Genomic DNA, 57,028 nt, shown 5'->3' with positions numbered 1-57,028 from the left:
TCGACTCGATCTCGTCCATGTTGTACATGAACTGGCGCAGGATGCGGGTCTTTTGCAGGATCTCGGGCGCCAGCAGCATCTCTTCGCGGCGGGTGCCGCTCTTGTTGAGCTCGATGGCGGGGAAGACGCGCTTTTCGTACAGACGGCGGCTCAGGTGCAGTTCACTGTTGCCGGTGCCCTTGAATTCTTCAAAGATCACTTCGTCCATGCGGCTGCCGGTGTCGACCAGTGCGGTGGCGATGATGGTGAGCGAGCCACCTTCTTCGACATTGCGGGCCGCGCCAAAGAAGCGCTTGGGGCGCTGCAGCGCATTGGCATCCACACCACCGGAGAGCACCTTGCCCGACGAAGGCACAACGTTGTTGTAGGCGCGGGCCAGACGGGTGATGGAGTCCAGCATGATGACGACGTCCTGGCCCATTTCCACCAGGCGCTTGGCGCGCTCGATGACCATTTCGGCCACGTGCACGTGGCGGGCAGCGGGTTCGTCAAAGGTCGATGCAATGATCTCGCCCTTGACCGAGCGCTGCATTTCCGTCACTTCTTCAGGGCGCTCGTCAATGAGCAGCACCATCATGTGCACATCGGGGTAGTTGGCGGTGATGGCGTGTGCAATGCTCTGCATCATCATCGTCTTGCCGCTCTTGGGGGGCGCGACGATCAGTGCGCGCTGACCACGACCAATGGGCGCGATGATGTCGATCAGGCGGCCGGTGATGTTTTCCTCGGCCTTGATGTCGCGCTCCAGACGCATCTGTTCCTTGGGGAACAGCGGCGTCAGGTTCTCGAACATCATCTTGTGCTTGTTCTGCTCAGGGGGCAGACCGTTGACCTTGTCGAGCTTGGTCAGGGCAAAGTAGCGCTCGCCGTCTTTGGGCGTGCGCACTTCGCCTTCAATCATGTCGCCGGTGTGCAGGTTGAAGCGGCGCACCTGGCTGGGGGAGATGTAGATATCGTCGGTGCTGGCGGTGAAGCTGGTATCGAGGCTTCGCAGAAAGCCAAATCCATCGGGGAGGATTTCCAGAACGCCATCGGCAAAAACCTGTTCACCGGCTTTGGCTCGCTTCTTGATGATCGCAAACATCAACTCCTGTTTGCGCATGCGGCCAGTATTTTCAATTTCAAGCTCTTCTGCCAGCTTGAGGACTTCAGACACATGCAGTGCCTTGAGCTCATTTAAGTGCATGGATGGACTCCAGAACGGAGTAACTGTTAGAGGTAGGGGGAATGCAGAGCCGGTGCAATAAGCGGGAGACCGCGAAGCCGGAGACCATGCTTGATCTATTCTTGGTCGGAATACGATCGGTGATCTGATTGCGGATTATAGACAGGTTGTTGCAGGAACATCCCGCCTGAATTATCAACTATATGTATCCGGCGGAACACGATGCGGCTAGGGATTTTGATTTTCTATAAAAAACACAGAAAAATCAAATGCTTGAAAAATGAAAAAAGCACGGTAAAAACCGTGCTGTGTTGGCGGGGGCCGCCACGTTTGGCGGCCATGCCTAGGTGCAGACGCGGCGGCCGGGCATGCACCAGGTCTGGATTCAGGCCAGTTGCTCGTCCAGGAAGGCCGTCAGTTGGGCCTTGTTCAGTGCGCCAACCTTGGTGGCGGCAAGCTGGCCGTTCTTGAACAGCATCAGGGTAGGGATACCACGGATGCCGAACTTGGCCGAGATGGCGCGGTTTTCATCGACATTGACCTTGGCGATCTGCAGCTTGTCCTTGTAGCTGACCGACACTTCTTCCAGCACCGGGGCGATCTGCTTGCAAGGGCCGCACCATTCGGCCCAGAAGTCCACCAGAACATTGGTGTTGGGTTGCAGAACATCGCCGTCAAAGCTGGCTTCGTTGGTGTGCTTGATCAGGGATTCCGACATGGCAGGTTCCTCGTTAAATTTTGGGTTTTTTGGCGCCAGGGGTTGCGCCATGGACAAAAGTTGAGGCCATTGTGACAGAAAGCAAGGCCGGGTGCAGGCAGCGGGCGCCGCATCTGACGCGTTGTAGGGGCGCTGGATGTCAAGCACAATGCGCTCTCAGAGGGACAAGAGGGTCCGGGCATGCAGGCTTGCTATGCCGGAGTTTGAAACTATCAATCGCTGCCGCCACTTGCAGGCGACAGCGCCAGGAGGAGATGCAATTGGCACTGCTGAACAGGGACACGGCTTCTGTCTATGACACCCCGCCACACGGCGACTTTGTGCGCTATGTGGAGCAGCTCATCGCCCGGCAGAACCCCGGCGCCGCCCATACCGTGGGCAGCACGCAGCGGCCGGCGCGGCCGCGCAGTGGCCAGGCGCAGGCAACACCGGGCGCCTCAGGCCAAGGTGCTGGCAACAACCCGATTGCCGACCAGGCCCAGGAGCTGCTCGACCGCATCCGCCAGATGGACCAGACGCGCAAGGACAAGCGCCAAGGCGCGGCGCAAACGCTGACCACCACCACGCGCAGCAGTTCAGGCGCAGCCACCACGTCGATTTTCACCTCGGCGGGCAACAGCACCGCCACCAAGAAATCCTTCAGCGGCTTCAAGCTCATCGGGATACTGATTGCGGTGATCCTGGGCATCATGTTCCCGCCGCTGGGCATTGTGATGCTGATCGCGGCCTTCAAAAAAGGCTGGACCCATAAGGACTAGTTGCGCGCTATCAGGCGGGTCAGAAGGCAGTCGCAGCCTCGGCTGCCGGGGTGGTGGGGCGCTGCCGCTGCAGATGCTTGCATTTGTATGCATACGGTAAATGCCTGTAGGCCGGTGCACCAACTGCGCTGGCGGGCGTTGTGTATATGCTAGCCTTCGCTGCATTGTTTTTGAACCACCACCATGATCGTTGACCTGAAGATTCTCGACCCCCGCATGCAAGAGCAACTGCCCCAGTACGCCACGCCCGGTAGCGCCGGCCTGGATTTGCGTGCCTGCCTGGATGAACCGCTGACCCTGGAGCCCAATGCCTGGCAACTGGTGCCCACCGGTCTGGCCATCCACCTGCGCGACCCGGGTTACGCCGCGATGATCCTGCCGCGCTCGGGCCTGGGCCACAAGCATGGCATCGTGCTGGGCAACCTGGTCGGCCTGATCGACAGCGACTACCAAGGCCAGCTGATGGTCAGCGCCTGGAACCGCAGCACCCAGCCCTTTGTGCTGCAGCCGATGGAGCGTCTGGCACAGATGGTGATCGTGCCGGTGGTGCAGGCAAGCTTTCAAGTGGTGGAAGATTTTGGCGATGTGTCCGAACGCGGCGCCGGGGGCTATGGCTCCACCGGCACCAAATAAGCCAGCGGCACCAAGCTATTGATACTGGCGGGCCACCCATGGCCCTGACCCCCTAGTCATTTTTGTGATCTGAAAGGAGAGCGCAATGTCTCAAACGAATCCAAGCTCGCGCAGCCTGCTGCAACGTGCAGGCAAGCTGGGTCTGGCCCTGGCGGCCACCTCGGTACTGGCAGCCTGTGTGCAGGCACCCCCCCGTTATGACAACCGCTACCCGCAAGGCCCGGCGCCCCAGCAACAGGGCAGCTACCCGCAGCAGCAAGCGCCTTACGGTATGGAATACGGCACCGTGGCCAATATTGAAGAGCTGCGCTCGCAGTCGCGCAGCACCTCCGGCGTAGGCGCCATCCTGGGTGCCGTGGTCGGCGGCGTGCTGGGCAACCAGGTCGGCGGCGGCTTTGGCCGCATGGCCGCCACGGCAGCCGGTGTGGCTGGTGGCGCAGCGGCTGGCAATGCGCTGGAGCAGTCGTCCAATGGTGGCGGCCGCAGCACCGTCAGCGGCTACCGCATCCATATCAACCTGCAAAACGGCGGCCAGCGCATTTTCGATGTGCCCAACCCCGGCGATCTGCGCCCGGGCGACCGCGTGCAGATCAACCAGGGCCAGATCTCGCGTTATTGAGATTGCCGCAGCGCCTGCCGCGCTTGGGTGAACCCCGATGGGCAGGCGGCGGGCACTGGGACACAATGGCGCCGCGTGTCTCAAAAAGCGTGTACACCGCAACGGTGTGCACGCTTTTTTTGCATGATCTCCCTCCCGATTGTCGAAACACCAAGGTGCCAACATGTTCCTGAAGAAAACCAAGACCCTCGCCGCCGTGGCCGTCAGCGCGACGGCGCTTGCAGCGCTGTCGCTGCCTGTCCAAGCGGGCCCCCGGCTCGACGCCATCATGCAGGCCAAGGTGCTGCGCGTGGGCACGCCGGGCGACTACCGCCCCTTTGCGATGAAGGCTGATGGCAAGTACGCCGGCCACGACATCGAGGTGGTCGAGGCCATGGCCAAGGAGCTGGGCGTCAAGGTCGAGTATGTGGACACCAGCTGGCCCAAGCTGATGCAGGACCTGCAGGACAACAAGTTCGATGTGGCCGTGGGCGGCATCACCCGCAATGTGGCGCGCCTGAGCAAGGTGCAGATGCTGCCGGGCTATGCACCGTTCGGCAAGGTGGCCCTGGTGCGTGCGGCCGACAAGGACAAGTTCACCACGCCCGAAAGCCTGAACCAGGCCAGCGTGCGCGTGATCAAGAACCCCGGCGGCACCAACGAGGCCTATGTGCTGCAGAACCTGAAGAACGCCCAGGTCAGCACGCATGACAAGAATGCCGAGATTCCGGCCCTGATCGCCGAAGGCAAGGGCGATGCGATGATCACCGAGACGTATGAGGCGCTGCACTACAGCAAGGCCGACCCGCGCCTCTACGCCGCCTACCTGGACAAGCCGCTCACCCCCGTCAACCAGCTGGGCTTCATGCTGCCGGTGGACGATGCCGACTACCAGCGCGTGATGCAGTTCACCTGGGATGTGCTGGCGCTGCGCGGCGTGCTGCAGCAAGAGGCGCAGAAGTGGCTGAAGTAGTCAGCTAAGCTGCCCATCCGGCCAGCGCCTCAGCCGCCTGGTCTGCATGCCATCGCGAAGGAGGGCGCCCATCTGGCGCTCCAACCACGCAGGCCTTGCAGACCAGGCGGTTTTTTTGTTGGCGCAAGCCCCTTGCTAAACCGTCGATCTGCTGAGCGATCCAGGAGCAATAACAGCCGACCTCATGCATTCCGCTGGATCTGTCGCTATTTGGCTGCGGCACAATCTGTTGCAGGGCTATTTTGTCGATAAATAAGAATTATTCTCATATACTTGTTTGCGCGCCAGCCTGTGACCCGCACGCCAGCCGTGCTGCCGCCCCTGCCTAGCAGCGGGCCGTCATTGCCAGCTTCCTTGTTCAACCCTGTTGTCTGAAAGCTCGGCCCGTGGCTGCCCATACCCCTTGCAACGCGCATCGCGTGTCCTCCACCCCAACATTCTTGCCTGCAGCCACTGGCGCACGCCAGCCGCTGGCCCTGCAACCGCTGGCGCTGGCGGCCTTGCTCTGCACGGCCCAGGCAGCGCAGGCCCAAAGCCCAGCAGCAGCCAGCGGCGCTCAGGCTGCTGACGGTGCGCCCTTGCTGAAGGAAATGGTTGTCAGCGGCTCGCGTTATGAGCAAGACCCCGACGAGCTGCCGATGAGCATTGATGTCATCAATGCCCGGCAGATGGAAGAGCAGCAGATGCGCGATATCCGCGACATCGCCCGCGACATGCCCAATGTCTCGGTCAAGCGCGCACCGGCACGCTTCACCTTGGCGTCGGGCTCCACCGGCCGTGACCAGAACGCCGGCTTCAATATCCGGGGGCTGGACGGCAATCGTGTGTTGATGCTGGTCGATGGCATCCGCCTGCCGCGCAGCTATGTGTTCAGCGCCAATGCCTTTGGCCGTAACTACCTTGATGTTGGCATGATCCAGCGGGTAGAAGTGGTGCGGGGTGCCACGTCGGCGCTCTATGGCTCTGACGGCATGGCGGGACTGGTCAACTTCATCACCAACGAGCCCAGCAACCTGCTCAAAGACGGCCAGACCTTTGGCGGTCGTGCCAGCGTAGGCTATGACAGCCAGAACACCGGCAAGAACCTGGGCCTGACCCTGGCTGGCAAGCCCAATGAGACGGTCGAATGGCTGCTCGGCGTGAACCTGGGCCGCAGCCATGAGCTCAAGAACATGGGCGATATCGACACGCTTGATACGCGCCGTACGACCCCGAATCCGCAGCATGACAAGGATGCCTCGGTGCTGGGCAAGGTGGTGGTGCGACCCAATGCGGACCAGAAGCACACCTTCACCGTGGAGCATGTTGACAAGAAAGCCGACTACCAGCTCTACACCGCACGCACGGCGCCGCCGGTCACCGCCGCTACGGCCGTCATCGATTCCGGATCGTCGACAGACATGAAGCGCACGCGCGGCAGCTGGGCGGGCGAGTGGCGCAACCTGAGCACGCCCGCGTGGGATGACATCAAGGCCAGCCTGAGCTACCAGAATGCCGACTCGCGCGAGTTCATCTACGAAGACCGCCTGACCGCTGCTGACCGCACCCGCGATGTGACCTACCAGGAAAAAACCTGGCAGGCGAATGTGCAAGCCAGCAAGGTACTGCGTGGCGATGCGGGCCTGGCGCAGAAGATCACCTACGGCATCGACTATGTGCGCAGCGATGTCGAGAACCTGCAGACGGGTATCACGCCGCCAGTGGGCGAGCTCTTTCCGCTCAAACGCTTCCCCGATACCACCGAATCGAGCTGGGCACTGTATGCGCAAGATGAGCTGGTGCTGGGCGACTGGACCTTCACGCCCGGCCTGCGTTATGACCACTTCAGCATCAAGGCCGACCAGGCTGGCTTTGGCGCCAATGCGGTGTCGCTGTCAGGCAATGCCACCTCGCCCAAGCTGGGTGTGATGTACCGGGTCAATCCGGAATGGAGTGTGTTCGGCAACTACGCCAAGGGCTTCCGAGCGCCCAATGCGGGCCAGGTCAATGCCTTCTTTGAAAACCCGGTGGGCAATTACAAGACCATTCCGAATCCTGACCTGAAGCCGGAAACCAGCCAGAACCTGGAGTTTGGGGTACGGGGACGTCTGGCCAATGTGGCGCTGGATGTGGCGGCATTCACCGGCCGCTACAAGGACTTTATCGACGACCTGGTGCAGGTGGGCGGTGTGGGTACCGCTGCTGATCCGCTGGTGTTCCAGTCGGTCAACCGAGGCAAAGTCAACATCAGTGGCTTTGAAGTCAAGGGCGATGCCGACTGGGGGCGCTACGCCGGCATCGGCTGGAGCACGCCGTTTTCCTGGGGCCGTACCCAGGGCCGTGACCGTAGCAGCGCCGAGCCGCTGTCGTCCATCGATCCGCAGCGCTTTACCGTGGGCCTGCGTGCCGAGGCCGCCGTCTGGACAGCGCAGCTGGGCCTGAACTACACCCAGGGCAAAAAGGCCAAAGACACGACCAACCCTAGCGGTGGCACCCAGTTCCTGAACCCATCGGCCACCTTGGTGGACCTGACAGCGCAATGGCGCATCCGCAAGGACCTGCGCTTGAACGTGGGTATCTACAACCTGACCGACAAGAAGTACTGGCGCTGGTCCGATGTGCGTGGTCTCGCGTCCAGCTCAGGCGTTATCGATAGCTACACCCAGCCGGGTCGCTCGGCCAAGGTCAGCCTGGTCGCTGAGTTCTAAATCTGCCTCTGTGGGCAGCGTGCGCGCTCTGCACGCTGCCGGCTTTTCCCTAAGGAGTCCCCCATGAATTCGTCTCTTTCCCCCGCCGCTGCGCCAGCCGCCTTGAGCGCGGCCCGTGCTGCAGACATCCGCCGCGCCTTTGCCGCAGAACGTGCCAAGGGACTGCGCGCCAAGGAAGCGGCCGAAGCCGCCGGCACCAGCGAAGGCGAGGCGATTGCCGCCCATGCCCAGCAGTGGCAGCCCGAGGGCAGTAGCCTGCAGGTGCAGGTGCTGGCAGCACCCCAGGGCGCCTGGGTGGAGGTGCTCAAGGCACTGGAAGCCTGCGGCCCGGTGATGGCCTTGACCCGCAATGCCAGCACTGTGCATGAGAAGACCGGCATCTATGCCAATCTCAGCGCCGGCGGCGAGCTGGGTGCCCAGGTGGGCATTGCGCTGAACGAGGACATTGACCTGCGCCTGTTTTTTGCCAGCTGGCATGCCGGCTTTGCGGTGACCGAGACCTCCGCCCATGGCGGCAGCACGGTGCTGCGCAGCCTGCAGTTCTACAACCGCGCAGGCCGGGCAGTGCACAAGGTCTATGCCCGCGATGCCAGCGACCTGCAGGCCTGGCAGGCGCTGGTGGAGCGCTTTGCGGTGGCTGCTGGCGGCAGCGTGCCCGGCTTTGATGCGCCAGAGGCACGCAAGCCCGTCAGCGTGCCGGCAGACAGCAGCGTCGATGTGCCCGCCCTGCAGGCCGCCTGGGCCGGCATGAAGGACACGCATGAGTTCTTCAGCATCATCAGGAAGGCCGGGGCCGAGCGCCAGCAGTCCTTCCGCCTGGTGCAGGGCCAGTTTGCCTGGCCGCTGGCCAAGGACAGCGTGACCGCCTTGCTCAACGAGGCCAGCTTCTCGGCCACACCCATCATGGTGTTTGTCAGCAGCGGCGGCTGCATCCAGATCCACAGCGGCCCGGTGCAGCGCATCGAGCCGATGCGCAGCCCCAATGCCGAATGGATCAATGTGCTGGACCAGGGCTTCAATCTGCATCTGCGCACCGATCTGATCGCCCATGCCTGGCTGGTGGAGAAACCGACCAGCGATGGCACCGTCACCTCGGTCGAGCTGTTCGACGCCTATGGCGACCTGATGGCCATGTTCTTTGGTGCCCGCAAGCCCGGCAAGCCGGAACTGGCTGGCTGGCGCGCGCTGGCGACCGGCCTGCCGCGCCTGAACGCCGAGCCGGTGAGCGCTTGAGGAGTGCAAGATGGCTTTATTGAATCGCCGTGATTGCCTGGCCTGGGCTGCTGGTGCTGCCGCTGCAGCCATGGCGGGCCCGTTGTGGGCGCAGCCCGCCCGGCCGGTGGCCGATGCGGGTGCCAAATCAGTGCTGCAGCCCTTTGTCGGCATGCAGCCCCAGGTGGCGGCCAAGCGCCTGATCAGTTTGAGTGGCGCGCTGACCGAAATCATCTACCTGCTGGGCGCCGAGCAACTGCTGGTGGGCAGCGATACCACCAGCAACTACCCGGCGGCCGCCGACAAGACGCCCAAGGTGGGCTATGTGCGCCAGCTGGCCGCCGAGGGCGTGCTCTCGCTCAAGCCCGATACGGTGATCGGCACGACCGAGGCTGGCCCGCCCGTGGTACTGCAGCAGATTGCGCAAGCCGGGGTGACCGTGGCCCTGGTGCAGTCCGACCACAGCTGGGACGAGGTGCTGCGCAAGATCCGGCTGGTAGGCCAGGCCACCGGCAAGCAGGCCCAGGCCGAGCAGCTGGCGCAGCGCTTGCAGACCGACTGGGACCAGACCCAGGCCCAGGTGCGTGCCAGTGTGGCAGCCGGGCGCGCGCCGCGTGCGCTGTTCGTGCTGTCGCACAGCGGATCGCCCCAGGTGGCAGGCCAGGCCACGGCGGCCGATGCGCTGCTGCGCCTGGGCGGCGCCACCAATGTGATGCAGGGCTTCCAAGGCTACCGGCCGTTGACGGCCGAAGCCATGGCGCAGGCGGCGCCGCAGGTGATCGTGACCACCACCCAGGGCCTGGAGGCAGTGGGCGGTGCGGAGAAGTTCTGGGCGCGGCCCGAGCTGGCACTGACCCCTGCGTTCAAGAACAAGACCATGGTGGCGCTGGAGGCAAGCCAACTGCTGGGCTATGGCCCGCGCTTGCCGCAGGCCGTGCAGGCACTGCACCAGGGCTTGCTGGCCATCCAGCCATGAGCGAAGCGGCGCGTGTGCGCATCAGCGCGGACGCCCCGCACAGCACGCCAGCACCAACAGCAGGTTTGCATGCAGTGGCGCCAACGCCCGCCCCGGCTGCTGCAGCGGCAACGCCGGTGCTGCGGCGGCCCAGCCAGGGCCGGGCGCACCGGCGCCTGGGCAAATCCAGCACCCTGGGCCTGATGGCCTTGCTGGTGCTGGCGGCCTTTGTGTTTGCGGCCGGACAGGGCGCCTTTGCGATCGATGCGGCGCGCCTGCCGGGTATCACCTGGAACGCCTGGCTGCACTGGTGGCAGGGCGCAGGCGCTACCAGCCCGGGCGCCAGCACCGAGCAGCTGGTGTTTGCCACCATCCGCCTGCCGCGCCTCATCCTGGGCCTGGCGGCGGGTGCTGGGCTCGGAATGGCCGGGGCGCTGATGCAGGGGCTGTTTCGCAATCCCCTAGCCGACCCGGGCCTGATTGGGGTCAGCAGCGGCGCGGCCTTGGCGGCTGCGGCGCTGATTGTGATGGGCGCGCTGTGGTTTCCGGCGCTGCCGCGCAGCCTGGGCAGCTGGCCGCTGATGCTGACCGCCTTTGGCGGCGGCCTGTTCACCACCTTTCTGATTTATGGCCTGTCCCAAACCGGTGGTGGCACGCGCATTGGTGTGATGCTGCTGGCGGGCGTGGCCATCAATGCGCTGGCAATGGCTGGCCTGGGCCTGCTGAGTTTTCTGTCGACCGACGAACAGCTGCGCAACCTGCAGCTGTGGCTGATGGGCAGCCTGGGCAGCACGCGCTGGCCGGTGGCCTTGATGACCTGCGCCGTGGTGGCCGTGGCCATGCTGATCGCCCAGCGCCTGGCCCAGCCCCTCAATGCCATTGCCCTGGGCGAGGCCCAGGCCAGCCTGATGGGCGTGGGGGTGGAGCGCACCAAGCGCCTGGCTGTGGTGCTGGCTGCCCTGGTTGTGGGTTGCATCACCGCCGGCTGCGGCATGATTGGTTTTATCGGTCTGGTGGCCCCGCACTGGGTGCGCATGCTGGCCGGGCCGGACCACCGCGTGGTGCTGCCGGCATCGGCCCTGCTGGGTGCTGCGATGGTGGTGTTTGCCGATGCCTTTGCGCGCACGGTGGTGGCGCCGGCCGAGCTGCCGCTGGGCGTGCTGACCGCCCTGGTCGGCGTGCCGCTGTTTTTGGCCATGCTGCGCCAGTTCCGGCGCCAGCTCTGAGCGAGGCTGCAGATGTTCAATCCCTTCAAGACCTGGGGCGCTGCCACCCGGCCCGCGCAGCCAAGCGCATTGGGCGGGCCTGCCAGCAGCTGGCGCCTGGAGCACCTGGCTGTCGGTGTGCCCGGTGGCGATACCCTGGTGAGCCTGCATACCCGCATCGAGGCGGGCCGGGTGACCGCCATCGTCGGGCCCAATGGGGCTGGCAAATCCAGCCTGCTGAGTACCTTGACGGGCCAGTGGCAGCCCCATGGCGGCCAGCTGTTTTTTGATGGGCAGCCGCTGTCCCGCTGGTCATCCGAGCAGCTGGCGCTGCGCCGCGCCATGATGATGCAGGACGGCGGTGTGGCCTTTGACTTCACGGTGCAAGAGGTGGTGGAGCTGGGGCGCTATGCGCACCGGCTCCATCCCAGCACCGACGAGGCCGGCATTGTGGCCCGTGCGATGGCGCTGACCCAGGTCAGCGCCTTTGCCCAGCGCAGCGTGCGCACCTTGTCAGGCGGGGAGCGGGCGCGCACCCATCTGGCGCGGGTGCTGGCCCAGTTGTGGGAGCCGGCGGCCTGCGGTGGCGCGCGCTGGCTGCTGCTCGATGAGCCCACCGCTGCGATGGACCTGGCCTGGCAGCACCAGACCATGGCCTTGCTGCGCGACTGGGCGCATGCGGGGCCGTCTGCCGGAGTGGGGGTGATTGCCGTGGTGCACGACATGAACCTGGCATTGCGCTATGCCGACGATGTGCTGCTGGTGCATGGCGGCGGCTGCCTGCATGGCCCCGCACACGAGGTGCTGACACCCGAGACCATTGCCCAGGTTTGGGGCGTGGGCTGCTTTGCCACCCAGGCGCCGGATGGCACGGCCCAGTATCTCTTCGCACAAAACTAAGCGGGCCTGAGCCCGCTGTGTTGCTTGGTGGCGTGCTTGCTTATTCCAGCGGCTCGTCTTCAGGCTTGCACTGGCGCTTCAAGCTCTGGGCCTCGTAGTCCAGCGTCTGCTTCATCGCGCCGCCCAGCAGGGCTGCATCGATGTGCAGATGAAAGTTGTCACCGGTATTGGTTTGCTTGGCCTGGGCGGTCAGCATCTTGCCGCAGGTCACCGTCCAGCTCTTGTTGTTCTTGTCCAGCAGCTGGCTGTCCTTGATGCGGCACTGGCTGAAATGCTTGGACAGGATAAGATCCGGGTAGAGAAAGCCTTCCTTGTCCACCAGCTCAGGGCCGATGCAGCGGTCCTTGGTGCGTGGGGCCTTGGCGGGTTTGTTGCCGATGGCCGATTTGGTCTCGGTCACGGAAAAAGCGCCCGGCTGCGCAGCTTGGGCGGGCAGGGCGGTCAGCAGCGCGGCACAGAGGCCGGCGCTGGCGATCCAGGTCAAAGTTGTGTTCATGCTTGAACTCCTGAGCGGCGGCCCATCCACACGGGGCCGTGATCGCTTGGTTATAGCAGGCGGGCATGCGGCCTGCTGTAAAGCTGTGCGAAGCAAGGGTAACGCTGCGCATCAATACCGCGCAGCGTTACGGAATAGCGAGTGGCCGAGATGTGCAGCAATCAGCAGCAACTAGCAGCGATTGGCAGCGGGCCGCTCACTCGTCCTGCTTGAGGTCCTGCAGCACCACGGCGGCAATCTCTTCGATGGACTTGTGCGTGGTCGACAGCCACTGGATGCCGGCGCGGCGCATCATCGATTCGGCCTCGGCCACTTCCATGCGGCAGTTCTGCAGGCTGGCGTAGCGTGAGTCGGGGCGGCGCTCATTGCGGATCTGGGACAGGCGCTCGGGCGCAATGGTCAGGCCAAAGATCTTCTTCTTATAAGGCAGCAGGGCCGGGGGCAGCTGCTGGCGGTCGAAATCCTCGGGGATCAGCGGGTAGTTGGCCACCTTCAGGCCAAACTGCATCGCCAGGTAGAGGCTGGTAGGTGTCTTGCCACTGCGGCTCACCCCCACCAGGATCACATCGGCACCAGCCAGGTCATGGTTGGTCTGGCCGTCATCATGCGCCAGGCTGAAGTTGATCGCCTCCATGCGGTCAAAGTATTCCTTGCTCTCGCTGATATCGGTAAAGCGGCCGATGCGGTGGTGCGACTTGGCGCCCAGCTCGTCTTCCAGCGGCTGGACAAAGGTGGCAAACATGTCCATCACCAGGCCCTTGCAGTGCTCATGCACCACCTTGACGGTCTCGGGCTCAACCAAGGTCGTGAAAACAATAGGCTTTTTGCCTTCCTTGTCGGCCGTGTGGTTGATCTGGTGCACGGCCTGGTGGGCCTTGTCGACCGTGTCCACAAAGGGCAGGCGCACCGCGCGGGTGGTGATGTCGAACTGCTTCATGATGGCGCGGCCAAAGGTCTCGGCTGTCACGCCGGTGCCATCAGAGATAAAGAAAATGGTGCGTTGGTGCATGTTGGGCCTAATGCTACATCGGCGGTAACGGGCGAATTCTGTCGCAGGCGGTGCCCCGCTGCGTGCGGGGTTTGTCATTGTTGACCACGGTGTTCAGCAAGTCGCAAGCAAAACGGCGGCAGCACGCCTACAATGACGCCCATTATTCACATTTCCCGCATGTACTCCGGCCTACCAGTACAAATACAAAGCCAGATGTCCGAGCCCCCAGCGGCCGGACAGGAGTCTATGCGTGCGTGCCATTGCCCCCACTGCGGCCATGGGCGCCCGAGCCAGTTTTTAACTTCCGGAGCTTCACCATGTCCAACCTCTACAGCGCGACCGCCTTGGTCGTACCGTTTGAGAACCTGAGAATGACCGACGTCGAGGTCGTAGGCGGCAAGAACGCCTCACTCGGCGAAATGATCTCGCAACTGCCGCAAGGCGTGCGCGTGCCCACTGGCTTTGCCACGACGGCCCACGCCTTCCGTGAGTTCCTGGCCCACGAAGGCCTGGCTGGCAAGATCAGCGCCAAGCTCGCGGCGCTGGATGTGGATGATGTGCGCGCGCTGGCCCAGGTCGGCGCCGAGATCCGTGCCATGGTCGAGGCCCAGCCTTTCCCGCTCGATCTGCAAAAAGCGATTGCCGAGGCCTTTGTGACCTTGCAAGCGGGCAACACCGAGGCCTCGTTTGCCGTGCGCTCCTCGGCCACCGCAGAAGACCTGCCTGACGCTTCGTTCGCCGGCCAGCAAGAAACCTTCCTGAACGTGGTGGGCATCGACGATGTGCTGCACAAGATGAAGGAAGTGTTTGCCTCGCTCTACAACGACCGCGCCATCTCCTACCGCGTGCACAAGGGCTTTGAGCACGATGTGGTGGCCCTGTCGGCCGGTGTACAACGCATGGTGCGCTCGGACAAGGGTGCCGCAGGCGTGATGTTCACTATCGATACCGAATCGGGCTTTGACCAGGTGGTCTTCATCACCTCCAGCTATGGCCTGGGTGAGACCGTGGTGCAGGGCGCCGTGAACCCGGACGAGTTCTATGTGCACAAGCCCATGCTCGAAGCGGGCAAGCAGGCACTGATCCGCCGCAACCTGGGCTCCAAGCTGCTGCAGATGGTGTTTGCAACGCCTGAGGAAAAAGCAGCCTCCGGCAAGCTGGTGAGCACCACCGATGTGAGCCCCGAGCTGCGCAACCGCTATTCGCTGACCGATGCCGAAGTGCATGAGCTGGCGCAGTACGCGCTGGTGATCGAGAAGCACTATGCCCGCCCGATGGATATCGAATGGGGCAAGGACGGCACCGACGGCAAGCTCTACATCCTGCAGGCACGCCCTGAGACGGTGAAGAGCCAGTCCAAGGGCCAGGCCGAGCAGCGCTACAAGCTCAAGGGCAGCGGCACCGTGCTGGCCGAAGGCCGCGCGATTGGCCAGAAGATCGGCACCGGCCGTGTGCGCCTGGTCTCCGACATCTCGCAGATGGACCAGGTCGAAGCCGGCGATGTGCTGGTGACCGATATGACCGACCCGAACTGGGAGCCGGTGATGAAGAAGGCGGCGGCCATCGTCACCAACCGCGGTGGCCGTACCTGCCACGCCGCGATCATTGCGCGCGAGCTGGGCATCCCTGCGGTCGTGGGCTGCGGCAATGCCACCGACTTGCTGAAGGACGGCACCCTGGTGACGGTCAGCTGCGCGGAAGGCGATACCGGCCGCATCTATGACGGCCTGCTCGAAACCGAAGTGACCGAGGTCAAGCGTGGCGAGATGCCGCCGATCAAGACCAAGATCATGATGAACGTGGGCAACCCCCAGCTGGCCTTTGACTTTGCCCAGCTGCCCAATGAGGGCGTGGGTCTGGCGCGTCTGGAATTCATCATCAACAACAACATCGGCGTGCACCCCAAGGCCATCTTGGACTACCCCGCTGTGGATGCCGACCTGAAGAAGGCCGTTGAGTCCGTGGCCCGTGGCCATGCCTCGCCACGCGCTTTCTACGTGGACAAGATCACCGAAGGTGTGGCAACGATCGCTGCGGCGTTCTACCCCAAGCCGGTCATCGTGCGCATGTCGGACTTCAAGTCCAACGAATACCGCAAGCTGATCGGCGGCAGCCGCTACGAGCCCGATGAAGAAAACCCGATGCTGGGCTTCCGTGGTGCAGCGCGCTACATCTCCAAGGACTTCGGCGAAGCCTTCAAGATGGAATGCGAGGCGCTCAAGCGCGTGCGCAACGACATGGGCCTGACCAATGTCAAGATCATGATCCCCTTCGTGCGTACCCTGGACCAGGCCAAGCGCGTGACCGAGCTGCTGGCGGCCAATGGCCTCAAGCGCGGCGAGAACGGTCTGGAAGTCATCATGATGTGCGAAGTGCCCTCGAACGCCATCCTGGCCGATGAGTTCCTGGAGTACTTCGACGGCTTCTCGATCGGCTCGAACGACCTGACCCAGCTGACCCTGGGCCTGGACCGTGACTCCGGTCTGGAACTGCTGGCTGCCGACTTTGACGAGCGCGACCCTGCCGTCAAGAAGATGCTCGAGCGCGCTATCACCGCCTGCCTGGCACAGAACAAGTACGTCGGTATCTGCGGCCAGGGCCCTTCGGACCACCCTGACTTTGCGCAGTGGCTGGCGGACAAGGGCATTGCCTCGATCTCGCTGAACCCCGACAGCGTGATTGACACCTGGCAGCGCCTGGCCGCCAAGTAAGCGGCACTGCCCTGCCACCAGCACGGTGGCAGGCGCCTCACAAGGCGCCAAAACCAAAAAGCCAAAAAGCCAGTCAGAACCTCTGACTGGCTTTTTTACGTTCTAAGACTGCTTCAGCCGGCCGGGCCGGCGAAAGGCTCAGGCGCTCAGCTTGGCGGCCAGTGCGGCGACCTTGGCGCCCTGGGCAAAGGCCAGTTCCAGCTCGGGGGCGGATGGCTGGCGCGAGCCATCGGCACCGGCCAGGGTGGCAGCGCCGTAGGGCGAGCCGCCCTTGGCCTGCGAGAGGTCAAACTGCGAAGGCAGACCAAAGCCGGCGGGCACGATCACCATGCCGTGGTGGGCCAGGGTGTTCCAGAAAGAGGTCACGGTGGTTTCCTGGCCGCCCAGGGTGCCCGTGGAGGTGAACACGCTGCCGACCTTGCCCGACAGCGCGCCCTTGGCCCAGAGGCCGCCGGTCTGGTCGAGGAAGCTGCGCATCTGGCCGCTCATATTGCCAAAACGGGTAGGGGTGCCAAAGATGATGGCGTCGTACTCGGCCAGCTCGGCGGGCGTGGCGACGGCGGCTGCTTGGTCCACCTTGCCGCCAGCGGCCTGGAAGGCCTCTTGCGGCATGGTCTCGGGTACACGCTTGATGACAACCTCGGTGCCGGCGACACTGCGTGCGCCTTCGGCGATCTTGCCGGCCATGGTCTCGATGTGACCGTACATGGAATGGTAGAGAACCAGAACTTTAGCCATGGTGAATATTTCCTCAATCGTTGAATACGGACCGCAACCGCGGTGAAGAGCGCCTGCTTGCCATTGGTGGTTGGCGCCTGTATCTACTGTAGGGCTTGGGCACCTGTTTGGGGTGCCGCTGGTTTGAACGCAGCGTTGCATGGATTTGAACAATCGCTGCCAGCCCGCCCACCGGCCGCTGGCCATCACCAGGCGCTGCGCGCCAGCAGCAGCTTGCACAGCGCCTGCACCTTGGGCGAGGCATGGCGTGTGCGCGGGTAGACCAGGGAGAGCTCACGGCTGCGGCCTTCGAGTGCGGGCAGCAGCCGTTCCAGCCGGCCATCGGCCAGCGCATCGCGCACCGCAAACCCCATCACCTGGGCCACGCCCAGGCCGGCGATCGCGCCTTCGATCAAGGGGTCGCCACTGTCAAAGCGGATGGCATGGGGCGCGGGCCAGTCGATGGTGCTGCCATCGGGCAGGCGAAACTGCCAGGGCACGGCAAAACCCCGGTAGTGGTTGTAGACCGACAGGCAGCGGTGCGCGGCGAGCTCTTCCAGGTTCTGCGGCCGGCCATGGCGGGCCGTATAGGCGGGTGAGGCGACCGTCACCCAGTGCAGCGGCGGCAGCGGCCGGCCGATCATCCGGCTGTCGAGCAAGGGGCCGATGCGCACCGCAGCGTCAAAACCCTCGTCCACCATGTCCACCAGTCGGTCGGTGAAGCTGGCCTCGATCTGCAGGCCCGGGTATTGCTGCAGCAGTTGACCGAGCAACGGTGTCAGCACCACCCGGCCCAGCACCGAGGGCGCCGTCATGCGCAGCACGCCGGTGGGCTCGCAGCGCCGGTCCAGCAGCTGCTGCCTGGCATCGTCCAGCCCGGCGATCAGCGCGGCACTGCGGTCCACCAGCAGGCAGCCATCGGGGGTCAGCGACACATTGCGGGTATTGCGGTGGAGCAGGCGCGTGCCCAGGTCGGCCTCCAACTGCGCAATGGCGCGGGAGATGCGCGACTGCGTGGTGCCCAGGCAGTGGGCGGCCTGGGTAAAGCTCTTGTGCTCGGCCACCTTGATCAGCATCTGTACCGCGTTCAAATCCATGGGGCTGCTCCAGCCAAACTATTGATTCATTTTTGCATAAGTAAAAGATGGGTTTGCTGTTTATCTTCGTTATTGATTTAAATACCATGTCGCCATGACCGGTCATCACCCGCCTGCAGGCGCTGCCCCAGCACTGCAGGTTCGTATGTTTTGGAGTGATGAAGTGACCCTTGAAAAACCTGTGCACCCCGCTGGGGTGCTGCGCCATCCGCGCGCCGCGCTGGCCCTGCTGTCGTTGGCGCAGCTGCTGATTGCGCTCGATGCCACGATTGTCTTTGTCGCGCTGGATGCCATGGGCCAGCAGCTGCAGCTCGATGCCCGCCACCTGCAATGGGTCATCAGCGGCTACAGCGTGGCCTTTGGCGGTTGCCTGCTGCTGGGCGGGCGCTGCGCGGATCTGCTGGGCCAGCGCCGCATGTATGTGGCGGCGATGGCGCTGTTTGGCTTGGCGTCCTTCGCCGGTGGCTTTGCGCATCTGACCTGGCAACTGGTGGCGGCACGGGCCGGGCAGGGCGTGGCAGCGGCGCTGCTGTTCCCGGCCACCTTGTCGATGATCAATACCTTGTACGCCGCCGGCGCCGAGCGCAACCGCGCGCTGGCCGTGTGGAGCATGGCCAGCGCCGGTGGTCTGGCGGCCGGTGCCTTGCTGGGCGGCCTGCTGACCCAGACCCTGGGCTGGAACTGGGTGCTCTGGGTGCTGGTGCCGATTGCCTGGCCTTGCGCGATTGCCGCAGGCCGCTACCTGCCGGCGATGCCTGCCGTGCCCGCTGCGCAGCGCCGTTTTGACCTGCTGGGCTGCATCAGCGTGACCGTGGGTGCGAGTGCCTTGGTGGCCGTGCTGGTGCAGGGCCCGCAATGGGGTTGGGGCGATCTGCGCACGGCTAGCTTGCTGGTGCTGGCGCTGGCCGCGTTGGGCCTGTTCTGGCGCACCGAGGCGCGGGTGGCCGCGCCCTTGATGCCGTTGGCCATGCTGCGGGTGGGCAGCCTGCAGACCAGCATGCTGCTGGCCATGCTGTTCATGAGCAGCTATGGCGTGCAGTACTACTTTTTGGGCCTGTATTTCCAGCAGGTGCTGGGCTGGAGCCCGCTGCAGGCCGGCCTGGCCTTTGTGCTGCCAACGGCGGTGTGCACCTGGGGCATACGCCTGGCTGAACGCGGCCTGGCGCAGCAGGGTACACGCAGCGTGCTGCTGCGGGGCTGGGCAGCCGGTGTGCTGGGCATGGTCTGGATTGCGGCGGTGCTGCCGCTGGCTGGCAACTATGCCTGGCTGGTGCCCGGCTTTGTGGTGATGAGCCTGGGCCAGGGCGCCAGTTGGACAGGCATGTGGGTCCTCGTGGGCCAGGGCATTGCGCCGGCGCGCCAAGGCGTGGCATCGGGGGTGGCGGCTACCGCGCAGCAGGTGGGTGCCGCGCTGGGCCTGGCCTTGCTGGTGATGCTGGCGGCCGCGCCGCTGGCCGGCCTGGAGGGGGCCAGCGCCGAGACCCTGCGCCAGGCCAATGCCCAGGGCTTGCAGCATGCGCAATGGGGTGCAGCGGGCCTGGCCTTGCTGGCCTGGCTGGTCTGCCTGCGCATGGCCAAGCCGCAGGCGCAGTCACGCACCGATGCCCAGCCGGCGGGCGAAGGCAGTGGCGCTTGCGCCTGAGCGGCTACAGTGGCTGCACCAGGTAGACGCAGCGCTGGCCGCCTTCGAGCAGGTACTCGCTGCGCTCGAGGGTGGCCAGGCCTTCGACTACTTCCTGGAACAGCGCCTGCTCCGAACGGCAAAAGCCCCGGCAGCTTTGCGCAGCTGCACAGATGGGGCAGTGGTGCTCCACCAACAGCCAGCCTTGCGGGTGGGGCTCGACATGGGCCATATAGCCTTCCTGGGTGCGTACCTCGGCCAGCTGGGCCAGGCGCTCGGGCAGGCCGGGGGCGGTGCAGGCCTGGCGGTAGCGGCTGCGAGATTGCGCTTCGCGCTCGCTGATCAGGCCGTCCATGCCTTGCTGGCCAAACAGCTTTTCGATCGCGCCAATCAGCTGCACCGTGAGCTGGGCATGCGCGTCGGGGAAGTAGCGCTGGCCCGCTGCGGTCAAGGTCCACAACTGGCGCGGCCGGCCTGCGCCCGCCGGCTTTTGCAGATCGGCCTGCACCAGGCCCTGGTCGGCCAGCTTGTTGATCTGCTGGCGGGCGGCCTCAGCCGTCATCTGCAGCGTGCGCGCCAGGTCGGCCGTGCTCGCGGGGGCCTGGCGCTTGAGCGCCTCCAGCATGCGCATGGTGGCTGAGGGATCGATGGGGAGCGATGGCATTTATTAATGCAAGCAATAGCTTGTTTTATTGCTGGGGCTGGGGAATTATCAAAGACAATGCTTGCATTATTTCACAACAAGGAATGGCATGGCATCGTCCCCTTCATCGTCACTCAATACAGCCGCTGTGCCGGTGCCCGAAGCACCGGCCGGCTGGGCCCAGCTGCTGGGCCGGCCCCATGGCCTCAAGGCGCTGGCGCTGACCGGCGCGGTCGCCATGCATGCGATCAATGTGCATATCGTCACCACCATCCTGCCCTCGGTGGTGCAGGAGATTGGCGGTCTGGCCTGGTATGCCTGGAGCACTACCTTGTTTGTCGTGGCCTCCATCATCGGCGCCGCACTGGCGGTGCGCATGCTGGCCGGCTGGGGTGCACGGGGCGCCATGCTGGCGGGCCTGCTGGTGTTCAGCTTGGGCAGCCTGCTGTGCGCGACGGCGCCGTCCATGCCCATGCTGCTGTTGGGCCGCGCGGTGCAGGGCCTGGGCGGTGGCGCAGTGGGTGCGCTGAGCTACACCTTGATCCGGCTGGTGTTTCCGCCCGCGCTGTGGCCGCGTGCGATTGGGCTGATTTCGGCCATGTGGGGCGTGGCCACCTTGAGCGGCCCGGCGGTAGGCGGCCTGTTTGCCCAGGCCGGCCATTGGCGGCTGGCCTTTGGGGCCTTGCTGCCTTTGTTGGTGCTGCAAATGCTGCTGGTGCAGCGCCAGCTGGCGCCGCAGCGCCTGCTGCGCACCACACCCGCGCAGGATGGCGGCATTGCCGGCCCGCAGATCGCGCTGCTGGCGCTGTCGGTGCTGTTGGTGGCGTCGGCCAGCGTGGTCACGGCGCCGCTTTGGCAATGGCTGCTGGCTGCGGCCGGTTTGCTGGCCGGTGCGGCCGCGATCTGGCATGAGCGCCGCGCCAGCCGCCGCTTGCTGCCGCAGGGCGGCACGGCCTTGGGCCAGCCGCTGGGCATGCTCTATGCTGCCGTCGCCTTGCTGCTGATAGGAACGATGACGGAGGTGTTTGTGCCCTATCTGCTGCAGCATCTGCACGGCCTGCAGCCTTTGACGGCCGGCTATGTGACGGCCTTGCTCGCCGGCGGCTGGTCAGTGGCATCGGTGCTTTTCTCGGGCAAGAGCGGCCGTGCGGGCAGGGCGCTGATGCTGATCGGCCCACTGCTGTGCACCTTGGGCCTGGTGGCGCTGGCGCTGGCCATGCCCTGGCAGGGGATGGCGGCCCTGGTGGTCTGCGGCATTGCGCTGGCGCTGCTGGGCCTTGGCGTGGGCATGGCCTGGCCGCATGTGCTCAATGCCATCATGCACAGCGCCAGTGCGCAGAAGGCCGACAGCGCCGCCTCGGGCATCACCACGGTGCAGCTCTATGGCATGGCCGTCGGTGCCGCGCTGGTGGGCCTGGTGGCCAATGCGCTGGGGCTGACGGCGCTGGCCGACCCGGCAGCGCTGGGCCGCTCGGCGCTCTGGCTGTTTGCGGTGTTTGCGCTGTTCCCTGCGCTGGCGGCCTGGTCGCTGCGGCGCTTTTTGCGCGGCTAATCGCCTGGCAGCAGGCATAAAAAAACAGCGGATGCCACCTGGGTGGCTCCGCTGTTTTTGGGGTGGATGCGGGTGTTGCTCAGCTCAGCAGCAGGGCATCATCGGCGAGCTTTTCACCGCGCACCTTCTCGAACATCTGCAGCAGATCGGGCACGTCCATCTTGGCGCGTTCCTCGCCGCTGACGTCGAGCACCACCTGGCCCTGGTGCAGCATCACTGTACGCTCGCCCACATCCAGCGCCTGGCGCATGCTGTGGGTGACCATCATCGTCGTGAGCTTGCCTTCGTCAACGATGCGGGCGGTGAGCTTGAGCACAAAGTCGGCGGTGCGCGGATCGAGCGCGGCGGTGTGCTCGTCCAGCAGCAGAATGCGCGAAGGCTGCAGCGCGGCCATCAGCAGGCTGACGGCCTGGCGCTGGCCGCCCGAGAGCAGGCCAATGCGGTCGGTCAGACGGTTTTCCAGGCCCAGGCCCAGGGTGGCGAGCTTTTCGCGGTAGAGCGCACGGTTGGCTTGCTTGACAGCCTTGGACAGGCCGCGAAAGTTGCCGCGCTCGTGCGCCAGGGCCATGTTCTCTTCGATCGACAGGTCTTCGCAGGTGCCGGCCATCGGGTCCTGGAACACGCGGGCCACCTTGTGGGCGCGGTCCCAGACGGGCTTGCGGGTCATGTCTTCGCCGTCGATGACGATGCTGCCCGAGTCGACCATCAGGTCGCCAGAGATGGCGTTCAAAAAGGTCGATTTGCCTGCGCCATTGGAGCCGATGACGGTGACGAACTGGCCAGCTGGAATATCCAGCGCCATGCCGCGCAGCGCGCGGGTTTCGATGGGGGTGCCGGGGTTGAAGGTGATCTTGAGGTCTTTTGCGCTCAGCATGTCTCTCTCCTTGTCAGTGCTTTTTCGCAAAACGACGTTTGAGTTGGGGGATGACCAGCGCGATCGTGACCAGCAAGGCCGTCACCAGGTTCAGATCCTGGGCCTTGAGGCCGATGAAGTCGCTGTTCAGCGCCAGCGCAATGAAGAAGCGGTAGACGATGGCGCCAATGACCACGGCCAGGGTGGCCAGAATCAGCTTGCGCGAAGGCAGGATGGACTCGCCAACGATCACCGCTGCCAGACCGATCACGATGGTGCCGATGCCCATGGAGCTGTCGGCGCCGCCCTGGGTCTGGGCAAACAGCGCGCCCGCCAGGCCCACCAGGCCGTTGGAGACGGCCATGCCCAGCAGGATCATGCCGCCGGTGTTGACGCCCTGTGCGCGCGCCATGCGCGCATTGGTGCCGGTGGCGCGAATGGCCAGGCCCCGTTCGGTCAGGAAGAACCAGTCCATCGCCAGCTTGGCCAGGACCACGATCACACACATCAGCAGCGGGCGGAACACATAGTCTTCGATGCCGGCAGGTTGCAGCTGGTTGAACAAGGTGGGGTCGTTGATCAGCGGCACATTGGGGCCGCCCATGATGCGCAGGTTGATGGAGTACAGCGCGATCATCATCAGGATCGACGCGAGCAGGTCCATGATCTTGAGCTTGACATTGAGCCAGCCGGTGATCAGGCCGGCAACCGCGCCGGCCAGGGTGGCACCGATGGTGGCCAGAAACGGGCTGTAGCCACCGGTGATCATCACGGCGCAGACAGCAGCGCCCAAGGGGAAGCTGCCATCGACCGTCAGGTCAGGAAAGCGCAGCAGGCGGAAGGAGATGAACACACCGAGCGCGACCAGCGCGAAGATCAGGCCGATCTCGATGGCTCCCAAGAATGAAAATAAGGTCATGGAGTTTTCTTATCTGATGGGGTCTGGATAACGAACAAGCCCCGCTTCTGGCGGGGCTGCGTCTTGTCACCCCCTGGGCTGCGCGGGTTGCACAGCCACAGGCGAGGCGGCATCCATCACTGAATTACTTTGGCAGCCGACTTGACGAGCTCGTCGGACAGCTTGACGCCTTGCTTTTCAGCGGCACCAGGGTTCACATGCAGTTCCATCTTGCTGGAGACTTCGGTCTTGATGTCGCCGGGCTTTTCACCCTTGAGGATACGTGCCACCATGCGTCCGGTCTGCTCGCCCAGATCGCGGTAGTTGATACCCAGGGCGGCCACAGCGCCACGGGCCACCGAGTCGGTGTCCGAAGCCACCAGCGGCAGCTTGGAATCCTGGCCGACCTTGACCAGGGCTTCATAGGACGACACCACGTTGTTGTCGGTATTGGTGTAGATCACATCGGCCTTGCCGACCAGCGAGCGCGCTGCGCTGGAGACGTCCACCGAACGCGGAGCAGCCGCTTCCACCAGGGTCATGCCCATCTTGGGCAGCAGCTCCTTCAGCTCTTTGACGACCACGGCGGAGTTGGCCTCGCCGGGGTTGTAAACCATGCCGACGCGCTTGGCGTTGGGCACCACCTTCTTCAGCAGTTCCATCTGCTTGTCCAGGGCCAGCAGGTCGGACACGCCGGTCACGTTGTTTTTCGATGGCTCCCAGCTGGGCACCAGCTTGGCGGCCACGGGGTCGGTTACGGCGGAGAAGACCACGGGCACGGTCTTGGTGGCGGCGACGACGGCTTGGGCCGATGGCGTGGCGATGGCGACGATGGCATCGGGCTTGTCACCGACAAACTTGCGGGCGATCTGGGCTGCGGTGCCAGGATTGCCCTGGGCGCTTTGGTACTGCCACTTGAGGTTCTTGCCTTCTTCAAAGCCTTCGGCCTTGAGTGCTGCCTTGACGCCGTCGCGCACTGCGTCCAGCGCAGGGTGTTCCACGATGGCCGTCACGGCCACCGATTTCTGGTCGGCTGCCTGTGCGGGCGCGATGGCCGCGATTGCCAGTGCCACTGCGCCCAGAGGGGCCCAAGCCAATTTCTTCATGCGTATATCTCCGCCAAATGTTCTGCAGCACTGCTGCTTGATCCGCCCCCTGTTACAACAGGGGGCAAACAGGTAGCAGCAGTCTACACCCCGCCACCCATGGGATGACACATTTGTGATCTATGGGATTGCCCTAGTTGCAGCGCTGCCTTAAAAGCTGTGCTTGGTTGCGCAAGTTGGCATGTGCTCGCAGTAATATTTATTGGAATAGTTTCTTGGATCAATAAAACTGTGTTTGGTGGAGAAATATGCAGCGCTCGGGCAATAAAACTGTGCGTCGAATTTTGTCTGCCGCAGGCCCTTGAAGCGCGATTGGCGCGTACCCAGGGTAATCACCGAGGCGCTGCGTCCTGGTCAGGAACGGCCCATTGCAGCGGCGCCTTGAGCAGGTTCTGGCGCGTGGCCAGTTGTTCCAGCGGTGCGCGCATCCCGGGCTCCAGCTCGCTGCGTCGGCTCAGGATGGAAAAAGACTTGGGACTCGGCCCCGAAACCATTGCCCACTGGTAGTTGGGGTCCAGCGCGACGACGTAGTAGCTGACTCCAAAGGGCCCGAAGCGGCTGATGCTGAAATGCACCGGCATGGGCAGCTGGTAGTGGCTGCTCAGCGCCGCACCCTTGGCATCGACTGGCGCCATATAGTCCTGGCGGCGGTCCCAGCGGTTGGAGAGCGGATCGTAGGAGGTGGCGATCACCCGCACGCCGCCGTCATAGCGCTGCAGAAATTCATAGCGTTCGCGCGTGCGCAAGGCATCCTGAGGCTCTTCGACCTTGGCAACCTTGTACCAAAGGCCCATAAAGCGCTCCAAGTCGAGCGCAGCGGCCGACACCAGCGGTGCAGGGGATGTCAACGTTGGCGAAGGTGCTGCAGCCTTGGCAGGCGTGGGGGGCGGCGAGCGCTTGGCCCGTTTCACCAGCGGGGGAGGCGACGGGGTTGCCGATGCAGGGGGGGTGATGATACCGCCAGCCCCCACCACACTTGCCAGCACTGCACATAGCAGCTTCAAGCCACTGCGCGTTCTGCGGGCGCAGGCCAAACCCTCGGAGCCCAAGGGCCTGGATCGGGCTGATAAGCAGGGGGAGCGGAACCAGACAAACATGGGGCCATTGTCTGCAAGCCAGCTTTGGCGTGCTTGTCGGCCAAGTTCGGCAATCCATGGCGGGCCGGCCCGTGTTTGCCCTGCCATGGAAACCCGAGGAGTTGGTTCTAGGAACCGTGCTTACATGCCCGTGTAGTTCGGGCCGCCACCGCCTTCGGGCGTTACCCAGACGATGTTCTGGGTGGGGTCCTTGATGTCGCAGGTCTTGCAGTGCACGCAGTTTTGCGCATTGATCTGCAGGCGCTGGGCATCACCGCCCTGGCTTTCATCCGCCACGAACTCATAGACCCCTGCCGGGCAGTAGCGCTGCTCGGGGCCGGCGTACTTGGCCAGGTTGATCTGCACCGGCACGCTGGCATCCTTCAAGGTCAGATGGGCGGGCTGGTCTTCAGCATGGTTGGTGCCGCTGATGAAGACGCTGGAGAGGCGGTCAAAGGTCAGCTTGCCATCGGGCTTGGGGTACTGGATAGGCTCGCATTCCGACGCAGGCTTGAGGTAGGCATGGTCGGGCTTGTCGCGGTGCAGGGTCCAGGGCATGTTGCCGCGCAGCACAAACTGCTCCAGGCCGTTCATGATGGAGGCGGTGACCAGGCCCTTCTTGAACCAGCTCTTGAAGTTGCGGCTCTTGTTGAGTTCTTCGTAGAGCCAGCTCTTTTCAAACGCGGCCGGGTAGGCGCTCAGCTCATCGCCCTGGCGGCCAGCGGCAATGGCGTCAAAAGCGGCTTCTGCGGCCAGCATGCCGGTCTTGATGGCGGCGTGGCTGCCCTTGATGCGGCTGACGTTCAGGAAACCGGCATCGCAACCGACCAGCGCGCCACCAGGGAACACGGTCTTGGGCAGGCTCATCAGGCCGCCGGCGGTGATGGCGCGGGCGCCATAGCCGATGCGCTTGGCCGGCTTGATGCCCTTGGACTCATCGCCTTCCAGGTAGTAGCGGATGTTGGGGTGGGTCTTCCAGCGCTGCATCTCCTCGAACGGAGACAGGTAGGGGTTGGAATAATCCAGACCGGTGATGAAGCCCAGGGTGACCTTGTTGTCGTCCAGGTGGTAGAGGAAGGCGCCACCGTAGGTGTCGTTGTTCATCGGCCAGCCGGCGGTGTGCATCACAAAGCCAGGCTGGTGGCGCTGGGGATCGATCTCCCACAACTCCTTCACACCCAGGCCATAGGTCTGCGGGTCCTTGCCTTCGTCGAGCTTGAACCTGGCGATCAGCTGCTTGCCCAGGTTGCCACGCGAGCCTTCGGCAAAGATGGTGTATTTGCCATGCAGCTCCATGCCCAGCTGGAACTCGCCGGTGGGCTCGCCGTTCTTGCCGACGCCCATGTTGCCGGTGGCTACGCCCTTGACGGAACCGTCTTCGTTGTAGACCACTTCAGCGGCGGCAAAGCCTGGGAAAATCTCGACGCCCAGGGCCTCGGCCTGCTCGGCCAGCCATTTGACGACAAAGCCCAGCTGCACGATGTAGTTGCCTTCGTTGTGGAAGCAGGGCGGCAGCAGCCAGTTGGGGGTGCGCAGACCGGATTTTTCGCTCAGGAAGACCATCGCGTCTTCGGTCACCGGCTGGGTCAAAGGTGCGCCCTTGGCTTTCCAATCAGGGATCAGCTCGGTCAGCGCGCGGGGGTCCATGATGGCGCCCGACAAGGTGTGCGCGCCGGGCTCGGAGCCTTTTTCCAGCACGACGACGGAGACATCGCTGCCTTTTTCCGCCGCCAGCTGCTTCAAACGGATGGCCGTGGCCAGCCCGCCTGGGCCGCCGCCGACGATGACAACGTCGTACTCCATCGACTCGCGGGGGCCATATTGGGCCAGTATTTCTTCGTTGGTCATCGGGGCTCCGTACAAATTCTTTTGAAACTGATCTAGCAGGCATGCAGCAGATCTGAAGGGTCGGCGCTGGGTTGCATGCAGTGCCATGGATTTTAGGGCGATGTTGCAGTGCGGTAACCGCCTTCATCCTAGGGTTAGCCCTAGATTTACGGCCTTCTCCGCTCTGATTTCTGAGACAGGGGCTTTGTGGCTGTGAAAGTCGGCGACAAGGGCCGGTGGCTGGCGCCTGCAGCCTGACCGTAATATGCCAGTCTATGAAAATCTTGCTTCCTGACCACAAACGCTGGGTTCATGACTCGCTGATGGATGTTCGCTGGGGGGATATGGACAGTCTGGGCCATGTCAACAACACCGTGTATTTTCGCTACATGGAAAGCGCACGGGTGGAGTGGCTGCGCTCGACGCGCGACACCCCCCATGGCGCGGGCCAGGGCCCGGTGGTGGTGAACTGCTTTTGCAACTACCTGCGCCAGATCGAGTACCCGGCCCAGCTGGTCGTCAAGATGTATGTCAGCGATGCGGCACGCACGGCCTTCGAGACCTGGTACCACATCGAAAAGCAGGGCGCGCCCGGCGAGGTCTACGCCAGCGGTGGTGCCACCGTGCTCTGGGTGGATTTCGCGCGCCAGAAGGCAGTGGATCTGCCCGACTGGATGCGTGGCATGGTGGAAGGCTGATAACACCGGATTTTGCTGCGGTTGGCTGATTTGCGATGCATTGTCGCGATGCAGTTTTGCTATGCAATGTATAGCAAATCAAAACCTGTGGCAGTTTTGGGGTGGGTCGGCGTCTGGTGTCATGCCCTGCATCCCGCGCAGGCATGAAAAAGCCCGGTGAAGGCCTTCCCTGGCGGGAAGTCTTGCACCGGGCGGCTGGGGCCGAGGCGGATCAGCGGCGTGGCAGCGCGTAGGCGATCACATAGTCGCCACGGTCAGGCGAGTTGCGTGCACCGCCTGCCGAGACCAGCACAAACTGCTGGCCCGTCACCGGCGACTGGTAGCTGATGGGCGTGCCCTGGCTGCCCACGGGCAGGCGTGCTTTCCACACTTCCTGGCCGGTGCCGGTTTCATAGGCACGCAGGTAGTAATCCTGCGTGGCGGCGATAAAGACCAGACCGCCTTGCGTGGCCATGGTGCCACCAATGGTGGGCATGCCAATGGGGATGGGCAGGCCCATCTTGATGCCGAAGGGCCCCGTGTCCTTGACGGTGCCGACCGGCACTTGCCAGGCGATCTGCTGGGTCTTCAGGTCCACGGCAGTCAGCGTGCCAAAAGGCGGCTTCTGGCAAGGGATCTCCAGCGGCGACATGAAGCGCACCTTGGCGTTGATCGCATAAGGCGTGCCATCCAGCGGCACGGGCTTGGTGATCGCAGCGGCTTCGTTGCCGTCGGACTTGGCGCCGGCATCGGCCGGGTCGGCCTTGATCAGCTGCACTTCCAGGCCCACGCGCATGTCGTTGATGAACAGGTAGTTGTTGGTCGGGTCGACCGAGATGCCACCCCAGTTCATGCCACCCAGCGAGCCGGGCAGGTTCAAGGATGCATCGGTGCCCGGCGGCGTGAACAGGCCGGTGTAGCGCTTGGACTTGAACTTCAGGCGGCAGAGCAGCTGGTCAAACGGCGTCGCACCCCACATGTCGGATTCGCGCATGTCGTCGGCGCCGATGTTGGGCATCCCGACCGAGAAAGGCTGGGTGGGCGAATAGGTCTCGCCCTCGATCTTGCCGGCGGGCACGCGGCGCTCTTCCACCTGGGTCAGAGGTTGGCCGGTCGCGCGGTCCAGCACAAAGATCTGGCCGGCCTTGGTGCCGAACACCAGCGCAGGCGTGGTCTTGCCGCCGGCGCCGGGGAAGTCCACCAACGAAGGCTGCATCGGCACATCGAAGTCCCAGAGGTCATCGTGCACGGTCTGGTAGACCCATTTTTCCTTGCCGGTGCTGGCATCCACAGCCAGCATCGAGGCGCCGTACTTGCGGTCCAGCGCGGTGTGCTTCACACCCCAGAGGTCCACCGCCGCGCTGCCCACGGGCATGAACACGGTGTTGGACTGCGGGTCGTAGGACATCGGTGCCCAGACGTTGGGGGTCGAGCGCACATAGGTCTTGCCGTCAGCGGGGGCGGTCTGGTCGTCAGGGTTGCCCGGGTCAAAGGCCCAGCGCAGCGCGCCGCTCACCACATCAAAGCCACGCACCACGCCGCCAGGCATGTCAGTGCTGACATTGTCGGCCACGCGGCCACCAATCACGATGGTGGTGCCGGCCAGGGTGGGGGCGGAGGTGGGGTAGTACTCGCCCTTGTCAGCGCCCTTGCCCAGGCCATTGCGCAGGTCCACGCGGCCGTGGGTACCAAAGTCTTCGCAGAAGGCGCCGGTGTCGGCGTCCAGGGCGATCAGCTCAGGCGCCACGCTGTTCATCAGAATGCGGCGTTGGCAGGCGGCGCCAGGCGCCACGCTCACGGCCTGCACCGGCGTTGCGCCGGCCACCGTGGGCTGGCTCAGCGGCTGGGCGGCATCAAAATAGGCCAGGCCACGGCAGCGCATCCACTTTTTCTGCTTGGCATTGATCTCGGTCTTCCAGAGTTCCTTGCCGGTGGTCGCGTCCAGCGCGATCACATTGTTGTGTGGGGTGCAGACAAAGACCTGGTTGCCAATCTGCAGCGGGGTCAGCTGGTCTTCGGCACCGCCGCCGCCAGGGCTCACCGGCACATCACCGGTCTGGTAGCTCCAGGCCACCTGCAGATCCTTGACATTGCTGCGCGTGATCTGGTCCAGCGCCGCAAAGCGGGTACCGCTTGGCGTGCTGCCATAGTGCGCCCAGTCAGCAGGCGCATGGCCCTTGGCCACCGGTTGCAGCACGGTCGCATCCGAGTTGGCCGACACCGAGGCGTGGGGCAGGAACATACCGCCCACGGTCGCCAGGCAGCCCAGCAGCAGCAGGCCGGCCACCACGGTGGAGCCCGACTTGCCAGCTGCCTGGCCGCGTGCACGGCGCAGCACCGGGAAGGACAGCGCCACCAGAATACCGATGCCGGCAAGCAGCAGCAGGCGCGAGACCAGCGGCCAGAAATCCAGGCCCACATCGGCCAGGGCCCAGACTGCCGTTGCCAGCAAGGTCAGGGCATACAGCCAGGCGCCACCGGGGCGGGTGGCGGCAATCAGCAGGCCCGAGAGGACCAGCGCAATCCCGCTGATCAGAAAGTACCAACTGCCTTGCAGCGCCACCAGCTGGTAGCCATAGACAGCAAAGAACAGGCCCGAGGCCAGCAGGCACAGGCCCAGAAGAAGCAGCCAGGCCTTGGAAACCAAGCCGGGTCGCGTGTTATGTTTATCCATTGTCACTATTAGGTTATGCGAATCGCTGCATCGCCGTGGGCGGGCGGATGGCGGGCCTGGGGCCGCAAAGCCCGGCAGGCCCATCGCATGGGCTGGAGAGAGGCGCGGCTTGATCTATGTCATGTCCGCGACAGCGCATTATCGGCGCGGAACAAAGCCGGGGAAGGCGGTGGGTGCAATTTTTGGCGGCAAGCGAGCATACGCCAACACCGCCGCGTACTGCCCGATGCGCTTGTCGTCCGTGCGGCGCAGGCCAGTCGCGGACGGCCAGTCGCGGACGGCCAGTCGAAGTCACAGATGCTGTAACCGACGGAACCTAGAGCCGGTGCTTAGGAGGCGCTGGCCTTGGGCAGCGGCGCCTGCCAGCGCGCGACAAACCAGAAGTAAAAGCCGGCCGCGGCAAAGATGGCGGCCATCACGCCCAGCAGCAGCTGCATGTCTGGGTTGTTGGCATACGGACCCCAGACCACGCGGCCCAGCAATACGGCCACGACCACCGCTGAAATGACGGCGCAACGCCGGTTGCGTGCCAGCACGCGCTTCTCTGCCTGGGCAATGAACAGCTCGGCATGTTCGCCATTGAAACCGGCGGCCTCCAGCTTGGCCAACAAATCTTCGCGCGACTTGCCTTTGAGGATGTCGCGCGCCAGTAGAAAACGAAGAACTTTGTTGGATGCGGAATCGGCCATGGCTTGGATACGGAATACGGAAGAAGGGATGGAGGAAGTGCAAGCCGCCCATTGTGCCCGCGAGACCTAAGCCCCTGATTCTTGACACATTAAGCTACGGGTTAACCATTATTATGGTTGATATGTCGTGAAATATTGCCGAAATGGCTAGATAAAACAAATAATATGACGCTTTAATATGTTCATTTTGACAACTACCGGTTGTAACATTTCTCCATCATTCACCCTGATCAGAGAGCCAACCATGAACGACAAAACCAGCAAAAAGTCTGCACAAGCCACTTCCGCCAAGGCCACCGCGGCAGACAAGAAAGTGACCATCCTGGGCGCCGGCAAAATCGGCTTTGCGATGGCGGTGCTGTTGCAGGCGGCTGGTGGCTACCAACTGCGCATTGCCGACCAGTCCAAGGCACAGCTCAAGGCGGCTGCGGCGCTGGGCCTGGAGACCGTGCACATCGGCAAAGGCGGTGATTTGCTGCCGGCGGTGCAAGGCCAGTTCGCGGTGCTCAATGCGCTGCCCTTCCATATGGCGATTGAGGTCGCTGGTGTTGCCGCTGCGCATGGGGTGCACTACTTTGACCTGACCGAAGACGTGCAGTCCACCCATGCGATCCGTAAGATCGCCGCCAAGGCCGGCAGTGTGCTGATGCCCCAGTGCGGCCTGGCCCCTGGCTTTATCGGCATTGTCGGCAATGACGTGGCCCAGCATTTCGACACCTTGCACGACCTGAAGATGCGCGTCGGTGCACTGCCCCGTTACCCGCAAGGCAGCCTGCGCTACAACCTGACCTGGAGCACCGAGGGCCTGATCAACGAGTACATCAACCCCTGCGAGGCCCTGGTCGACGGCCAGCCGCTGACCGTGCATGCCCTCGAAGGCCTGGAAACCTTTGCGCTGGATGGCATCGAGTACGAAGCCTTCAACACCAGCGGAGGCCTGGGCACCTTGACGGAAACCTGGGCCGGCAAGGCCCGCAATGTGGACTACAAGTCCATCCGCTACCCTGGCCACTGCGCGATCCTGAAGATCCTGCTCAACGAGCTCAAGCTGCGCGACAAGCGCGAACTGCTCAACGAGATTTTCGACAACGCCATTGCCGCCACGCGCCAGGATGTGATCGTGATCTTTGCCAGCGCCACGGGTTACAAGGGTGAGCGCCTGATGCAGGAGTCCTACTCGGCCCGTATCGTGGGCACCACAGTAGCCGGTCATGCGCTCACTGCCATCCAGCTGACTACGGCTGCCGGTATCTGCTGCGCGCTGGACCTGGTGGCCAGCGGTGTGCTGCCGCAGAACGGCTTTATCGCGCAGGAGTCGATCCAGCTGGGCGACTTCATGGCCAACCGTTTTGGCCAGTACTACCGCGTGCAGGATCTGAACGCATCACTGGCCGCTTGAGGGCAGAGCCGCGCCGCTCGCAGCTTGCGCAGCGAGCGGGCGCCAACTCCCTTGCCTGGCTGCAGGAATAGGTGGTCGCCCGCGGCTGCCGGGGCTGTGGGGTGCATACATCTATCCACTAAAAAATGGCTGCTTTCGTCCCTCAGAGGGAAGGAAAGCAGCTATTATTTTTGTAGTTTCAGAAAGTGTGTGCTGTGACTAAATGCTAGTCATTGCCAACTTCTGGCGTAGCAACAGCTGACTTGCATCAACCAATGTCTCAGCGGTGATCGATTGCGATTGCTTTGTTGCACAGGCCAAGATAGATTGCGTCGCTCCTCGCTCATTTGTGACGTTAGTGACCAAATAAATCGAATGGCACGGTTGCTGAATGCGTCGCATGGCTCGCCCTGCGCTGCGGGCAGCGTTTTGCTCTTTGTGGGGCTTTTCAGTACACATGCGGCCTGCAACATCCCTGGGAATGGGAATGCCTGGCTCAGATACCAAGGAATCGTCATATGGCAGATCACAACACCAACAAAACGCTTGCCAGCCCGTCTCGGCGCAAGGCTTTGGCCAGCATGGGCCTGGCCGCTGGATCGGGTCTGGTCTGGTCGCTGCCGAACATCGCCAAAGCGGCTGCCACCCCGCTCAAGTGCGCTGGCGCCTATACCGACACGCTGTTCCACACCCGCAACCTGACGCAGTTTGCCCGCGAGGCCAATGGCCTGAGCCAGGGCAGCATGCAGATCGAGGTGGTCAGCAATGCCAAACTGATGCCGATGAACCAGGTGATGCCTGCGCTCAGCAAGGGTGACTTGGCCATTGGCGAGATCTTCATGTCGAACTTCAGCGACCAGTACCCTGCATTCGCCATCGACTCGCTGCCCTTTATCGTGCGCAGCTTTGACGATGCCAAGCGCCTCTGGGTTGCCACCCGCGAGCCCATTGAAGCACTGCTCCAGAAGCAGGGCATTCGCCTGCTCTACACCGCCCCATGGCCAGGCCAGGGCCTGTTCTCGCGTACGCCGGTGAACAAGCTCGAAGACGTCAAGGGCCAGAAATTCCGCGTCAACAATGTGGCTTCCAAGTACATCGCAGAGGTGGCGGGCGCGACACCGGTTGACACGCCTGCCAATGATCTGGCCAAGGCCATCCAGGCAGGCAAGGTCGATGTCATGCTGACATCGAGTACTACCGGTGTGGACAGCCAGTCCTGGAATGCCATGGGCATGTTCATCGACATGCGCGCCTGGATTCCGAAGAACCTGATCCTCATGAGCGAGAAGAGCTGGACCGGTCTGTCCGACAGCGCGAAGACGGCGCTGGATACTGCTGCCAAACAGGCCGAAGCGCGCGGCTGGCAGCTGGCCAAGGATGCCGACGATGCAGCGCAGAAGGTGCTGGTCGAGCATGGCACCAAGATCAGCCAGCCTTCCTACGAGCTGCGCCGCGCGCTGGATCTGATGGGCGAGAAGTTTGCCCGTGAATGGTCGTCCAAGGCCGGCGTGGATGGTGCCGGAGCCTTGCTGAACTACTACTTCCCCAAGAAGTAAGACCCGGACCTTGCCAGCGGGCCTGAACCCCAGGCCGCTGTGCAGCAGAGACCCCAAAAAACCGCCGGTGCCTGCAGAGGGCATCGGCGGTTTTTGCATGCTGGTGCGGCAATTTACTTGGCGTAGATATTCGCGATTTCGGTGGCAAACTTCTGCATCAGCTGCGGGCGGCGCAGCTTCAGGGTCGGGGTCATCAGGCCGTTGTCGATGGTCCAGGGCTCGCTGACCAGGTAGACGGCCCGCGGCACCGCATATTTGGCCAAGCCCTGGCATTGCGCGGTGATGCGCTCCAGTGCAATTTTGCGCACGGCGCTGGCCTGCAGGCTGACGCTGTTGTCCGGGTCCAGGCCCAGGCTGCCGGCCAGTTGCTTCCATTCTTCGCGGTTGACCACGGCCACACAGGCGATAAAGGGCTGGTGCTCGCCGACGACGAAGCTCTGCTCGAACAGCGGATCGGCGCAGAGCGCCTGCTCGATGTCCGAGGGCGGAACCTTCTCGCCGGTGGCCGTGACGATGATCTCCTTGATGCGGCCCACAATGCGTACCTCGCCATCGACCAGCTCGGCCTGGTCTCCGGTGCGCAGCCAGCCGTCGTCGGTAAAGGCCAGGCGCGTGTCTTCCGGGCGGCCCCAGTAGCCCATCATGATGTTGGGGCCGCGTGCCTGCAGCTCCTTGTTCTCACCAACGCGCACTTCCATGCCGTCGAGCGGCTTGCCCACGGTGGAGGGGTCGTTGTGCTGCAGCGAGTTGGCGGTCAGCACCGGCGAGGTCTCCGTCATGCCAAAGCCTTGCAGCACATTCAGGCCCAGGCCCAAAAAGCTGTGCGATACCACCGAGGGAATGGCCGCGCCACCCGTCACTGCAATGCGCAGCCGGCCGCCAAACAAATCCAGAATCGGCTGGGCCACCTTCTTTTGCAGCAGCGACCAGGGCAGCCAGCGCGCCCAGCCGCCTTGCGGCGCATCGGTATTGGCCAGGCCATGGGCCTGGCAGTGGCGGGCCCAGCCTTTGGAGACGGCGGCCGCAAACAGCGCGCGCTTGAAGGCCGACTTGGCGAGCTTTTCCTGGATCTTGGCGTAGATGCGTTCGTAGATGCGGGGCACCGACACCAGGATGGTCGGGCGGATGCTGAGCATGTCCTCGGCCAGCAGCGCGACCGAGCGGGCATAGACCACGGTGCTGGCGACTGCCATCGGCAGGTAGTAGCCGCAACTGCGCTCAAAGGTGTGCGAGACCGGCAGAAAGGACAGAAAGACATCGTCCTGCGTCGGCACGACGCGGCCGAGCACGGCTTTGACATCGCTCAGCACATTCTGGTGGCTGAGCATCACGCCCTTGGGTTTGCCGGTGGTGCCGCTGGTGTAGACGATGGCGGCCATGTCCTGCGCTTCTGGCGCTTGGTGTGCTTGCGACGGGATGCTGCTGCCATCGGCCTCGGCCAGCCAGTCCTGCAAACGGACCAGGCGCGGCAGGCCTTCGCTGCCGGCCAGAACCGGGATGGGCGCCTGCTGCGGGTCGTCGATCACCACGCAGCGCAGCGCGGGCAGTGGCGTGCCGGTGGCCACAATCTGCTCCCAGGTTTCCAGGCGGTTGATGAGCAGCAGCGAGGCGCCCGCATCGGCCAGGATAAAGGCGATATTGCCGGGGTTGTCATTGGCATGCAGCGGCACGGTGGCGCAGGCCTGCGCCATGCCCGCCTGGTCAATGCAGATCGCATGCACGCTGTGGGTCAGCAAGGTAGCAATGCGTGCGCCGCGCGCCAGCTGCAGGCCTTGCAGTGCCTGGCCCCAGCGGGTGACCTGGGTCTGCATCTCTGCCCAGCTGAATGACTGCCAGGCATTCGTCGCCGTATCAAACCAGCGGTAGGCTTCGCGCTCGGGGGTGTTGGTGCAACGGTAGGCAAACAGTGCCGGCAGGGTGGACAGGGCGCTGAGCGCAGGGGCCAGGGGCGCTGGAAGTGGGGCGTTCATATCTCTCAAATTCTCCTCGGGTGTCATCATCGCATTGGCGCGGCGCGGTTGCGGCCATTTGCAGGCCGGACCGCGTGCGGGGTTGCTGCGATTTGCAACGAGGCGATTGTCTGCAGCACGCTGCAGCAGGTGCTGAAATTTAGATTCTTGTGTGATTTTTATGCCGGGAAGGTATCTGTATTTGATACTTTATCTGGAGGCCAGATGTCGGGATGGGCGGTCGTTCAGCGGCTGCCGGATGGTTCTGCGCGCTGGCCTTCGTCCTTGTCCGATGCGGCATCGGCTGCCTGCTGTACCTGCTCGGCTGCACCGGCACCGCCAGCGGCATCCGGCTGCGGCACGCCACCAAGTAGATAGTGCAGGCACAAGGCCAGCAATGCCGCAGCGCCGGCCCACCAGCAGGGGTACCAGCGCCGGGCATCGCTGTAGGCTTCCTGTTCGCCGTCCCGATCAGCGCTGGCGCGCTCGCGCGGGTCGCAGGCCAGGTCAAAGCGCGGATCATGGCGGGGCTCAGCCGGCGCCTGCTCGGCCAGGCTGGGGTCGGCCAGGGCCAGCTCGGCATCGTCGATCAGCGGCGCGCGCTCCCATTCTTCCAGCGCGCGGCGGGCCGGTGCCCAATCGGCGTCGTCGACTAGCAGCCGCACCAGGCTGCCGGCGGGCAGCTCGCCAATGGCCCCTTGCAGGTGCTCACCGCTGACAAAGCTAGTGATGCCGTGCTGGCGCAGCACGTCCTGCAGAACATGGGCTTGCACGGCGCTGGCCGGCTCATAAACAGTGCGCATGTTGGGTCTCCTATTGCAGGTGGGTCATGCAAATACTATAGCGTCTGTTGCTTTGTGGCTATGGCGGCATGACCTGCATCAAGCAAACAGGGCCGAAGGTCGATGGGCCGCGCCGGCTGCGCGCTTTCCCTAGTCAGGCCCTGCGGTACGGGTGGTATGTTGGTGCCCGGGGCGGTCTACACAACCGCATTCAGAACAGGTTCTTGGAACAGGAGACTTTGGATGATGCACACCGCTTTGCGTTTACGTCTCTCCCCGCTCTGGCTGGCCGCCGGTCTGGCCGCCGGAAGTGGCATGGCCCAGGCCGCTTGCCTCGATGATGCCCAGGTCGCGCAGTGGCTGCAGGCCTACGAGGCCAAGCAGCCCGTGCCCGCAGCCGCAGCGATGACCGAGGCCGATGGCAAATGCAGCCGCAACAAGCTCAATGCCGCCTGGCTGGCCCAGGGCAAGAGGCCCATTGGCTACAAGGCCGGGCTGACCAGCGCGGCCATGCAAAAGCGCTTTCAGACCGACAAACCGGTATGGGGCGTGCTGTATGAGGGCGCCCTGCTGCCTAACCGCAGTACGGTGCCTGCCGCCTTTGGTGCGCGCCCCATGTTTGAGGCGGACATGTTGGTGCGCGTCTCCAGCAGCGCCATCAACCGCGCCACCACGCCGCTGCAGGTGCTCAACAACATTGACCGCATCGTCCCCTTTGTCGAACTGCCCGACCTGGTGGTGGAGAACCCGGCGCAGCTCGATGGCGCAGCCGTGGAAGCGATGAATGTCGGCGCCCGCATGGGCGTGATGGGCAAGGCCATGGCCGTGCCGCAGTTCCGAGCCGAGCGCTACGCGCTCCTGAATGCGCTGCAGAGCATGCAGGTCGATGTCACCGACCAAAGTGGCACGCGGCTGGGCGGCGGGCGCGGCGGAGATCTGATGGGCCAGCCGCTCAATGCCGTGGTCTGGCTGGCGCAGGCCCTGAAGGCCGAAGGGCAGCGGCTCAAGGTGGGCGACTGGATCAGTCTGGGTTCGTACTCGGCGCTGATGCCGCCCCAGCCCGGCCAGCAGATCCGGGTCGAATACAAGGGGCTACCAAGCGCAGAACCGGTGGAACTGCGCTTTGAGTAGCTAAGCTCGGAATCCGGCATAGGTGAAAGAAGGCTCTGCCAAGTTGGCAGGGCCTTTTTTCCTAGGGATGCTCTGCAAAACCCTCGCCCAGCGGGATGGACGCGGATCGGGATGAGCCGCAAGGCGTCTTTTGCAGTCAATAGCGAGCTATTGACAAGGAAGACAACGCAGCGGATCGCCCGAGCCCGCGTTCAGACCACGGCAGGGAGTTTTGCAGAGGGTCCCTATGTGACTGACATGCCCCGTTGTGAATGGGCAATGGCTGATAATCAGCCGGCCTTGTCCCTGAATTGCGCCCATGCCCGCTGGCTGGGCAACGATCTATGTCTGACGCCTCACCCCGCTCCAAAGCCCATCTCCCCGCCGAACTGCCCATGCCTGCCGATGTGGTCGCAGAGCTGACCCCCACGATGCGCAGCGTCGTCGAGCGCATGGCCCGCGCCCAGCACACCCCCATGTGGGAGATGACGGTGGAGCAGGCGCGCCAGGCCTATGGCATCGGCGCCGGGGTGCTGGAGATTACCAAGCCGGCGCTGGCGCGTGTCGAGGATTTGCACATCCCTGCGCGCGATGGTTTTCAGATACCGGCACGGCTCTATGCCGCCAGCTGGGACCCGCTGCAACCGGTCTTGCTGTTCACCCATGGTGGCGGCTTCACGATCGGCAGTGTGGACACGCATGACACGCTGTGCCGCGAGTTGGCGCATCAAGCGGGTTGCATGGTCGTATCGGTGGACTACCGGCTGGCGCCCGAGCACCGCTTTCCCACCGCCAGCAACGATGCCTGGGACGCCTTGCAGTGGCTGGTGGCAGAGGGCATGTCGCTCGGAGCCGATACCGGCCGGGTGGCTGTCGGTGGTGACAGCGCAGGCGGCACCTTGGCGGCGGTCAACGCCATCCTGGCGCGCGATGCCGGTATCGACCTGGCCTTGCAGCTGCTGATCTACCCCGGTTGCGCCGCCCACCAAGACACGCCTTCGCATGCCCGCTACAGCGAGGGCCCGATCCTCACCAAGCCGATGATCAGCTGGATGTTCAGCAACTACCTGCGCTCGCTGGCCGACCGCGAAGACTGGCGTTTTGCGCCGTTGCTGGCGCCGGATCTGCGCGGCCTGGCCCCTGCCAGCATCCACTTGGCGCAATGCGATTCGCTGGTGGACGAGGGTGTCATGTATGCCGAGCGCTTGCGCGCTGCTGGCATCGATGTGGAGCTGCACACCTATGCCGGCGTGGCCCATGAGTTTGTGAAAATGGGCCGCGCGCTCAAGGAAGCGCGGGCCTGCCATGCGCAGATGGCCCAGGCGCTGCGCGCCGCTTTTGACTGAGTGCGGCCCTGCAGCCAGAGCGTTTCTTGATTGCCAATTTTTAGAACAGCGACAACACCATGAGCACCTCCCAGACCCTGTTTGCCACCCCCGCCCAAAGCCTGGCCGATTTCCGCTGCCGCAGCCGCCAGCGCGTGCGCTGGTCCGAGGTCGATCTGCAGAAGGTGGTTTTCAATGCCCATTACCTGAGCTATGTGGATATTGCGATGTCCGAGTACTGGCGCCAGCTGGCCGTGCCTTATGAAGAGGGCATGCAGCGCCTGGGCGGCGAGCTGTTTCTGCGCGCCTCGCAGCTGGAGTTTCATGCCTCGGCACGCCTTGATGATGTGATCGACATCGGCCTGCGCGTGGCCAAGCTGGGCAACACCTCGGTACAGTACGAGGCGGCCATCTATTGCGCAGGCACGTTGCTGGCCACGGCGACCATGGTCTATGTGTTTGCCGATGCTGCGCAGCAGCCCCAGCCATTGCCCGATGCCTACCGCAGCATGGTGCAGCGCTTTGAAGCGGGCGAAGAGATGGTGGAGCTGAAGACCGGCAGCTGGAATGTGCTGGGCCAGGAAGCAATGCGCCTGCGCATGCAGGTCTTTGTGCGCGAGCAGGGCATTCCTGCCGAGATCGAGGCCGATGCCTTTGATGTGAGCTCGCTGCATGCGGTGGCGCTCAATGGCCTGGGTATGTGTGTGGCCACCGGCCGCATGCTGCCCAGCGCGCAGGAAGAACACCGCGCCGACGGGATGCGCATTGGCCGCATGGCCGTGGCCAAGCCCTTGCGCGGCGGCAGCCTGGGCCGCCAGGTGCTCGATGCCTTGGTCGATGCCGCTGCACGCCAGGGCAAGCGGCAGGTGGAGTTGCATGCGCAGCGCACGGCCGAGAACTTCTACCGCCGCGCCGGCTTCACGGTAGTGGGCGAGCCCTATGAGGAGGCGGGGATCGCCCACATCTCGATGCAGAAAACCCTGCGTTGACCGATGGATGGCTGCTAGCGGCCATCAATGGCGCTATGCAGCGGCCTGATAACTTGGCCAATAAAAAGCCGGGTCTGGTTTCCCAGACCCGGCAAGTGTGATGGTCAAGATGCGCTTGAGTAGTTGTTCCGTCGTGCTTGCAGGGGCTGCTTGGGCGGCTCCTGCTTGCAAAGTCCCGCAATTTTAGCAAATTGCTGCGCAAATGCCATAAAAATTCTGTAACGGCTGCAGAGGGACGGTTTTTGCCTGGGAAATTGTCGTATTTGTGATGAAGCAGACAGTTACTAGTGTCTTAGGAGTTCACAAATCAGATGTCTTCCTTCAAGGCATAAGGCAGGCTGAGTAGCTGCAAAGCCGCGCCGCTGCTGCTTCCCAGGTGCAAAGGCTCACTGGCCGCTGCAATCTGCATCGAAACCAGCGCTTCAAAGCCCGATGCGCTGGCGGCCGATTGCACTACGGTGCCCACGGGCTGGCTGTCGTCGCTGGCGGCAAAGACTTCCTGGCCGGGCTGGGGCTGGGTGGCCGAGGCCAGCCGGTACATGCGGCGCTTGAGCGTGCCACGGAACTGGCTGCGTGCCACCACTTCTTGGCCGGGGTAGCAGCCTTTTTTGAAGCTCACGCCATCGACCGATTCAAAGTTCAGCATCTGCGGCACAAAGGCATCCACCACCGGCGTGGTGATCAGCGGCACACCGGCTTGCACCATGGACAGCTGCCAGGTCTCAGGCGCGATGGCTGGACTGTCCGTGATCTGCGCGGGCAGCGCGCTGCCCGCAGGGGCGGCGAGCAGGGCGCGGCTTTCGCCCTCGGCAGCATAGAGGCGCACGACGGAGGCATCCTCCAGCGCCAGCACTTGCCAGGGCGACAGGTTGCGCGCTTCGGCGGGCACGGCATCACCGGCCAGGCCGAGCAATTGCACGGCCTCGGTGGCATCGCTCAGCTTGCACTTGGCACGCAGCACAAACATCGACAGGCGCTTGAGCGTGGCGGGCAGCACATCGCGGCTGGTGAGCAACCAGAACTCTTCTGCGCTGCGCTTGATGACGATAAAGCTGGCCTGCATGCGGCCCTTGGCTGACAGAAAGGCCGCCAGCCTGGCCTGGCCCACGGGCAGCAACTGCACATCATGGCTGAGCTGGCCCTGCAAAAAGCTGGCCGCATCGGCGCCCTCGGCGCGGATGACGCCCAAATGCTGGAGCGAAAGGTGTCCCTGGAATGCTTGAGTCATGGGGTGAATTATGATGCTCGCTCCATGGCACTGAGGCGGTAGGGTTGTGAAGCGTTTATTGACATTGATCGTGGTGGTGATGCTGGCTGCAGCCGGTGCTGGCTATTTCTGGTTGAACCAGCCGCTGGTGCTGGGCAAGGGCAGCCCGACGGTGGAGCTGGAGATAGAGCCCGGCACTTCGCCCCGTGCGGTGGCACAGGCCGTGCAGGCCGTGGGCATCGAGGTGAACCCGGATCTGCTGTACTGGTGGTTCCGAATCTCGGGGCAGGACCGCAAGATCCGCGCAGGCAACTACGAGATACCCGCCGGCACCTCGCCGCGCAGCCTGCTGGCGCGCCTGGTGCGTGGTGAAGACAGCCAGCGCGTGCTGACCATTGTCGAAGGCTGGAACCTGCGCCAGATGCGCGCGGCCATGGCCAGGGAAGAGCATCTGCGCCACGACAGCGCCGCGATGACTCCGGAAGAGATCATGGCGGCGCTGGGCCGGCCCGATGTGCCTGCGGAGGGGCGGTTTTTCCCCGACACCTATGCCTTTTCCAAGGGCAGCAGCGATCTAGCCTTGATGCGCCGCGCCATGCTGGCGATGGACAAGCGGCTTGAAGCGGTCTGGTCGCTGAACCCTTCAGACAGCCCGCTCAAGACCCCCCAGGATCTGCTGACCCTGGCCAGCATTGTCGAGAAGGAAACCGGCAAGGCCGAGGACCGCGCGATGGTGGCGGGCGTCTTCATCAACCGCCTGCGCATTGGCATGCTGCTGCAGACCGACCCGACCGTCATCTACGGACTGGGTGAGAAATTTGACGGCAATCTGCGCAAGCGCGATCTGCAGACCGATACGCCCTGGAACACCTATACCCGCGCCGGCCTGCCGCCCACGCCGATCGCGATGCCGGGCAAGGCCTCCCTGATGGCCGCCATCCAGCCGGAAAACACCAAGGCGCTGTACTTTGTTGCCAAAGGCGATGGCAGCAGCCATTTCAGCGAGAGCCTGGAAGAGCACAACCGTGCGGTGAACACCTATATTCGGGGCAGGTAGCCAGCAGGGATAGCGCAAGTCAGCCAGCCGTCGTGCTGGCTTTTCTTTTCTGCGCGCGCAACGGCTGGCTTGTTATTGGCTGCCGCTGGCCAGCATGTCGGTATAGAAGGCATAGCGCCCCCGGCCCTGCTGCTTGGCCTGGTAGAGCGCCATGTCGGCCTTGCGCAGCAGGCTGTCCGGATCTTGGGTGTCCGAGGGCTGGGTCAGCAAGGCAATGCCCACCGACACACCAATGCTGACCCGCTGGCCCTCGATCTCATAGTCCGCGCTGAGCCGATCGATCACCCGCTGGGCCAGGCCTGCGGCCGCTTGCGCCGATGAAGCGTTTTGCACGATGCAGAATTCATCCCCACCCATGCGCACCACCAGATCGGTGTCGCGCAGCAGCTCACGCAGGCGCTCGGCCACGGCGCGCAGCAGGGCGTCGCCGGTGGCGTGGCCCAGGGTGTCATTGACCTGCTTGAACCGGTCCAGATCCAGGTAAAGCAGGGCGCCGGCGGTGCCGCCTGGGGTGGTGATCGGCTTTTGGAGCAGGCTGCGGTTAGGCAGGCCGGTCAAGGGATCGTGCAGCGCCAGGTAGGCCACCTCCGCCTGGGCCCGCTTGCGGTCATCCACGTCTTCGAGCACGCCCAGCCATTCGGCAATGCGCTGCTGCGCATCCAATATCGCGGCGCCTCGGGCGCGCATCCAGCGCCAGCTGCCATCCTGGGTACGCAGGCGCAGCTCCACATCCAAGGTATGGCTTTGGTCCGTCAAAAGTTGCCGAGCCTGGTCTTGCAACTGTGCGGCATCTTCCGGATGCACATGGCGCAGCCAGCCCAGCTGCAGCGCTTGCGCATCGGGTGTGCCGCCCAGCGCCTCCCAGCCCACGATGGCCAGTGCACGGCCTCTGGCATCCAGGCTCCACTGCACCGATGCCCCGGCATGTGCCAGGGTGCGGGCGCGCTGCTCGCTGGCGGCCAGCGCGGCCAAGGTCAACTCCAGTTGCGCGCGCGACTGTGCCAGGCTGTGGCGCAATATCTCAAACTCCCGCACCCGCACAACCGGGCCGTCGTCACTGCCGCTGGCGTAGGACGCACCCGTGCGTGCGTTGATCGTCAGTTGCCGAATAGGCCGCAGCAACTGGCGCGAGACCCAGGCGCATAGCAGGCCGGCAATCGCCAGTGCAAACAGGCTGGCGAGCACGATGTCGATGACCGGTCTTTGCCAGCGGGCGTTGAAGGCTTCCAGCGGCTCGCCAGCTACCACCACCCAGCCGGGTGTTTTGGGCAGTTGGTAGAAGCTGAAAATCACCTGGCCGCCATCATCGGCGCGCTGGGCTTCGAAGCTGCCCCGATGCGCCCCCACGGCCTTGAGCCGCTCCCAATCGGGGACGGTGGTGCCAATAAAACGCTCTGCCTGCGTAGAGCGGGCCAGAATCTGGCCCTGTCCATCGGTGATGGCGATCAACACGCCATCGCTGGTCTGGCTCGGTGCGGTGCTCACCACCGCCGCAGGCGGACTGGTCAGTACCAGCAGCTGCTGCGATGCCGCGGGCATACGCACAGCCATTGCGATGACAGGTGTGCGGTTCTGAAAAAACAGCTGAGAAAAACTGGGGCCACTATTTTGCAGTGCCCGTGTGGCCCATTCCTGGGGGATGGCCAGCGAGGCAGGCGCATGGGAGGAGGCCATATCGGGCTTCGCGTTGCCCGGGGTGATGAGCATCAAACTGCTGCCCTCGCCCATACCTGTCAGGTGCAGCCATCTGTCCAGTGCCTGGGGGCTGGAGAGATTGCCATCGGCGCCCAGGGCCTGCAGCATTTTTGCTCTGCTGAGCAGGTCCGCCTCTGCCGCCTGGCCCAGGTTGCTGGTGATGTCGAGCATGCGGTTGAGGCTGCTGTCGCGGTAGGACTGTGCCACATGCTGCACTGTGTAAATGCCGGCAGCCAGAATCGGCAGCGCTGCGGCGAGCATCAGCAGCACCAGGTAGGTACTCAGGCTGCGCCCGCCCGCAACCATGCCGTCCATGGCATGGCCATTGGACGGCATGGCAGCAGCGGTCAAAAGGGTCAGGGGGCGTCGTGAAGGCATGGGCTGGAGCGGGGCCTGTCCGCTGGCGCAGAGCGAGATGCGCGGGGACATGGGCAGCCTGGGCTGAATGGGGCCGGTAGGATTATCCGACGCATGCAGCGCCTTTTCTAGGGCATGAAGCCGCTCTGACAATTGTTATACGAGTGGGTGCAGCAGCTCTCCTGCCGCAGGGAGGGAGCCTGCTGGACGCATGTCGGTTATGCGCAACAGCTCAGGCCCAGTTGGAGGCCAGCATGGCCAGACCTGCCAAGGTCAGCAGGCCCAGCACGACGCGCTTGAAGGCCACATCGCTGATGCGCTCGTAGAGCCGCGCACCCCACAGCGAGGGCAGCACCATGGCCGGCAAGGCGACTGCCAGCTGCGGCAGCATGCGCTGGCTGACAAGGCCGGTGGCCACATAGCTGGCAAAGGTGACGGCCAGCATCGTAAGGTTGAAATTCTGGATCACCTGGCGCTGGGTATCGCGCGCCATGCCGGTGATCTGGCACCACAAGGTCGGCACCACCCCCGAGAAACCACCCAGCGCAGCCATCGCGCCACCGGCCAGCCCGGCCAGGCCATTGGCCAGCGAGCGCCCGGGGCCCTGGCCGAGCGGGCCCGATGCGATGCGGCCTAGCCGGTGAGAGAAGGCCATCAGCGGGCAAAAGATGACCAGCAGCGCGCCCAGCACGGTCTTGAACAGCTGGGCATCGAGCATGGGCAGCAGCCGCAGGCCCAACGGCAGGCCGCACAGCCCACCCAGCAAGAAGGGCCAGAGCATGTGCCAGTCAAAACCGCGCCGCACCTTGAGCGCCTGGATGATCTGCCCGCACAAACCCCCAAACACCGCTAGCACCGCCGCGAGCGAGGGCTCCAGGGTCCAGGCCCAGAGGGCCATGGCGGTCATGCTGTAGCCAAAGCCCGAGAGGCCCTGCACAAAGCCGGCGAGGGACGCGCCAATGACGATGATGAGAAGGGTGTCCATGCCGAGAAGTCTCCGGGCTCGGGTGCAGTACCGGGCTGATTTTTGCTGATAGTTGCCAAGGCGTAAAAAAGCGACCCGGTGGGGTCGCTTCGGAAGAAGCCCGAAGGCTATCTTAAGACTTAAGCCGAAGTGCCGTAGCTTTCCAGCGGCACGCAGCTGCAAAACAGGTTGCGGTCGCCATAGACGTTGTCGACACGGCCTACGGGGCTCCAGTACTTGGCGCGGCGCAGCGCAGGCACAGGGTAGGCGGCCGCCTCGCGGCTGTAGCCATGGCTCCACTCGCTGGCCAGCAGGGTTTCGGCGGTGTGGGGCGCGTTCTTGAGCAGGTTGTCATCCTGCGCGGCACGTCCCGCTTCGATCTCGGCGATCTCGCCACGGATGGCGATCATCGCGTCGATGAAGCGGTCCAGCTCATACAGGCTCTCGCTCTCGGTGGGCTCCACCATCAAGGTGTTGGGCACCGGGAACGACAAGGTTGGCGCATGGAAGCCGTAGTCGATCAGGCGCTTGGCCACGTCCTCGGCCATCACGCCGCAGCTGTCCTTGAAGTGGCGCAGATCCAGAATGCACTCGTGGGCCACATGGCCGTGCTCACCGGCGTACAAGGTCGGGAAGTACGCTTCCAGGCGCTTGCTGATGTAGTTGGCATTCAGGATCGCGGTCTCGGTGGCGCGCTTGAGGCCGGGCTCGCCCATCATGCGGATGTACATCCAGCTGATCGGCAGCACGGCGGCATTGCCCAGCGGTGCGGCGCTGACGGCGCCCACTTTGCCAGGCACCCCTGCCGTGGCATGGCCTGGCAGGAAGGGCACCAGGTCTTCGACCACGCAGACGGGGCCAACACCAGGGCCGCCGCCGCCGTGGGGAATGCAGAAGGTCTTGTGCAGGTTCAGGTGGCTGACATCGCCGCCGAACTCGCCCGGTGCGGCCAGGCCGACCTGGGCGTTCATGTTGGCGCCGTCCACATAGACGCGGCCGCCATGGCTGTGTACCAGCTGGCACAGCTCCTTCACCTGGGTCTCGAACACGCCGTGCGTGCTGGGGTAGGTGATCATGATGCAGGCCAGGTTGGCGCTGTGCTTTTCGCAGGCCAGCTGCAGGTCGGCCATGTCCACGTTGCCGTTCTCATCGCACTTGGTGACGACCACCTGCAGGCCCACCATCTGCGCGCTGGCCGGGTTGGTGCCGTGGGCGCTGCTGGGGATCAGGCAGATATTGCGGTGCGACTCGCCCTTGGAGGCGTGGTAGGCCTTGATGGCCAGCAGGCCGGCGTATTCGCCTTGCGAGCCGGCATTGGGCTGCAGGCTGATGCCGGCGTAGCCGGTGGCCTGGCACAGCCATTTGCGCAGCTGGGCATCGAGCAGCGCATAGCCTTGCAGCTGGTCGGCCGGGGCGAAGGGGTGCATGTTGGCAAACTCGGGCCAGGTGATGGGGATCATCTCGCTGGTCGCGTTGAGCTTCATCGTGCAGCTGCCCAGCGGGATCATGCTGCGGTCCAGCGCCAGGTCCTTGTCCGACAGGCTGCGGATGTAGCGCAGCATCGCGGTTTCGGAATGGTGGGTGTTGAACACCGGGTGGGTCAGGTAGGCGCTGCTGCGCAGCAGGCCTTCGGGGATCAGCGAGGTGCTGCCTTCGTCCATCGCCTCGATATTGGGTAGTGCCTGACCGGGCTGGGCGAAGATGCGCCACAGCAGTTCCACATCGGCGCGGCTGGAGGTTTCGTCCAGGCTGATGCAGAGGTAGTCGTTCCAGGCCTTGCGCAGGTTGACGCCCTGGGCCAGCGCACGGGCCAGAATGGCATCGGTGGCGCCCTGGGTGTGCAGCGACAGGGTGTCGAAAGCGCTGTCATGGTGGCGGGCGCTAAAGCCCAGCTGCGCCAGGCCACGGCTCAGGATAGCGGTAAGGCGTGCCACGCGCTGGGCAATGCGCTTGAGGCCGGCCGGGCCGTGGTAGACCGCGTACATGCTGGCGATCACGGCCGGCAGCACCTGGGCGGTACAGATATTGGAGGTGGCTTTTTCGCGGCGGATGTGCTGCTCGCGCGTCTGCAGCGCCAGGCGGTAGGCCGGGTTGCCATGCACATCGACGCTGACCCCCACCAGGCGGCCGGGCAAGGAGCGCTTGTAGTCATCGCGGCAGGCCATGAAGGCAGCGTGCGGGCCGCCGGCACCCATGGGCATGCCAAAGCGCTGGCTGTTGCCCACGACGATGTCGGCACCCCATTCGCCGGGAGGCGTGATCAAGGTCAGCGCCAGCAGATCGGTGGCCACAATCGCGGCAGCCTGCTTGGCGTGGATAGCGTCGACATCGGCCTTCCAGTCCACGATCCAGCCGCTGGAAGCGGGGTACTGGATGACGGCGGCAAACAGCTCGCCGGCCAGCGCTGCATCCCATTCGTCCTTGCTGTTGGCCACCAGCACCTCCAGGCCCAGTGGCGCGGCACGGGTCTGGATGACTTCAATGGTCTGGGGATGCAGATCGCCTGCCAGCACAATGCGGTTGCTCTTGGACTTGACCGACCGCTTGGCCAGGGTCATGGCCTCGGCAGCGGCGGTGGCTTCGTCCAGCATCGAGGCGTTGGCGATGGGCATGCCGGTCAGGTCGCAGACCATGGTCTGGAAGTTGACCAGCGCTTCCATGCGGCCTTGCGAGATTTCGGCCTGGTAAGGCGTGTAGGCGGTGTACCAGGCGGGGTTCTCGAGGATGTTGCGCAGAATCACGCCGGGCGTGAGGGTGCCGTAGTAGCCCTGGCCGATAAAGCTCTTGAGCACCTGGTTCTTGCTGGCCAGGGCCTTGAGCTCGGCCAGCGCAGCCGCCTCGGTCACCGGCTCGGGCAGATCCATGGGCTTGCTGCGCACGATGGAGGCAGGCAGCACCTTGTCGATGAGCGCGTCGAGCGAGGGCAGGCCCAGGGCCGCCAACATGCTGGCTTCGTCAGCACTGTCCGGGCCAATGTGGCGGGCGATGAATTCACTGGCATTTTCCAGCGCGGCAAGGGGCTCTTTGGAGGGCATCAGCATGGTCCGACTCGGTGTAAATGGATGGGTTACGGCTGGCGCGGTATCAAAGAGCGCTGGCAGCGAGGAAAAGGAAAAAAGGGGAGGAGGCCGGGGCCTCCTGGGCTTAAAGATCCTGCTGGCGGCCTGCATGATAAGCAGCAGGCCAGCAGCAGGGCCGGGCCATCAGGCGTTGGCGGCGAAGTCGTTGTAGGCGGTCTCGTCCAGCAGCGCGTCGAGCTGGGCCACATCGCTGAGCTTGACCTTGAAGAACCAGCCGGTGTTGAGCGGGTCGGAGTTGGCGAGCGACGGGTCGTTGCGCAGTGCTTCGTTGACTTCGACGATCTCGCCTGTCACAGGCATGAAGACGTCAGCGGCGGCCTTGACGGACTCCACTACACCGGCGACATCGCCCTGGTTGAAGGAGGCGCCGACTTCAGGCAGATCGACAAACACCACATCGCCCAGCGCGTCTTGCGCATGGACGGTGATGCCGACGATGGCGGCATTGGTGTCGGCGCTGTTGATCCATTCGTGGTCGCGGGAGAACTTGATCGTCATAGGAATACTCCAGTTTTGTAGGCTTGAATTGTGCTCATGCGGGTGCGGACCGCCGCACCCAGCAGCTACTTTAGCCGCGGAAATAGCGCGGAGGGACAAAAGGCATGGCCACCACCTCGACGGGAACCGCTTTGCCGCGCACCATCGCATGCAGCTGTGTGCCGATGGCTGCCAAAGCGGGCTCTACGTAGGCCATCGCAATCGGCTTGTCGATGGTCGGGGCCAGCAGGCCGCTGGTGGTCACGCCGACGACCCGGCCATCGAGGTTGCGGATCTCGACCTGCTCGCGCACCGGAATGCGCTCTTGCGCCACCAGGCCAACGCGCTTGCGGGTCAGGCTGGCGGGGGTGTCGATCTGCGCGAGCACCTTGTCAGCACCGGGGAAGCCGCCTGTGCGCGCGCCGCCAGTGCGGCGCACCTTCTGGATGGCCCAGTTCAGGCCGGCTTCGGGTGGGGTGGTGGTGGCATCGAGGTCGCTGCCGTAGAGGCACAGACCCGCTTCCAGGCGCAGCGAGTTGCGCGCGCCCAGGCCAATGGGCTGCACTTCGGGCTGGGCCAGCAGCTTGCGGGCCAGCGCCTCGGCCTCGTGGCCGGCCACCGAAATCTCGAAACCGTCTTCGCCGGTATAGCCGCTGCGGGTGATGAAGCAGGCGATGCCGTCAACATCAAAATCGCCACCGGTCATGAACACCAGCTTGTCGACACCGGGCGCCAGGCGGGCCAGCGCGGTGGCGGCCTGGGGGCCTTGCAAGGCCAGCAGGCCCTGGTCGGGCAGCGGCAGCACCTGGCAGCGTTGGCCGATGCGTTCGCGGATCAGTGCAATGTCTGCGACCTTGCAGGCGCCGTTGACGATGACGAACAGCTCCTGCTCCGAGACGCGGAAGAACATCAGGTCATCGACGATGCCGCCCTCGTCATTGAGCAGCAGGCCGTAGCGCTGCTTGCCAATGGCCAGGTCGACCACATCGACGGGCACCAGGGTTTCAAAGGCGGCTGCGGCGTCGGGGCCGATCAGGCGCAGCTGGCCCATGTGGGAGACATCAAACAAGCCCGCCGCAGTGCGGGTGTGCTTGTGTTCGGCGATCAGGCCTTGCGGGTACTGCACGGGCATGGAATAGCCGGCAAAGGGCACCATGCGGGCGCCGAGCTCGATGTGCAGGGCGTTCAAAGGGGTGGACAGCAGGGCGGATGCGTTGGCGGACATGGACTCTCCAGGGCAAATATCAAGGCATGCAGCCGTTGCCGGTTGCACGCTGTTTGCCCTGCTGTCCGCTTTACCTGAGAGATTCACCCGCCGCTTTGAGGCCTGGGGGCTTGCTCCTTCGGTGGATGGCGTCCAGGCGCCACCTCTCTCCAGCTGGGAACGCCGGCAGGCCTAAGCTGCGCGGCGGGGCCAGTCCTTTTGCCTGAGCGTTCAGCAGCTGCATCTGCAGTAGCCTGCGCCTTCGGCGGCCGCGCTGCGCGTTGGGGTACAACGGGGGCGACTCTCTCCTGACTGCGGCGATTTTAGCGGCAACTGGCCGCTTGCGCCCGCAAAAGGGTCGGCCAACACGCAAAAAAGCCACCGGCGGGCGGTGGCTCAGCGATGCAGGGGGGGCCGGATCAGCGGTAGACCAGGTCGCGCAAGGCCAGCGATATGCCCGGGACATAGGTGATCACCATCAGGCACAGCAGGATCACCCCGACAAAGGGCAGCAGGTGTTTGATGATCTGGTCGAGCGATATACGGGCCACCGTGCAGGCGGCAAACAGGTTGACGCCAAACGGCGGCGTGATCATGCCCAGCGCCAGGTTCACCACCATGATCAGGCCGAAATGCACCGGGTCGATGCCAAAGTGCATGGCCACCGGCGCCAGGATCGGGGCCAGCACGATGATGGCCGCGCTGGTCTCGATGAACATGCCGATGATGAACAGTGCGGCATTGACGCCCAGCAGGAACATGGCTGGGCTCTGCAGCACCTGTTCCAGCCAGTGGCCGATGGCATCGGGCACCCCGGCACGGGTGATGAGGAACGCGAACAGACCCGCATTGGCAATGATGAACATGATGATCGACGAGGAGATCGCCGATTTGCGGAGAATCGCATACAGGTCCCGGATCCTGATCTCGCGGTAGATCAGCATGCCCACGATCAGTGCATAGAACACGGCCACGGCCGAGGCCTCGGTGGGGGTGAAGACCCCGCCATAGATGCCGCCCAGGATGATCACCGGCATCAACAGCGCCCAACCCGCCTGCAGCGCGGCCTTGCCAAAGCCCAGCCGGCCTTCGCCATCGTTCTTGCCCCAGCCCTTGTACTTGCAATAGGCCCAGACAAAGACCATCAGTGCCGCACTGATCAGCAGCCCGGGGCCAAAGCCGGCAATGAACAGCTCACCAATCGACACCTCGGCACTGACGCCATAGAGAATCATCGGAATCGAAGGCGGGATGATGACCCCCAACTCGGCGCTGGTCGCTTGCAGCGCGGCCGCATAGCTCTTGGGGTAGCCGTGCTTGATGAGAGCAGGGATCAGGATGGCGCCAATCGCAAAGGTGGTGGCGACCGAGGAGCCCGAGACCGCTGCAAAGATCATGCAGGTGAGCACGCAGGTCATCGGCAGCCCGCCCTGGACGCCGCCCACAATGCTCTTGGCAAACTCGACCAGGCGGCGCGAGATGCCACCGGTCTCCATCAGGTTGCCGGCCAGAATGAAAAACGGAATCGCGGCGAGCGGAAATTTATTGATCGCGCCAAACATCTCCTTGACGGAGATGAGCATATTGGCATTGCTGGCCTGGATGCCCAGGACCGACGCCAGGCCGATGGAAACGGCGACAGAGACGGTGAGCGCAAAGCACAGCACCATCGTGGAAAGCATCACGGCGGTCATTGTGCGTTCTCCAGTTCGGTGTTTTGGGGTTCGAGCAGGTTGCCGATGACGCCAAACACGGCAAACAGCGCGCCCACAGGCACGGCCAGGTAGGCCCAGAACATGGACAGCGATTCCAGCCCGGCCATGGTCTGCACGCCGCCACGGCGGGCATAGTCCCAGCCCCACCAGATCAGCACGGCCAGCAGCACCAGGGTGGCGATGCAGACCAAGCCGCTGAGCAGGCGGCGCAGTGCTGGCGGAGCCCATCGCTTCAAGACATCGACGCTGACCATTGCGCCTTGGCGGAAGGCCATCGGAATCGCGAGAAACACCATCCAGATCAGGCTGAAGCGGATCAGCACTTCGGTCCATTCGGCGGGCTCTTCGAGCACAAAGCGGGTGATGATCTGGAACATGCCCAGCGTGGATGCGATGGCCAGCATCAGGCAGGCGCCGGCCATGGCGATGCCCGATGTCCAGCGCTCGAAAGCAAGAAATGCGTTTTTCATGGTGACCGGGGTGGGCAGGCGCATGCAATGCCGCCTGGCGCCACCGTCCTTGCGCGGGTTGACACAGCAACTGCTGGCGCCGGTTGGGGCGTCAGCAGTGAGGCGGGAGGCGAGGGGAGGGCTGCGATGGAAAGCTGCGGGCAGCTTTCCGGACGCAGCGCTTATTGGAAGTTGCGGATGCGGTCGAGGTTGGCCTTGCCGAACTGCTTCTCGAAGTCGGCATTGGTCTTCGTCAAGGTCGCGACAAACTTGGCCTTGTCGACGTTCTCGACCACCTGCATGCCCTTGGCGCGCAGCTCGGCCACGCCGTTGGTGTCGTCCTGGTCCACACGGGCGCGGTTGGCCTTGGTGGCGGCCTGGGCGGCTTGCACAAATGCGGTCTTGTCGTCGGCGCTGAGCTTGTCGTAGGCGGCCTTGTTCATCACCAGAATGCAGGGCGAGTACACGTGACCGGTCAGGCTCAGGTGTTTTTGCACCTGGTCAAACTTGGCCGAGGTGATGACCGGCAATGGGTTTTCCTGGCCATCGACCGTGCCCTGCTGCAGTGCGGTGAACACCTCGGGGAAGGCCATCGGGGTGGTGATGATGCCCAGCGCCTTGTAGGCCTGGATGTGCACGGGGTTCTCCATCGTGCGCATCTTCAGGCCCTTGGTGTCGTCTGGGCTGTTGATCGCGCGCTTGGAGTTGGTCATGTGGCGAAAGCCGTTCTCTGCCCAGGCCAGTGCCTTGAAGCCCTTGCTGTCGAACTTGGCCAGCAGCTCATTGCCAATGGGGCCATCGAGCACCGCGCGGGCATGCGCCTTGTCGCGGAACAGAAAGGGCACATCGAGGATCTTGGTCTCGGGCACAAAGTTGGGCACCGGGCCGCTGGAGCTGAAGGCCAGCTCCTGCGTGCCCAATTGCACCGCTTCGATCGATTCGCGCTCGCCGCCCAGCGCGCCGTTGTAGAAAGTCTGGATCTTGTAGCGGCCGCCGGTGCGCTGCTCCACTTCTTTGGCAAAGGTGTCAATGGCCACGCCCTGGTGCGAATTCTGGGCGACCGAGATGCTGATGCGCATCGTTGTCTGCGCCAATGCGGGCCCTGCGGCCATCAGGCCCATCGCAAGCCCAATCCCCCAGGCCAATGTCTTCATCTGCATGACGTGTCTCCCCGGCTGTGCCGAATGGTTTTATAAGCGCCTGCGGAAGCCCGCCTGCGTTTCGCATTGTGGGCAAGGTCTCTCCATTCGCTATTGGGGTTTTTATGATGTCATTTAGCTGATTTATCGCTCAAGCAGAGTGCTTTCGATTTAAATGGTTGATAAATAAATATAAAGTCTATATAGATGCAGTGGCAACGACTGCTGCTTTTGTCACGGTGACGACAGCAGCAGGGCTGTTGGCCGGTCAGCCGCCAATGGCCCGCAGGCGCTCGACGGTGCCCACATCCACCCAGGTACCGTCATAGCGGCTGGCGCTGCAGCGGCCTGCCTGCATCGCTGCGCGCAACTGCTGCACCAGCGGCATCTTGGTACCTTGCGGGTTGCCCGCCGGAATGTCGCAGTAGGGCGCGCGGAACAAGGTTTTTTTCAGCAGCGCGACCGAGCAGTAGGTCAGGCGCGGGCGCGGGTCGTCCGCAGCGGGGTTCTCGGCCCGGCCTTCGACTGTCAGCACAAAGTCGCCCTTGGGGTGGTGGGGGGCATTGGGCACCAGCCAGAGATGGGCCAGGTCATTGCTCTGCGCAAAGCGCTGGCGCAGGGCTTCATCAAACGGAAAGCCGGGGATGAAGACATCGCCCGAGACCAGCCAGAAGGCATCGTCGAGCGCCGGCAGTGCGCGGCTGATGCCGCCGCTGGTCTCGATACCACCGCCAAAATCCAGGTCCTCGCGGGAATAGGCAATTTGCAGCTGCTCGCTGCCCAGCTGAGCCATGGCCGGCGCTGCGGGCCAGGTATCGGCCACCTGCTGGCCCAGCCAGCCGGTGTTGATGACCAGGCGCTGCACGCCGGCGCGGGCGAGCTGCTCCATGCTGTACTGCATCAGCGGCTTGCCTTGCACGGGGAGCAGGGGCTTGGGCGTGTGGTCGGTCAGCGGGCGCATGCGCTCGCCCCGGCCGGCGGCCAGCACCATGGCCTGGGCGCGAAAATGGGGAGGAAATGACATCGGTGGTGAAAGCAATCGGGTTGAGCGTTTGTGTGCTCAGCCCTTCCAGGTGAAGGGAAACTTCAGCTGCTTGAAAAAGCCGTTGGGCACATAGTCGCCCAGCACACCGTAATCGGTAGGCCAGACTTTATCGCTCTTGACGGCGGTGCCGAACAGGTAATCCAAAAAGGCGAAATGGGCGGCGTAATTCTTGTCCAGCGCCTCGGCATCCTGGCTATGGTGCCAGTGGTGGAAGTTGGGCGTGACGATGATATAGCGCAGCGGGCCCAGCCGCACGCTGACATTGGCGTGGTTGAACACCGCCTGGAAGCCGACGATGATGATGTAGGCATCGATCACCTCCTTGCTGAAGCCCAGCACATAGATGGGGGCCAGCACCAGGGTGCGGGTGATCAGCAGCTCCAGAATGTGCTGGCGCGAGCCTGCCAGCCAGTCCATGCTTTTGACGCTGTGGTGTACCGCGTGGATACGCCAGAGCAAGGGCACTTCATGGTAGGCGCGGTGCGTCCAGTACTGCACCAGATCGGCCACCAGGATGATGAGGAACAGCGCGACCCAGAAGTTCAGGTTGGCCACCCAGCCCCGGATGCCGTCATGGGCGGCCCAGCCAAAGAACTGGTGCACCATCAGGTTGGTGGCCAGCAGCACAAAGCCCACCACCATGTGGTTGACCAGGAAGTGGTGGAAATCGGTTTGCCACTCGGGCCGGAAGACGGGCTGGTCCTTGCGCAGCGCAAACAGCTTTTCGATGAAGATGAAGATCAGCGCACTGCCCAGCAGATCCAGAATGAACCAGTCCAGGCCGATGTAGGGTGTATTGGTGGCAAAGCTGCCGACCGGCACCTTGTGGCCGCCCAGCAGCGCTGACAGCACCACCAGGCCAAATGCAGAGGCGGCCAGCCAGCGGACGCGGCCCAGCACGATCAGCGCCACCGACAGGCCTCCGGCGATCACCATGCTCCAGAACAGCAGCTGGCGCATCATGTCGACGTTGTAGCTGCGGCGCAGCTCCGGCGTGGTGAGGTACTGCGGGAAGTGAAAGGCCAGCACGCCCAAAAAGCACAGGGCTGCCAGGATCAGCGCAATGACGCCGGCCACCATGCCCTGGCCCGCGCGCAAGGCGCCATGGCTTTCAGACAGTTCGTTGAGTCGCTTAAACATAGCTGTTTATCGACCGGTCTTTTGCGCTGATCTCCAAACTCTTCAACGCATAGAGGGCGGCCTGTTGTTGTTCCAGGGCGCCACTATGCCACGGAGCGAGCGCAGTCCACACAGGGAAACAGATGCGCAAATGCAATAGTTTTGTTACATAACCAGCCCTGCCTGAGCGCCGCAATGCAACAGCCCCCATGGCAGCGGTAACCGCCTGGGGGCTGGTGGAGAGAGGGGCTGCCGGTAAGCAGGCTCTGCCAGAAAGAGGCTTCGGTAAAAGTGTTTCGATGCAGAAAGTATGCAGGTTTGGCTGGCAAAAAATATTTTGTTTTTCTGAGTTCATCGCATTAATATAGAAAAATATTCTAAATTTAAGACCGGTGCAGAAAATCATGCTTCTCGATACGTTGGACCGCAAAATACTCCGCCAGCTGCAGCACAACAGCCGGGCCAGCCTGCAGGAGATTGGCCAGGCGGTGGGCTTGAGCGCCTCGCCCTGCTGGGGCCGCATCAAGAAGATGGAAGAGGCAGGCGTGATCCAGGGCTATTCGGTGCGGCTGTCGCCGCAGGCGCTGGGTCTGGGCGATACGGTGTTGGTGATGGTCACCCTCGACAGCCACAGTGACAACACCTTGGAGAAGTTTGGTGAGTTGCTGGCCACCATCCCCGAGGTGGTGGAGGCGCACCTGGTCTCCGGCGAGTACGACTACCTGCTGCGCGTGGTCGTCAAAGACACCCGCGACTATGAGCGCTTGCTGCGTGAGAAGCTCTACAAGATCAAGGGTATACGGCACAGCCAGTCGAGCTTTGTGCTGCGCACCCTCAAGCATGCGGATTTACCGCTGGGTGTGTAGCTGGCCTTGACTCTGGCATGCCGTACGCGCATAAAAAAGCCAACTTCGAGGAGTCGGCTTTGAGCTGAGTGGGCTTCCCCCGGTTTTCCGGACACATCGAATGACATGATGCGTTTAGGAGGCGAATATGCCA

48 protein-coding genes and 2 riboswitches (1 of these 50 cut by a window edge) are annotated in these 57,028 nt (G+C 63.8%); of the genes, 20 read left to right on the top strand and 28 right to left on the bottom strand.

Features of this window, described 5'->3' with window-relative positions:
- Both rho and trxA read right to left on the bottom strand, forming a co-directional pair.
- On the bottom strand, positions 1–1,186 hold the 5' portion of the coding sequence (gene rho / locus LPW39_RS02425; protein ID WP_230771038.1) for a transcription termination factor Rho. It extends 77 nt beyond the left edge of the window; the window shows 1,186 of its 1,263 coding nt (coding positions 1–1,186); its start codon is at positions 1,184–1,186; its stop codon lies off the left edge, out of view.
- A gap of 364 nt (positions 1,187–1,550) precedes the next feature.
- A complete protein-coding gene (trxA, locus tag LPW39_RS02420; RefSeq protein WP_133855571.1) occupies positions 1,551–1,883 on the bottom strand; it encodes a thioredoxin TrxA in 333 nt (110 codons plus the stop codon).
- A gap of 254 nt (positions 1,884–2,137) precedes the next feature.
- On the opposite strand from trxA, the gene LPW39_RS02415 reads away from it, so the two are divergent.
- The 9 genes from LPW39_RS02415 (at position 2,138) to LPW39_RS02375 (ending at position 11,804) form a co-directional block, all read left to right on the top strand.
- A complete protein-coding gene (locus tag LPW39_RS02415; protein WP_230771036.1) occupies positions 2,138–2,641 on the top strand; it encodes a hypothetical protein in 504 nt (167 codons plus the stop codon).
- Positions 2,642–2,824: 183 nt separating this feature from the next.
- Positions 2,825–3,274 (top strand): dUTP diphosphatase, encoded by a 450-nt coding sequence (dut, locus tag LPW39_RS02410; RefSeq protein ID WP_230771034.1) that lies wholly within the window; start codon positions 2,825–2,827, stop codon positions 3,272–3,274.
- An 85-nt stretch (positions 3,275–3,359) separates the two neighbouring features.
- The gene (locus tag LPW39_RS02405) at positions 3,360–3,893 is read left to right on the top strand and encodes a glycine zipper 2TM domain-containing protein (RefSeq protein WP_230771032.1); all 534 of its coding nucleotides are present in this window, start codon (positions 3,360–3,362) and stop codon (positions 3,891–3,893) included.
- Between the two features lie 163 nt (positions 3,894–4,056).
- On the top strand, positions 4,057–4,845 hold the full coding sequence (locus LPW39_RS02400) for a transporter substrate-binding domain-containing protein (RefSeq protein ID WP_230771030.1): 789 nt from the start codon (positions 4,057–4,059) through the stop codon (positions 4,843–4,845).
- Positions 4,846–5,264: 419 nt separating this feature from the next.
- The gene (locus LPW39_RS02395) at positions 5,265–7,532 is read left to right on the top strand and encodes a TonB-dependent hemoglobin/transferrin/lactoferrin family receptor (protein ID WP_230771029.1); all 2,268 of its coding nucleotides are present in this window, start codon (positions 5,265–5,267) and stop codon (positions 7,530–7,532) included.
- A gap of 63 nt (positions 7,533–7,595) precedes the next feature.
- Positions 7,596–8,765: a hemin-degrading factor gene (locus LPW39_RS02390; protein ID WP_230771027.1), complete on the top strand. Its 1,170-nt coding sequence runs from the start codon at positions 7,596–7,598 to the stop codon at positions 8,763–8,765.
- A 10-nt stretch (positions 8,766–8,775) separates the two neighbouring features.
- Positions 8,776–9,720 (top strand): heme/hemin ABC transporter substrate-binding protein, encoded by a 945-nt coding sequence (locus tag LPW39_RS02385; RefSeq protein ID WP_230771024.1) that lies wholly within the window; start codon positions 8,776–8,778, stop codon positions 9,718–9,720.
- 65 nt (positions 9,721–9,785) lie between these two features.
- Positions 9,786–10,925 (top strand): FecCD family ABC transporter permease, encoded by a 1,140-nt coding sequence (locus tag LPW39_RS02380; RefSeq protein WP_407928797.1) that lies wholly within the window; start codon positions 9,786–9,788, stop codon positions 10,923–10,925.
- Positions 10,926–10,937: 12 nt separating this feature from the next.
- Positions 10,938–11,804 (top strand): heme ABC transporter ATP-binding protein, encoded by an 867-nt coding sequence (locus tag LPW39_RS02375; RefSeq protein WP_230771022.1) that lies wholly within the window; start codon positions 10,938–10,940, stop codon positions 11,802–11,804.
- A 40-nt stretch (positions 11,805–11,844) separates the two neighbouring features.
- On the opposite strand, the gene LPW39_RS02370 is transcribed toward LPW39_RS02375, so the two are convergent.
- Complete coding sequence (locus LPW39_RS02370) at positions 11,845–12,300, bottom strand: hypothetical protein (RefSeq protein ID WP_230771020.1); 456 nt, start codon at positions 12,298–12,300, stop codon at positions 11,845–11,847.
- A 196-nt stretch (positions 12,301–12,496) separates the two neighbouring features.
- The gene (ppsR, locus tag LPW39_RS02365) at positions 12,497–13,309 is read right to left on the bottom strand and encodes a posphoenolpyruvate synthetase regulatory kinase/phosphorylase PpsR (RefSeq protein ID WP_021026838.1); all 813 of its coding nucleotides are present in this window, start codon (positions 13,307–13,309) and stop codon (positions 12,497–12,499) included.
- 299 nt (positions 13,310–13,608) lie between these two features.
- On the opposite strand from ppsR, the gene ppsA reads away from it, so the two are divergent.
- Positions 13,609–16,002 (top strand): phosphoenolpyruvate synthase, encoded by a 2,394-nt coding sequence (gene ppsA / locus LPW39_RS02360; protein WP_230771018.1) that lies wholly within the window; start codon positions 13,609–13,611, stop codon positions 16,000–16,002.
- A gap of 138 nt (positions 16,003–16,140) precedes the next feature.
- On the opposite strand, the gene wrbA is transcribed toward ppsA, so the two are convergent.
- Positions 16,141–16,740, bottom strand: a complete 600-nt coding sequence (gene wrbA / locus LPW39_RS02355; RefSeq protein WP_116924166.1) for an NAD(P)H:quinone oxidoreductase — start codon at positions 16,738–16,740, stop codon at positions 16,141–16,143.
- A 185-nt stretch (positions 16,741–16,925) separates the two neighbouring features.
- Positions 16,926–17,816, bottom strand: a complete 891-nt coding sequence (locus LPW39_RS02350; RefSeq protein WP_230771016.1) for a LysR family transcriptional regulator — start codon at positions 17,814–17,816, stop codon at positions 16,926–16,928.
- 163 nt (positions 17,817–17,979) lie between these two features.
- On the opposite strand from LPW39_RS02350, the gene LPW39_RS02345 reads away from it, so the two are divergent.
- Positions 17,980–19,458 (top strand): MFS transporter, encoded by a 1,479-nt coding sequence (locus LPW39_RS02345; RefSeq protein ID WP_230771014.1) that lies wholly within the window; start codon positions 17,980–17,982, stop codon positions 19,456–19,458.
- 4 nt (positions 19,459–19,462) lie between these two features.
- Here LPW39_RS02345 and LPW39_RS02340 read toward each other — a convergent pair whose 3' ends face one another.
- The gene (locus LPW39_RS02340) at positions 19,463–20,101 is read right to left on the bottom strand and encodes a helix-turn-helix transcriptional regulator (RefSeq protein WP_230771012.1); all 639 of its coding nucleotides are present in this window, start codon (positions 20,099–20,101) and stop codon (positions 19,463–19,465) included.
- An 88-nt stretch (positions 20,102–20,189) separates the two neighbouring features.
- Here LPW39_RS02340 and LPW39_RS02335 point away from each other — a divergent pair, with 88 nt between their 5' ends.
- A complete protein-coding gene (locus tag LPW39_RS02335; RefSeq protein ID WP_230771010.1) occupies positions 20,190–21,632 on the top strand; it encodes an MFS transporter in 1,443 nt (480 codons plus the stop codon).
- 79 nt (positions 21,633–21,711) lie between these two features.
- Here LPW39_RS02335 and LPW39_RS02330 read toward each other — a convergent pair whose 3' ends face one another.
- From LPW39_RS02330 to LPW39_RS02310, 5 genes are all read right to left on the bottom strand, one after another.
- Positions 21,712–22,506 (bottom strand): ABC transporter ATP-binding protein, encoded by a 795-nt coding sequence (locus tag LPW39_RS02330; protein ID WP_230771008.1) that lies wholly within the window; start codon positions 22,504–22,506, stop codon positions 21,712–21,714.
- Between the two features lie 13 nt (positions 22,507–22,519).
- Positions 22,520–23,404 (bottom strand): ABC transporter permease, encoded by an 885-nt coding sequence (locus tag LPW39_RS02325; protein ID WP_230771006.1) that lies wholly within the window; start codon positions 23,402–23,404, stop codon positions 22,520–22,522.
- 116 nt (positions 23,405–23,520) lie between these two features.
- Entirely contained in the window at positions 23,521–24,489 is a 969-nt protein-coding gene (locus LPW39_RS02320) for an ABC transporter substrate-binding protein (protein WP_230771004.1), read from the bottom strand.
- A gap of 332 nt (positions 24,490–24,821) precedes the next feature.
- Entirely contained in the window at positions 24,822–25,337 is a 516-nt protein-coding gene (locus LPW39_RS02315; protein ID WP_230771003.1) for a lipocalin family protein, read from the bottom strand.
- Between the two features lie 369 nt (positions 25,338–25,706).
- Positions 25,707–27,413 carry an electron transfer flavoprotein-ubiquinone oxidoreductase gene (locus tag LPW39_RS02310; protein ID WP_230771001.1) on the bottom strand — a complete coding sequence of 569 codons (1,707 nt, stop codon included), beginning with the start codon at positions 27,411–27,413 and terminating at the stop codon, positions 25,707–25,709.
- A gap of 254 nt (positions 27,414–27,667) precedes the next feature.
- Here LPW39_RS02310 and LPW39_RS02305 point away from each other — a divergent pair, with 254 nt between their 5' ends.
- Entirely contained in the window at positions 27,668–28,090 is a 423-nt protein-coding gene (locus tag LPW39_RS02305; protein WP_133855551.1) for an acyl-CoA thioesterase, read from the top strand.
- Between the two features lie 211 nt (positions 28,091–28,301).
- On the opposite strand, the gene LPW39_RS02300 is transcribed toward LPW39_RS02305, so the two are convergent.
- Both LPW39_RS02300 and LPW39_RS02295 read right to left on the bottom strand, forming a co-directional pair.
- Positions 28,302–30,743, bottom strand: coding sequence for a membrane-bound PQQ-dependent dehydrogenase, glucose/quinate/shikimate family (locus LPW39_RS02300; RefSeq protein ID WP_230770999.1), 2,442 nt, complete (start codon positions 30,741–30,743; stop codon positions 28,302–28,304).
- Positions 30,744–31,072: 329 nt separating this feature from the next.
- The gene (locus LPW39_RS02295) at positions 31,073–31,432 is read right to left on the bottom strand and encodes a hypothetical protein (RefSeq protein ID WP_230770997.1); all 360 of its coding nucleotides are present in this window, start codon (positions 31,430–31,432) and stop codon (positions 31,073–31,075) included.
- 244 nt (positions 31,433–31,676) lie between these two features.
- On the opposite strand from LPW39_RS02295, the gene LPW39_RS02290 reads away from it, so the two are divergent.
- Complete coding sequence (locus tag LPW39_RS02290; protein ID WP_230770995.1) at positions 31,677–32,831, top strand: saccharopine dehydrogenase family protein; 1,155 nt, start codon at positions 31,677–31,679, stop codon at positions 32,829–32,831.
- A gap of 497 nt (positions 32,832–33,328) precedes the next feature.
- Complete coding sequence (locus tag LPW39_RS02285; RefSeq protein ID WP_230770993.1) at positions 33,329–34,366, top strand: TRAP transporter substrate-binding protein; 1,038 nt, start codon at positions 33,329–33,331, stop codon at positions 34,364–34,366.
- A 113-nt stretch (positions 34,367–34,479) separates the two neighbouring features.
- Here the strand turns inward: LPW39_RS02285 and LPW39_RS02280 are convergent, their stop codons facing one another.
- Both LPW39_RS02280 and LPW39_RS02275 read right to left on the bottom strand, forming a co-directional pair.
- Entirely contained in the window at positions 34,480–36,336 is a 1,857-nt protein-coding gene (locus LPW39_RS02280) for an AMP-dependent synthetase/ligase (protein ID WP_230770991.1), read from the bottom strand.
- Positions 36,337–36,560: 224 nt separating this feature from the next.
- A complete protein-coding gene (locus tag LPW39_RS02275; RefSeq protein WP_230770989.1) occupies positions 36,561–37,118 on the bottom strand; it encodes a putative signal transducing protein in 558 nt (185 codons plus the stop codon).
- A gap of 225 nt (positions 37,119–37,343) precedes the next feature.
- On the opposite strand from LPW39_RS02275, the gene LPW39_RS02270 reads away from it, so the two are divergent.
- The 3 genes from LPW39_RS02270 to LPW39_RS02260 all read left to right on the top strand — a co-directional run bounded on the left by LPW39_RS02270 (position 37,344) and on the right by LPW39_RS02260 (position 40,521).
- The gene (locus LPW39_RS02270) at positions 37,344–38,228 is read left to right on the top strand and encodes a 2-keto-4-pentenoate hydratase (protein WP_407928796.1); all 885 of its coding nucleotides are present in this window, start codon (positions 37,344–37,346) and stop codon (positions 38,226–38,228) included.
- A 374-nt stretch (positions 38,229–38,602) separates the two neighbouring features.
- Positions 38,603–39,553: an alpha/beta hydrolase gene (locus tag LPW39_RS02265; protein ID WP_456236972.1), complete on the top strand. Its 951-nt coding sequence runs from the start codon at positions 38,603–38,605 to the stop codon at positions 39,551–39,553.
- Between the two features lie 59 nt (positions 39,554–39,612).
- Complete coding sequence (locus LPW39_RS02260) at positions 39,613–40,521, top strand: YbgC/FadM family acyl-CoA thioesterase (protein ID WP_230770985.1); 909 nt, start codon at positions 39,613–39,615, stop codon at positions 40,519–40,521.
- Between the two features lie 307 nt (positions 40,522–40,828).
- On the opposite strand, the gene ygfZ is transcribed toward LPW39_RS02260, so the two are convergent.
- A complete protein-coding gene (ygfZ, locus tag LPW39_RS02255) occupies positions 40,829–41,749 on the bottom strand; it encodes a CAF17-like 4Fe-4S cluster assembly/insertion protein YgfZ (RefSeq protein ID WP_230770984.1) in 921 nt (306 codons plus the stop codon).
- 46 nt (positions 41,750–41,795) lie between these two features.
- Here ygfZ and mltG point away from each other — a divergent pair, with 46 nt between their 5' ends.
- Complete coding sequence (gene mltG / locus LPW39_RS02250) at positions 41,796–42,785, top strand: endolytic transglycosylase MltG (RefSeq protein ID WP_330166583.1); 990 nt, start codon at positions 41,796–41,798, stop codon at positions 42,783–42,785.
- A gap of 72 nt (positions 42,786–42,857) precedes the next feature.
- Here mltG and LPW39_RS02245 read toward each other — a convergent pair whose 3' ends face one another.
- From LPW39_RS02245 to LPW39_RS02195, 11 genes are all read right to left on the bottom strand, one after another.
- Positions 42,858–44,858, bottom strand: coding sequence for a diguanylate cyclase domain-containing protein (locus LPW39_RS02245; protein WP_230770982.1), 2,001 nt, complete (start codon positions 44,856–44,858; stop codon positions 42,858–42,860).
- 211 nt (positions 44,859–45,069) lie between these two features.
- The gene (locus LPW39_RS02240; RefSeq protein WP_230770980.1) at positions 45,070–45,822 is read right to left on the bottom strand and encodes a sulfite exporter TauE/SafE family protein; all 753 of its coding nucleotides are present in this window, start codon (positions 45,820–45,822) and stop codon (positions 45,070–45,072) included.
- Between the two features lie 119 nt (positions 45,823–45,941).
- Positions 45,942–48,842: an aminomethyl-transferring glycine dehydrogenase gene (gene gcvP / locus LPW39_RS02235; RefSeq protein WP_230770978.1), complete on the bottom strand. Its 2,901-nt coding sequence runs from the start codon at positions 48,840–48,842 to the stop codon at positions 45,942–45,944.
- A 162-nt stretch (positions 48,843–49,004) separates the two neighbouring features.
- A complete protein-coding gene (gene gcvH, locus LPW39_RS02230) occupies positions 49,005–49,379 on the bottom strand; it encodes a glycine cleavage system protein GcvH (RefSeq protein WP_133855538.1) in 375 nt (124 codons plus the stop codon).
- Positions 49,380–49,449: 70 nt separating this feature from the next.
- Positions 49,450–50,583 (bottom strand): glycine cleavage system aminomethyltransferase GcvT, encoded by a 1,134-nt coding sequence (gcvT, locus tag LPW39_RS02225; protein WP_230770976.1) that lies wholly within the window; start codon positions 50,581–50,583, stop codon positions 49,450–49,452.
- A 51-nt stretch (positions 50,584–50,634) separates the two neighbouring features.
- Positions 50,635–50,746: riboswitch (glycine riboswitch) on the bottom strand.
- A gap of 17 nt (positions 50,747–50,763) precedes the next feature.
- Positions 50,764–50,883: riboswitch (glycine riboswitch) on the bottom strand.
- A 98-nt stretch (positions 50,884–50,981) separates the two neighbouring features.
- Positions 50,982–52,256 (bottom strand): TRAP transporter large permease, encoded by a 1,275-nt coding sequence (locus tag LPW39_RS02220; protein WP_230770974.1) that lies wholly within the window; start codon positions 52,254–52,256, stop codon positions 50,982–50,984.
- Complete coding sequence (locus LPW39_RS02215) at positions 52,253–52,747, bottom strand: TRAP transporter small permease (protein WP_230772864.1); 495 nt, start codon at positions 52,745–52,747, stop codon at positions 52,253–52,255. Before LPW39_RS02215 ends, LPW39_RS02220 begins: the two co-directional genes overlap by 4 nt.
- A gap of 161 nt (positions 52,748–52,908) precedes the next feature.
- Positions 52,909–53,886: a TRAP transporter substrate-binding protein gene (locus LPW39_RS02210; protein WP_230770972.1), complete on the bottom strand. Its 978-nt coding sequence runs from the start codon at positions 53,884–53,886 to the stop codon at positions 52,909–52,911.
- Between the two features lie 247 nt (positions 53,887–54,133).
- On the bottom strand, positions 54,134–54,889 hold the full coding sequence (locus LPW39_RS02205; protein ID WP_230770970.1) for a nucleotidyltransferase family protein: 756 nt from the start codon (positions 54,887–54,889) through the stop codon (positions 54,134–54,136).
- Positions 54,890–54,925: 36 nt separating this feature from the next.
- A complete protein-coding gene (locus tag LPW39_RS02200) occupies positions 54,926–56,050 on the bottom strand; it encodes a sterol desaturase family protein (protein WP_230770968.1) in 1,125 nt (374 codons plus the stop codon).
- On the bottom strand, positions 56,043–56,435 hold the full coding sequence (locus tag LPW39_RS02195; protein ID WP_230770965.1) for a hypothetical protein: 393 nt from the start codon (positions 56,433–56,435) through the stop codon (positions 56,043–56,045). The genes LPW39_RS02200 and LPW39_RS02195 overlap by 8 nt, the downstream gene beginning before the upstream one ends.
- On the opposite strand from LPW39_RS02195, the gene LPW39_RS02190 reads away from it, so the two are divergent.
- Positions 56,434–56,895: an Lrp/AsnC family transcriptional regulator gene (locus tag LPW39_RS02190; RefSeq protein WP_043341700.1), complete on the top strand. Its 462-nt coding sequence runs from the start codon at positions 56,434–56,436 to the stop codon at positions 56,893–56,895. The genes LPW39_RS02195 and LPW39_RS02190 overlap by 2 nt on opposite strands.
- The last annotated feature ends 133 nt before the right edge of the window (positions 56,896–57,028 follow it).

Source organism: Comamonas koreensis (genome assembly GCF_021026195.1).
Classification (GTDB): Bacteria; Pseudomonadota; Gammaproteobacteria; order Burkholderiales; family Burkholderiaceae_C; genus Comamonas; species Comamonas koreensis.
This window is presented reverse-complemented; position numbering and strand designations above follow the sequence as displayed.

Bases quoted from the DNA above. Each gene is read 5' to 3' on its own strand.
- LPW39_RS02260 (WP_230770985.1), top strand. From the start codon at position 39,613: ATGAGCACCTCCCAGACCCTGTTTGCCACCCCCGCCCAAAGCCTGGCC.
- LPW39_RS02375 (WP_230771022.1), top strand. From the start codon at position 10,938: ATGTTCAATCCCTTCAAGACCTGGGGCGCTGCCACCCGGCCCGCGCAG.
- LPW39_RS02335 (WP_230771010.1), top strand. From the start codon at position 20,190: ATGGCATCGTCCCCTTCATCGTCACTCAATACAGCCGCTGTGCCGGTG.
- LPW39_RS02300 (WP_230770999.1), bottom strand. From the start codon at position 30,743: ATGGATAAACATAACACGCGACCCGGCTTGGTTTCCAAGGCCTGGCTG.
- LPW39_RS02415 (WP_230771036.1), top strand. From the start codon at position 2,138: ATGCAATTGGCACTGCTGAACAGGGACACGGCTTCTGTCTATGACACC.
- ygfZ (WP_230770984.1), bottom strand. From the start codon at position 41,749: ATGACTCAAGCATTCCAGGGACACCTTTCGCTCCAGCATTTGGGCGTC.
- dut (WP_230771034.1), top strand. From the start codon at position 2,825: ATGATCGTTGACCTGAAGATTCTCGACCCCCGCATGCAAGAGCAACTG.
- LPW39_RS02275 (WP_230770989.1), bottom strand. From the start codon at position 37,118: ATGCGCACTGTTTATGAGCCGGCCAGCGCCGTGCAAGCCCATGTTCTG.
- LPW39_RS02325 (WP_230771006.1), bottom strand. From the start codon at position 23,404: ATGACCTTATTTTCATTCTTGGGAGCCATCGAGATCGGCCTGATCTTC.
- LPW39_RS02405 (WP_230771032.1), top strand. From the start codon at position 3,360: ATGTCTCAAACGAATCCAAGCTCGCGCAGCCTGCTGCAACGTGCAGGC.
- LPW39_RS02320 (WP_230771004.1), bottom strand. From the start codon at position 24,489: ATGAAGAAATTGGCTTGGGCCCCTCTGGGCGCAGTGGCACTGGCAATC.
- LPW39_RS02310 (WP_230771001.1), bottom strand. From the start codon at position 27,413: ATGACCAACGAAGAAATACTGGCCCAATATGGCCCCCGCGAGTCGATG.
- LPW39_RS02285 (WP_230770993.1), top strand. From the start codon at position 33,329: ATGGCAGATCACAACACCAACAAAACGCTTGCCAGCCCGTCTCGGCGC.
- LPW39_RS02290 (WP_230770995.1), top strand. From the start codon at position 31,677: ATGAACGACAAAACCAGCAAAAAGTCTGCACAAGCCACTTCCGCCAAG.
- trxA (WP_133855571.1), bottom strand. From the start codon at position 1,883: ATGTCGGAATCCCTGATCAAGCACACCAACGAAGCCAGCTTTGACGGC.
- LPW39_RS02305 (WP_133855551.1), top strand. From the start codon at position 27,668: ATGAAAATCTTGCTTCCTGACCACAAACGCTGGGTTCATGACTCGCTG.
- LPW39_RS02190 (WP_043341700.1), top strand. From the start codon at position 56,434: ATGCTTCTCGATACGTTGGACCGCAAAATACTCCGCCAGCTGCAGCAC.
- LPW39_RS02200 (WP_230770968.1), bottom strand. From the start codon at position 56,050: ATGTTTAAGCGACTCAACGAACTGTCTGAAAGCCATGGCGCCTTGCGC.
- LPW39_RS02240 (WP_230770980.1), bottom strand. From the start codon at position 45,822: ATGGACACCCTTCTCATCATCGTCATTGGCGCGTCCCTCGCCGGCTTT.
- wrbA (WP_116924166.1), bottom strand. From the start codon at position 16,740: ATGGCTAAAGTTCTGGTTCTCTACCATTCCATGTACGGTCACATCGAG.
- gcvP (WP_230770978.1), bottom strand. From the start codon at position 48,842: ATGCTGATGCCCTCCAAAGAGCCCCTTGCCGCGCTGGAAAATGCCAGT.
- LPW39_RS02330 (WP_230771008.1), bottom strand. From the start codon at position 22,506: ATGCTGAGCGCAAAAGACCTCAAGATCACCTTCAACCCCGGCACCCCC.
- LPW39_RS02195 (WP_230770965.1), bottom strand. From the start codon at position 56,435: ATGATTTTCTGCACCGGTCTTAAATTTAGAATATTTTTCTATATTAAT.
- LPW39_RS02210 (WP_230770972.1), bottom strand. From the start codon at position 53,886: ATGCAGATGAAGACATTGGCCTGGGGGATTGGGCTTGCGATGGGCCTG.
- gcvT (WP_230770976.1), bottom strand. From the start codon at position 50,583: ATGTCCGCCAACGCATCCGCCCTGCTGTCCACCCCTTTGAACGCCCTG.
- LPW39_RS02385 (WP_230771024.1), top strand. From the start codon at position 8,776: ATGGCTTTATTGAATCGCCGTGATTGCCTGGCCTGGGCTGCTGGTGCT.
- LPW39_RS02295 (WP_230770997.1), bottom strand. From the start codon at position 31,432: ATGGCCGATTCCGCATCCAACAAAGTTCTTCGTTTTCTACTGGCGCGC.
- ppsA (WP_230771018.1), top strand. From the start codon at position 13,609: ATGTCCAACCTCTACAGCGCGACCGCCTTGGTCGTACCGTTTGAGAAC.
- LPW39_RS02270 (WP_407928796.1), top strand. From the start codon at position 37,344: ATGCACACCGCTTTGCGTTTACGTCTCTCCCCGCTCTGGCTGGCCGCC.
- LPW39_RS02370 (WP_230771020.1), bottom strand. From the start codon at position 12,300: ATGAACACAACTTTGACCTGGATCGCCAGCGCCGGCCTCTGTGCCGCG.
- LPW39_RS02390 (WP_230771027.1), top strand. From the start codon at position 7,596: ATGAATTCGTCTCTTTCCCCCGCCGCTGCGCCAGCCGCCTTGAGCGCG.
- LPW39_RS02215 (WP_230772864.1), bottom strand. From the start codon at position 52,747: ATGAAAAACGCATTTCTTGCTTTCGAGCGCTGGACATCGGGCATCGCC.
- LPW39_RS02340 (WP_230771012.1), bottom strand. From the start codon at position 20,101: ATGCCATCGCTCCCCATCGATCCCTCAGCCACCATGCGCATGCTGGAG.
- LPW39_RS02245 (WP_230770982.1), bottom strand. From the start codon at position 44,858: ATGCCTTCACGACGCCCCCTGACCCTTTTGACCGCTGCTGCCATGCCG.
- LPW39_RS02205 (WP_230770970.1), bottom strand. From the start codon at position 54,889: ATGTCATTTCCTCCCCATTTTCGCGCCCAGGCCATGGTGCTGGCCGCC.
- LPW39_RS02265 (WP_456236972.1), top strand. From the start codon at position 38,603: ATGCCTGCCGATGTGGTCGCAGAGCTGACCCCCACGATGCGCAGCGTC.
- ppsR (WP_021026838.1), bottom strand. From the start codon at position 13,309: ATGCACCAACGCACCATTTTCTTTATCTCTGATGGCACCGGCGTGACA.
- LPW39_RS02350 (WP_230771016.1), bottom strand. From the start codon at position 17,816: ATGGATTTGAACGCGGTACAGATGCTGATCAAGGTGGCCGAGCACAAG.
- LPW39_RS02280 (WP_230770991.1), bottom strand. From the start codon at position 36,336: ATGAACGCCCCACTTCCAGCGCCCCTGGCCCCTGCGCTCAGCGCCCTG.
- gcvH (WP_133855538.1), bottom strand. From the start codon at position 49,379: ATGACGATCAAGTTCTCCCGCGACCACGAATGGATCAACAGCGCCGAC.
- LPW39_RS02400 (WP_230771030.1), top strand. From the start codon at position 4,057: ATGTTCCTGAAGAAAACCAAGACCCTCGCCGCCGTGGCCGTCAGCGCG.
- LPW39_RS02220 (WP_230770974.1), bottom strand. From the start codon at position 52,256: ATGACCGCCGTGATGCTTTCCACGATGGTGCTGTGCTTTGCGCTCACC.